This window comes from Amycolatopsis kentuckyensis, assembly GCF_002155975.1.
GTDB lineage: Bacteria > Actinomycetota > Actinomycetes > Mycobacteriales > Pseudonocardiaceae > Amycolatopsis > Amycolatopsis kentuckyensis.
Window position 1 is genome coordinate 1 of record NZ_MUMI01000062.1, and the last position, 54,143, is coordinate 54,143.

At 72.9% G+C, this 54,143-nt stretch carries 45 protein-coding genes, 1 tRNA gene and 1 pseudogene; 21 read left to right on the forward strand and 26 right to left on the reverse strand.

The window, feature by feature from the left end:
- Positions 1 to 289 precede the first annotated feature (289 nt).
- Positions 290 to 649, reverse strand: a pseudogene (locus CCN39_RS06320) (ester cyclase); the annotation flags it as partial.
- A 26-nt stretch (positions 650 to 675) separates the two neighbouring features.
- Here CCN39_RS06320 and CCN39_RS06325 point away from each other — a divergent pair.
- Complete coding sequence (locus CCN39_RS06325; RefSeq protein WP_208630159.1) at positions 676 to 1,092, forward strand: PadR family transcriptional regulator; 417 nt, start codon at positions 676 to 678, stop codon at positions 1,090 to 1,092.
- A 45-nt stretch (positions 1,093 to 1,137) separates the two neighbouring features.
- Complete coding sequence (locus CCN39_RS53005; protein WP_434781087.1) at positions 1,138 to 1,770, forward strand: alcohol dehydrogenase catalytic domain-containing protein; 633 nt, start codon at positions 1,138 to 1,140, stop codon at positions 1,768 to 1,770.
- A 114-nt stretch (positions 1,771 to 1,884) separates the two neighbouring features.
- Here the strand turns inward: CCN39_RS53005 and CCN39_RS06335 are convergent, their stop codons facing one another.
- From CCN39_RS06335 to CCN39_RS06370, 8 genes are all read right to left on the reverse strand, one after another.
- On the reverse strand, positions 1,885 to 8,298 hold the full coding sequence (locus CCN39_RS06335; protein ID WP_086839289.1) for a beta-ketoacyl synthase N-terminal-like domain-containing protein: 6,414 nt from the start codon (positions 8,296 to 8,298) through the stop codon (positions 1,885 to 1,887).
- 19 nt (positions 8,299 to 8,317) lie between these two features.
- Positions 8,318 to 10,447: a DUF6351 family protein gene (locus CCN39_RS06340; RefSeq protein WP_086839292.1), complete on the reverse strand. Its 2,130-nt coding sequence runs from the start codon at positions 10,445 to 10,447 to the stop codon at positions 8,318 to 8,320.
- Between the two features lie 130 nt (positions 10,448 to 10,577).
- Positions 10,578 to 11,228, reverse strand: a complete 651-nt coding sequence (locus CCN39_RS06345; RefSeq protein WP_086839294.1) for a hypothetical protein — start codon at positions 11,226 to 11,228, stop codon at positions 10,578 to 10,580.
- Positions 11,229 to 11,364: 136 nt separating this feature from the next.
- Positions 11,365 to 12,219 (reverse strand): class II fructose-bisphosphate aldolase, encoded by an 855-nt coding sequence (locus tag CCN39_RS06350; protein ID WP_086839297.1) that lies wholly within the window; start codon positions 12,217 to 12,219, stop codon positions 11,365 to 11,367.
- Complete coding sequence (locus CCN39_RS06355) at positions 12,216 to 13,133, reverse strand: 1-phosphofructokinase family hexose kinase (RefSeq protein WP_086839299.1); 918 nt, start codon at positions 13,131 to 13,133, stop codon at positions 12,216 to 12,218. Before CCN39_RS06355 ends, CCN39_RS06350 begins: the two co-directional genes overlap by 4 nt.
- On the reverse strand, positions 13,130 to 14,026 hold the full coding sequence (locus CCN39_RS06360; RefSeq protein ID WP_086839301.1) for a DMT family transporter: 897 nt from the start codon (positions 14,024 to 14,026) through the stop codon (positions 13,130 to 13,132). Before CCN39_RS06360 ends, CCN39_RS06355 begins: the two co-directional genes overlap by 4 nt.
- 9 nt (positions 14,027 to 14,035) lie before the next feature.
- A complete protein-coding gene (locus CCN39_RS06365; RefSeq protein WP_086839303.1) occupies positions 14,036 to 14,992 on the reverse strand; it encodes an N-acetylglucosamine kinase in 957 nt (318 codons plus the stop codon).
- Position 14,993: 1 nt separating this feature from the next.
- Positions 14,994 to 16,118 (reverse strand): SIS domain-containing protein, encoded by a 1,125-nt coding sequence (locus CCN39_RS06370; protein ID WP_086839305.1) that lies wholly within the window; start codon positions 16,116 to 16,118, stop codon positions 14,994 to 14,996.
- A gap of 125 nt (positions 16,119 to 16,243) precedes the next feature.
- On the opposite strand from CCN39_RS06370, the gene CCN39_RS06375 reads away from it, so the two are divergent.
- The 6 genes from CCN39_RS06375 (at position 16,244) to CCN39_RS06400 (ending at position 22,570) form a co-directional block, all read left to right on the forward strand.
- Positions 16,244 to 17,050, forward strand: coding sequence for a DeoR/GlpR family DNA-binding transcription regulator (locus tag CCN39_RS06375; RefSeq protein WP_086839307.1), 807 nt, complete (start codon positions 16,244 to 16,246; stop codon positions 17,048 to 17,050).
- A gap of 91 nt (positions 17,051 to 17,141) precedes the next feature.
- On the forward strand, positions 17,142 to 17,957 hold the full coding sequence (locus CCN39_RS06380) for an endo alpha-1,4 polygalactosaminidase (protein WP_086839309.1): 816 nt from the start codon (positions 17,142 to 17,144) through the stop codon (positions 17,955 to 17,957).
- 212 nt (positions 17,958 to 18,169) lie between these two features.
- Entirely contained in the window at positions 18,170 to 19,435 is a 1,266-nt protein-coding gene (locus CCN39_RS06385; RefSeq protein ID WP_167454989.1) for an ABC transporter substrate-binding protein, read from the forward strand.
- A 9-nt stretch (positions 19,436 to 19,444) separates the two neighbouring features.
- Complete coding sequence (locus tag CCN39_RS06390; protein WP_167454990.1) at positions 19,445 to 20,356, forward strand: carbohydrate ABC transporter permease; 912 nt, start codon at positions 19,445 to 19,447, stop codon at positions 20,354 to 20,356.
- Complete coding sequence (locus tag CCN39_RS06395; protein WP_086839313.1) at positions 20,353 to 21,234, forward strand: carbohydrate ABC transporter permease; 882 nt, start codon at positions 20,353 to 20,355, stop codon at positions 21,232 to 21,234. Before CCN39_RS06390 ends, CCN39_RS06395 begins: the two co-directional genes overlap by 4 nt.
- A gap of 22 nt (positions 21,235 to 21,256) precedes the next feature.
- Complete coding sequence (locus tag CCN39_RS06400; RefSeq protein WP_086839315.1) at positions 21,257 to 22,570, forward strand: alpha-glucosidase/alpha-galactosidase; 1,314 nt, start codon at positions 21,257 to 21,259, stop codon at positions 22,568 to 22,570.
- Here the strand turns inward: CCN39_RS06400 and CCN39_RS06405 are convergent.
- The 3 genes from CCN39_RS06405 to CCN39_RS06415 are packed head-to-tail and all read right to left on the reverse strand — an operon-like array spanning position 22,562 to position 24,851.
- On the reverse strand, positions 22,562 to 23,761 hold the full coding sequence (locus tag CCN39_RS06405; protein WP_086839317.1) for an RNA polymerase sigma factor: 1,200 nt from the start codon (positions 23,759 to 23,761) through the stop codon (positions 22,562 to 22,564). The genes CCN39_RS06400 and CCN39_RS06405 overlap by 9 nt on opposite strands.
- Positions 23,758 to 24,111: a YciI family protein gene (locus CCN39_RS06410; RefSeq protein ID WP_244210643.1), complete on the reverse strand. Its 354-nt coding sequence runs from the start codon at positions 24,109 to 24,111 to the stop codon at positions 23,758 to 23,760. The genes CCN39_RS06405 and CCN39_RS06410 overlap by 4 nt, the downstream gene beginning before the upstream one ends.
- A gap of 23 nt (positions 24,112 to 24,134) precedes the next feature.
- Positions 24,135 to 24,851, reverse strand: coding sequence for a dihydrofolate reductase family protein (locus CCN39_RS06415; RefSeq protein WP_086839321.1), 717 nt, complete (start codon positions 24,849 to 24,851; stop codon positions 24,135 to 24,137).
- 173 nt (positions 24,852 to 25,024) lie between these two features.
- Here CCN39_RS06415 and CCN39_RS06420 point away from each other — a divergent pair, with 173 nt between their 5' ends.
- Positions 25,025 to 26,035: an aldo/keto reductase gene (locus tag CCN39_RS06420; protein WP_086839323.1), complete on the forward strand. Its 1,011-nt coding sequence runs from the start codon at positions 25,025 to 25,027 to the stop codon at positions 26,033 to 26,035.
- A 201-nt stretch (positions 26,036 to 26,236) separates the two neighbouring features.
- On the opposite strand, the gene CCN39_RS06425 is transcribed toward CCN39_RS06420, so the two are convergent.
- The 4 genes from CCN39_RS06425 to CCN39_RS06440 form a co-directional block, all read right to left on the reverse strand.
- Positions 26,237 to 26,626: a hypothetical protein gene (locus CCN39_RS06425; protein ID WP_086839325.1), complete on the reverse strand. Its 390-nt coding sequence runs from the start codon at positions 26,624 to 26,626 to the stop codon at positions 26,237 to 26,239.
- Between the two features lie 191 nt (positions 26,627 to 26,817).
- The gene (locus tag CCN39_RS06430) at positions 26,818 to 27,153 is read right to left on the reverse strand and encodes a ClpX C4-type zinc finger protein (protein ID WP_167454992.1); all 336 of its coding nucleotides are present in this window, start codon (positions 27,151 to 27,153) and stop codon (positions 26,818 to 26,820) included.
- 30 nt (positions 27,154 to 27,183) lie between these two features.
- Complete coding sequence (locus tag CCN39_RS06435) at positions 27,184 to 27,570, reverse strand: hypothetical protein (protein WP_167454993.1); 387 nt, start codon at positions 27,568 to 27,570, stop codon at positions 27,184 to 27,186.
- A gap of 56 nt (positions 27,571 to 27,626) precedes the next feature.
- Entirely contained in the window at positions 27,627 to 28,850 is a 1,224-nt protein-coding gene (locus CCN39_RS06440; protein WP_167454991.1) for a GDSL-type esterase/lipase family protein, read from the reverse strand.
- A gap of 128 nt (positions 28,851 to 28,978) precedes the next feature.
- On the opposite strand from CCN39_RS06440, the gene CCN39_RS06445 reads away from it, so the two are divergent.
- Positions 28,979 to 29,218 (forward strand): hypothetical protein, encoded by a 240-nt coding sequence (locus CCN39_RS06445; RefSeq protein WP_086839370.1) that lies wholly within the window; start codon positions 28,979 to 28,981, stop codon positions 29,216 to 29,218.
- On the opposite strand, the gene CCN39_RS06450 is transcribed toward CCN39_RS06445, so the two are convergent.
- From CCN39_RS06450 to CCN39_RS06460, 3 genes are all read right to left on the reverse strand, one after another.
- Complete coding sequence (locus CCN39_RS06450; protein WP_086839332.1) at positions 29,215 to 30,003, reverse strand: GH25 family lysozyme; 789 nt, start codon at positions 30,001 to 30,003, stop codon at positions 29,215 to 29,217. The genes CCN39_RS06445 and CCN39_RS06450 overlap by 4 nt on opposite strands.
- Before the next feature lie 92 nt (positions 30,004 to 30,095).
- A complete protein-coding gene (locus CCN39_RS06455) occupies positions 30,096 to 31,526 on the reverse strand; it encodes a radical SAM protein (protein WP_086839334.1) in 1,431 nt (476 codons plus the stop codon).
- Complete coding sequence (locus CCN39_RS06460) at positions 31,526 to 34,105, reverse strand: glycosyltransferase (protein ID WP_244210642.1); 2,580 nt, start codon at positions 34,103 to 34,105, stop codon at positions 31,526 to 31,528. Before CCN39_RS06460 ends, CCN39_RS06455 begins: the two co-directional genes overlap by 1 nt.
- A gap of 120 nt (positions 34,106 to 34,225) precedes the next feature.
- Between CCN39_RS06460 and CCN39_RS06465 the strand changes: the two genes are divergently transcribed.
- From CCN39_RS06465 to CCN39_RS06490, 6 genes are all read left to right on the forward strand, one after another.
- Positions 34,226 to 35,320, forward strand: coding sequence for a sensor histidine kinase (locus tag CCN39_RS06465; RefSeq protein ID WP_086839338.1), 1,095 nt, complete (start codon positions 34,226 to 34,228; stop codon positions 35,318 to 35,320).
- Positions 35,317 to 35,970, forward strand: a complete 654-nt coding sequence (locus tag CCN39_RS06470) for a response regulator (protein WP_086839340.1) — start codon at positions 35,317 to 35,319, stop codon at positions 35,968 to 35,970. Before CCN39_RS06465 ends, CCN39_RS06470 begins: the two co-directional genes overlap by 4 nt.
- A gap of 87 nt (positions 35,971 to 36,057) precedes the next feature.
- Positions 36,058 to 36,447 carry a hypothetical protein gene (locus CCN39_RS06475; RefSeq protein ID WP_086839342.1) on the forward strand — a complete coding sequence of 130 codons (390 nt, stop codon included), beginning with the start codon at positions 36,058 to 36,060 and terminating at the stop codon, positions 36,445 to 36,447.
- 2 nt (positions 36,448 to 36,449) lie between these two features.
- A complete protein-coding gene (locus CCN39_RS06480; protein ID WP_086839344.1) occupies positions 36,450 to 36,920 on the forward strand; it encodes a type 1 glutamine amidotransferase family protein in 471 nt (156 codons plus the stop codon).
- Positions 36,830 to 37,756 carry a DJ-1/PfpI family protein gene (locus tag CCN39_RS06485; RefSeq protein ID WP_086839346.1) on the forward strand — a complete coding sequence of 309 codons (927 nt, stop codon included), beginning with the start codon at positions 36,830 to 36,832 and terminating at the stop codon, positions 37,754 to 37,756. Before CCN39_RS06480 ends, CCN39_RS06485 begins: the two co-directional genes overlap by 91 nt.
- A gap of 133 nt (positions 37,757 to 37,889) precedes the next feature.
- On the forward strand, positions 37,890 to 41,546 hold the full coding sequence (locus tag CCN39_RS06490; protein ID WP_086839348.1) for a family 78 glycoside hydrolase catalytic domain: 3,657 nt from the start codon (positions 37,890 to 37,892) through the stop codon (positions 41,544 to 41,546).
- A 40-nt stretch (positions 41,547 to 41,586) separates the two neighbouring features.
- On the opposite strand, the gene CCN39_RS06495 is transcribed toward CCN39_RS06490, so the two are convergent.
- Both CCN39_RS06495 and CCN39_RS06500 read right to left on the reverse strand, forming a co-directional pair.
- Entirely contained in the window at positions 41,587 to 42,891 is a 1,305-nt protein-coding gene (locus CCN39_RS06495; RefSeq protein WP_086839350.1) for a cytochrome P450, read from the reverse strand.
- Positions 42,892 to 42,931: 40 nt separating this feature from the next.
- Positions 42,932 to 43,276, reverse strand: a complete 345-nt coding sequence (locus tag CCN39_RS06500; RefSeq protein ID WP_086839352.1) for a hypothetical protein — start codon at positions 43,274 to 43,276, stop codon at positions 42,932 to 42,934.
- 132 nt (positions 43,277 to 43,408) lie between these two features.
- Between CCN39_RS06500 and CCN39_RS06505 the strand changes: the two genes are divergently transcribed.
- From CCN39_RS06505 to CCN39_RS06515, 3 genes are all read left to right on the forward strand, one after another.
- Entirely contained in the window at positions 43,409 to 44,674 is a 1,266-nt protein-coding gene (locus CCN39_RS06505) for a cation:proton antiporter domain-containing protein (protein ID WP_086839353.1), read from the forward strand.
- Positions 44,675 to 44,761: 87 nt separating this feature from the next.
- Positions 44,762 to 44,944, forward strand: coding sequence for a CsbD family protein (locus tag CCN39_RS06510; protein WP_013226939.1), 183 nt, complete (start codon positions 44,762 to 44,764; stop codon positions 44,942 to 44,944).
- 66 nt (positions 44,945 to 45,010) lie between these two features.
- Positions 45,011 to 45,889: an alpha/beta fold hydrolase gene (locus CCN39_RS06515; protein WP_086839355.1), complete on the forward strand. Its 879-nt coding sequence runs from the start codon at positions 45,011 to 45,013 to the stop codon at positions 45,887 to 45,889.
- Here the strand turns inward: CCN39_RS06515 and CCN39_RS06520 are convergent.
- Complete coding sequence (locus CCN39_RS06520; protein ID WP_086839357.1) at positions 45,880 to 46,653, reverse strand: SDR family NAD(P)-dependent oxidoreductase; 774 nt, start codon at positions 46,651 to 46,653, stop codon at positions 45,880 to 45,882. The genes CCN39_RS06515 and CCN39_RS06520 overlap by 10 nt on opposite strands.
- A 121-nt stretch (positions 46,654 to 46,774) precedes the next feature.
- Between CCN39_RS06520 and CCN39_RS06525 the strand changes: the two genes are divergently transcribed.
- Positions 46,775 to 47,614: a helix-turn-helix transcriptional regulator gene (locus tag CCN39_RS06525; RefSeq protein WP_086839359.1), complete on the forward strand. Its 840-nt coding sequence runs from the start codon at positions 46,775 to 46,777 to the stop codon at positions 47,612 to 47,614.
- 110 nt (positions 47,615 to 47,724) lie between these two features.
- Here the strand turns inward: CCN39_RS06525 and CCN39_RS06530 are convergent, their stop codons facing one another.
- From CCN39_RS06530 to CCN39_RS06545, 4 genes are all read right to left on the reverse strand, one after another.
- Complete coding sequence (locus CCN39_RS06530) at positions 47,725 to 50,265, reverse strand: P-loop NTPase fold protein (RefSeq protein WP_086839361.1); 2,541 nt, start codon at positions 50,263 to 50,265, stop codon at positions 47,725 to 47,727.
- 67 nt (positions 50,266 to 50,332) lie between these two features.
- Complete coding sequence (locus CCN39_RS06535) at positions 50,333 to 52,057, reverse strand: selenocysteine-specific translation elongation factor (protein ID WP_086839363.1); 1,725 nt, start codon at positions 52,055 to 52,057, stop codon at positions 50,333 to 50,335.
- Positions 52,048 to 53,331, reverse strand: coding sequence for an L-seryl-tRNA(Sec) selenium transferase (gene selA / locus CCN39_RS06540; RefSeq protein WP_086839365.1), 1,284 nt, complete (start codon positions 53,329 to 53,331; stop codon positions 52,048 to 52,050). Before selA ends, CCN39_RS06535 begins: the two co-directional genes overlap by 10 nt.
- Positions 53,331 to 53,425 (reverse strand) — tRNA-Sec (locus tag CCN39_RS06545). Before CCN39_RS06545 ends, selA begins: the two co-directional genes overlap by 1 nt.
- A 54-nt stretch (positions 53,426 to 53,479) precedes the next feature.
- On the opposite strand from CCN39_RS06545, the gene selD reads away from it, so the two are divergent.
- On the forward strand, positions 53,480 to 54,143 hold a 664-nt coding region (selD, locus tag CCN39_RS06550; RefSeq protein WP_086839367.1), incomplete at its 3' end, for a selenide, water dikinase SelD.

Genomic DNA, 54,143 nt, shown 5'->3' on the forward strand with positions numbered 1-54,143 from the left:
CTGCCCGGTCGGCCGCGCGGTCCTGGCAGCGATGTTCCGCGCGGCCCGACTGGCCGCTCAACCACACCACGTCCGGCAGGGACAGAGCTGCCGAGCTCGTGCGGCGAATCCAGCCGGCCCCGCGACCAGCTGCGACGCCCACCTCCGCTCCGCCCGGGCTGGCCGACAGTGACGTCGATCGACACGCAACAGATCAGCGTTGCCATCAGCAGCCTCGACGGCTGGGCAGACACGCTGGAACAGCGCGCCCGGCCTGCTTGCCGATCTAAGACGACGTTGTCGAGCTCGTTCAGCACGTCGGAGACGTCGTCGACTCTGCCGTGACACACCCGCAACGGTCGGGCTGGCCCCGCTCCTTGATGATCTTTCCGTCCGACAGGTAGTAGAAGTTCATGGCCTGGACCGAGATCGTCCTCCCGCTGGCCGGGACTCCGAAGAACTCGCCTCGGTGCGTCCCGCGCATGGTGAACCGGGCGGCCACCGTGTTCCCCTCGGTGACGGTCTCTTCCAGCGTCCACCGGACATCCGGGAAGCCGGCGCGCATCATCGCGATCAGCTCCAGGTAGCCCCCGGGCCCCCGCAACGGTTGCGGGTGGCTTGGCGCGTGAAACTCGGCATCCGGGGCACGGATTCGGTGGACTGCGGCGACATGTCCGTCCGCCTCTCTTCCTGCACTTGCTCGCGATCCTCGGCTTCCTGGCCGAGCGGCCGTTGCCCGGACACGAACTGCGCCGCCGCGTCTCGGGGCTGATGGGCTACACCCGGCCGGTGAGCGACGGGAGCCTGTACCCGGCGATCAAGCGTCTTGCCGCGGCGGGCCTGTTGAAGCGGCGCGCGGACCCCGCGGGAGGTGCGGCCCGCTACCTGCTGAACGTCACCGCCGCCGGCCGCGCCGAGCTGCTCAGGCGGCTTCGCGCGCCGGCTGACCATGAGATCAGCGACTTCACGCGGTTCTTCACGATCTTGGCGTTCCTGTCCCTGCTGCCGGACGTCGACGAACAGCACGCGGTGCTGCGGCGGCGCCTGGAGTTCCTGGAGGCACCGGCGAGCTTCTTCTACGAGGGCGACCCTACCGACGCGGCATGCTGCTGACCGCCCGCGACCCGTCAGCTGATCGACCCCGAAAGTAGCCGCCCCATGCTTGCGTCCTGGTACGACCGCCAAGGCCCCGCCGCCGACGTGCTGTGTGTCGGCGAGCTGGCCGACCCCACCCCCGGCCCGGAAGAGGTCCGTGTTCGCGTCACCGTCTCCGGGGTCAATCCCGGCGACACCAAGAAGCGGCGCGGCTGGCTCGGCTCGTCGATGCCCTTCCCTCGCGTGATCCCGCACAGCGACGCCGCCGGGGTCGTCGACGCCGTGGGCGAGGGGGTGGAGGTACGCCGGTCTGGCCGTCCCGCTGCCCGGCCACCTCGGCGACGAGCTCGGCGCGGCCCTGGGCATCCCCGGCATCACCGCCCACCGCGCCGTGTTCGCCGACGTCCCGGTGGAGGGCAAGCTCGTGCTGGTGCAAGGCCGTCCTCGGCGGGGTCGGCTCCCTGGCCGCTCAGCTCGCTTGCTGGGGTGGGGCGAGGGTGCTCGGCACGGTCCGGCGCGGTGCGGACCTCGCCCAGGTCGACCCGGCGGTCGTGGCCGACGCCGTGGCGCTGGACCAGCAGGACCCGGCGGCGGCCATCCGCGCGTACGCGCCCGAGGGCGTGTACCGGGTCGTCGAGGTCTCCCTGTCCGACAACGCCGACCTGGACAACGCCGTGGTCGCGAACGGCGCGGTGATCGCCGCCTACGCGACGCGAGCGGACCGGACCGGGATCCCCTTCTGGAACCTGCTGTTCAGCAACGTCGTCCTGCGCCTGATCGGCAGTGACTCCACCGAATACTCGGGGTGGCTCAGGCTTCCGGCACGGGCCTGGCACCGACCGGGATCGGGGGACGGACGGCGGACTTCTGACGCGCCGTCAGGCGGCCCGAGAGGTACCGGGCCAGCTCCGCCACGGTGGGCCGGTCGAAGACGACCGTCGCCGGCAAGTCGAGGCCCGACACCTCCGTGAGGCGGGTGCGCAGCTCGATCACCGTCAGCGAATCGAAGCCGAGCTCCGGGAATGGGCGGTCGTCGGCGATCACCGTTGGGTCCGGGTGGCCCAGGACCGCCGCGACCTCCGCGCGCAGCAGCTCTCGTAGCTCCGGCTCGGGTGGGTTCGGCGGCCAGCCGGGCCGCACCGATGGCAGGCGGGCGGCCGCAGCGCCGGTCGGCGGGGCCATCGACGCCGACGGGTCGAAGCGGACCGGGACCAGGACCGGCTCGGGCGAGCCCAACGCCGCGTCGAACAGGGCCAGGCCCTGCTCGGCCGTCAGGCCCTCGACGCCGGAGGCGTTCATCCGCCGCCGGGCTGTGGCCGAGATGCGATCGCCGAGGCCGGTGCCCAGGTCCCACAGGCCCCATGCCAAGGACAACGCGGGGTGGCCGGCCGCCCGGCGGCGGGAGGCCAGCGCGTCCAGGACCCGGTTCGCCGCCGCGTAGTTGGCCTGGCCCGCCTTGCCGAACACGCCGGCCACCGAGGAAAACAGGATGAACGCCGTCAGCGGCAGGTCCCGGGTCAGCTCGTCGAGGACCAGCGCCGCGTCCGCTTTGGGGCGCAGCACCACGTCCAAGCGCTCCGGCGTCTGGGCCGCCAGCACGCCGTCGTCGACCACGGCCGCGCTGTGGATCACCGCCGTCAGCGGTGGGTCGCAGCCGGTGACCAGGCGCGAGACTGTCGCCCGGTCCGCGACGTCGGCCGCGACGATCCGCACGTCCGCGCCGAGTTCTCGCAGCGACGCGAGCAGTTCCGGAGCTCCGGGGGCCGCCGGGCCTCGTCGGCTCACCAGCAGGAGGTGGCGGATGTCGTGCGCCGTCACCAGATGCCGGGCCAGCAGCGCTCCGAGCGCTCCCGTCCCACCGGTGATCAGCACCGTCCCGGCCGGGTCGATCGGGCGCGCCGGTGCCGGGGCCGCGCGGGTGATCCGCAGGACGTGCGGCACTCCGTCGCGGATGGCGATCTGCGGCTCCGCGCTGCCGCCTGCCAGGTCGGCCGCGCGCGTCACCGGGAACTCCGGTTCGAGGTCGACCAGGCTGATCCGGCCCGGGTGTTCCGCCGCGGCCGCGCAGCCCAGGCCCCAGGCCGCCGCGGCCGCCGGGTCGGGGTCGGGGCCGGTGGCGTTGCGGGTGACCAGGAGCAGCCGGTCGGCGCTGCCCTGCCAGTCCTGCAGCACGGTGAGCGCGTGGCCGGCCGCTGCGCGGAGGTCGCCCGGAGCACCGATGATTTCGACGGTGCGGACCGGTTCCGTGGCTGCCGCGGGCGGGCTCGGGATCCACTGTGGACGGTAGAGCATCGTGTCGGGCGGCGCCATCGGGCGGGTCGTGAGCGAGGCGATCGCCGCCGTCGGGTTCCCCGCTTCGTCGTACAGCGTGACGCGGACCGCGCCGGTGCCGAGGCGGACGCCGTGCACCCTGGCCCGCCGGGCACCGGGCGCGTAGACCTCGACCCCGCTCCAGAGGAACGGCACCCGACGCTCGGCCGCCGGCCCCTCGGCGAGGGCGGTGGCGTGCACGGCCGCGTCCAGCAGGACCGGGTGCAGCTCGAACCGGCCGCCGACGCCCGGCGGCACCTCGACCTCGGCGAAGAACTCCTCGTCGCGCACCCACAACCGGTGCACCGCTCGGAAGGCGGGCCCGTAGGCGTGGGCGCGGTACGCCTCGGCGACGTCGGCTTCCGCGGCCCCGGCCGGCGGCCACTGCCCGCGCCAGCCGGGCGGGAGCGGGCCGCGGGGGCGGAGCTTGCCCCCGGCGTGCTTCCGCCAGTGCCGGTCGTCGCGGGCGCGGGCGTAGATGTCGATCCTCGGCTCGTCCACGACGACCTGGACGTGGACGTCCTCGTCCAGGCGCAGCGGGGCTTCGATCGCGAGTTCCTCGACGGCCGCGCCGCCCGCGTGCAGGGCCAGCTCGGTGAACACCGTCCCCGGCACCAGCACGGATCCGCCGACGACGTGGTCGGCGAGCCACCGGTGGCTGCGGAGGCCGAGCGAGCCTCCGTGCACGACCCGCGGCGAGTCGGGCGCTTCCAGCGGCGGGCCGAGCACCGCGTGGTCGCCGCCGGCCCGCTCCGGGGCCTGCTGGTCCAGCCAGTACCGGGTGCGCTTGAACGGGTACGTGGGCAACGGCGTGATCCGCGCGCCCGAACCGGCGAACACCGCGGGCCAGTCCACCCGCACGCCGGCCGTGTGCACCGCGCCCGCCGCGGCCAGCGCGCCGAAGCCCGACATCCTGGCCGCCGTCATGGGCAGGACGTCGGCGGCCAGGCGGCCGAGCGTCGGCGCCGGGCCGATCTCGAGGCCGATGGCCGGCCCGGGCGCGGCCGCCGTGTCGAGCGCGTCGGCGAAGCGCACCGTCGAACGAGCGTGCCGGCGCCAGTGGCCAGGCTCGATCTCCTCGACCGGTTCGCCGGTCACGCACGAGACGAGCGGGAGGGCGGGACGGTGGTGCGGCAATCCGGCAGCGACCTCGTGGAACTCGTCGAGCATCGGCTCCAGCAGCGGGGAGTGGAAGGCGTGGCTGACGCGCAGGAGCGTCCCGCCGCCGAAGCGATCGGCGAGCGCCGTCGTCGCGGCCCTCTCCCCGGAGAGCACGACCGCACGCGGCCCGATGACCGAGGCGATGGCGACGGCGCCACCCACGTGCGGAGCCACGTCCGCCTCGGCGGCCACCACGGCGATCATCACCCCGTCGCCGGGCAGCGCGGCCATGAGCCGGCCGCGCGCCGCCACGAGCGTCGCCGCGTCCGCCAGCGACAGCACGCCGGCGACGTGCGCGGCGGTGATCTCCCCGATCGAATGGCCCAGCAGGACGTCGGGGCGCAGGCCCCACGACTCGAACAACCGGTACTGCGCGACGCCGAAGGCGAACAGCGCGGCTTGGGCGTGGTCGGTGCGGTCCAGCGCTTCCCCGCCGGCGAAGGCGACGTCGCGCACGTCATCGCCCAGGGCTGTGCACGCCTCCTCGAAGGCATCGGCGAACACCGGGAACCGCTCGGCCAGCTCCCGGCCCATCCCGGCCCGCTGCGCGCCCTGCCCGCCGAACACCACGGCCAGCCGGGTTCCGCTCCGGACGGCCCGGCCGGGCACGCGCCCGTCGGCGACCGCTCGCAGGGCCTCCCGGTTCGCCGGGGGCACCAGCACGCGGTGCGCGAGCGGCGTCCGCCGGGCGAGGGTGTAGGCGACGTCGACGGTGTCGGGGGCCTCGGCCAGCCCGGCGGCGACGAGCCGGAGCGCGTCCCCGTCCGCGGCGCTGAGCAGCCAGGGCGCCGCGGGAAACGGCCGGCGGGCCGAAGAATCCGGCGGCGGCGCCTCTTCGACGATCACGTGCGCGTTGGTGCCGCCGATCCCGAAGGCCGACACGCCCGCCCGGCGGGCCCGGTCGGTCCGCGGCCAGGGCCGGCCCTCCGCCAGCAGTTCCACCCCGCCGGCCGACCAGTCGACGTGCGGGCTCGGCTCGTCCGCGTGCAGCGACGGCGGCAGGTGCTCGTGCTCCAACGCCGCCACCACCTTGATCACGCCGGCGATCCCGGCGGCGGCCTGGGTGTGGCCGATGTTCGACTTCACCGAGCCGAGCCGGAGCGGCGCCCGGCGCGGGCCCCGCCCGTACGCCGCCATCAGCGCGTCCGCCTCGATCGGGTCGCCCAGCGGGGTTCCCGTGCCGTGCCCTTCGACGGCGTCGACGTCCGCCGCGGTCAGCCCCGCGTCCGCGAGCGCCGCCGCGATCAGCGCCTGCTGGGCGCGTCCGCTGGGCGCGGTCAGGCCGTTCGACGCGCCGTCGGCGTTCACCGCGGTGCCGCGCAGCACGGCCAGCACCGGGTGCCCGTTCCGGCGGGCGTCGGACAGCCGTTCCAGCAGGATCACGCCGGCGCCCTCCGACCACGCCGTGCCGTCCGCTCCCGCCGCGTAGGACCGGCAGCGGCCGTCCGGGGACAGGCCGCGCTGCCGGCTGAAGGCCAGGAACGTCCGCGGGGTGGCCATCACCGTGGCCCCGCCGGCGAGGGCGAGCGAACACTCCCCGTCGCGCAGCGCCTTCACGGCCAGGTGCAGGGCGACCAGCGACGACGAGCAGGCCGTGTCGACGGTGAGGGCCGGTCCGGTGAGCCCGAAGGTGTAGGAGATCCGGCCCGAGGCCACCGCGTGCGAGGAGCCGATGCCCAGCCACGCCTCGAGTTCGTGGTGGGTGGTGAACCGGCTCGCGTAGTCCTCGTTCATCACGCCGACGAACACGCCCGTGTCGCTGCCACGCAGCGTCGAGACGTCGAAGCCGGCCCGCTCGAACGCCTCCCAGGACGTCTCCAGCAGCAACCGCTGCTGCGGGTCGGTCGCCAGGGCCTCCCGCGGGGAGATGCCGAACATCCCGGCGTCGAAGTCCGCGAACCCGTCGAGGAACCCGCCGCGGCGGGTCACCGAGTGCCCGATCCGGTCCGGATCCGGGTCGTACAGCTCCGCCACGTCCCAGCCGCGGTCGGCGGGGAACTCCCCCGTCGCGTCCACCCGGTCCGCCACGAGCCGCCACAGGTCCTCCGGCGAGCGCACCCCGCCGGGGAACCGGCACGCCATCGCCACGACGGCGATCGGTTCCCCGGACGGCGCCGGAGCCGCCCGCGTCGGCTCCTGGCGGGGAGCCGAGCCCAGCCGCGTCAGCTCGGCGATCACCGCGCCCGGCGTGGGGAAGTCGTAGATCAGCGAGTGCGGGACGGGCACGCCGGTCAGCGCGGTGATGCGGTGCCGGAACTGCACGCCGGCCAGGGAGGACAACCCGAGATCGGTGAACGGCCGGTCCCGCCACCCGTCGCCGCCGTCGTGCCCGCAGAGGGCCGTCAGCTCGGCTCGCACCACCGTGGCGAGATCGGGCTGCTTCAGGGCGTTCCGCCTCGGTTTGCCCGACGCGGTCCGCGGGATCGAGCCGACTTCGACGTAGGCCACCGGCACCTTGTGCAGCGAAAGCCGGCTGAGGCAGAGGCGGCGCAGTTCCTCGGCGTCGAAGCCGTCCGGCCCGGCGACGACGAACGCGACCGGCACTTCGCCGACGACGTCGTCGGGGCGGCCGGTCACGAGGACGTCCCGCACCGACGGCGCTTCTTCGAGCACCGCCTCGATCTCGGTCGGGTGCACGTTCTGGCCGCCGCAGACGATCACGTCGTCGACCCGGCCGGCCAGCACCAGCCGGCCGTCCTCGAGCCGGCCGGCGTCGCCCGTGCGGTACCAGCCGTCCTCGAGCGGCGACCCGGGCTGCCCGTGGTAGCCCAGCATCAATCCCGGGCCGCGGACGAGCACCTCCCCCGCGTCGATCCGGACGTCCATGCCCGGCACCGGGACGAGTCCCGGTTCGCCGGGCCGCTCCACGGCCACCTTGCCGCCCGTTTCGGTGCTCCCGTAGCCGTCCGCGAGGGGCAGGCCGAACAGCTCCCGGACCGCGGCGCGGGTCGACGGCGTGCACGGCGCACCGCCGGTCAGGCACAGCCTCGGGGCGACCACCGGGCCGTCGGCCTCCTGGCGGAGCCGCAGGTAGGTGGCCGGCACCCCCGCGAGCACGCAGCCCGGATACTCCGCGAGCAGTTCCGGCGAGCAGCCGTCGGCCAGGCGGGTGTGGGCGCCGAGCGCGATCGTGGCGGTGAAGGCGAGCGACAGGGCGTAGGCGTGATGGGTCGGCAGCGGCCACACCACGGTGTCCCCGGCCTCGATCCCGAACACGGGCACGTAGCAGGCGGCGGTCGACCACAGCATCGCCCGCTGCGAGAGGAGAACGCCTTTCGGGCGGCCGGTGGTGCCGGAGGTGTAGAGCAGCCAAGCCGGCTCGTCGAGCCCGAGGTCGTCCCGCGGCGGTCCGTCCGGCGCCGGCGGGTCCTCGACGAAGAGCACCCGCAGGCCCGGCCGCAGTCGTTCCGCCACCTCGGCGTGCCGCGCCTCGGTGATGAGGAGCGTCGCCCCCGAGTCTTCGGCCAGGTGGGCGAGCTCGGCCTCGGTCGACCGTGCGCTCACCGGGACCCCGACGGCCGCCGCCCGCAGCACCGCCAGCAGGGCGACGACGAACTCGAGCCGGTCGCCGACGTGGATCAGCACGCGATCGCCGCGGGCCACGCCGAGCCCCGCGGCGAGATCGGCACTGGCGCGGGACAGCTCACCGTAGGTCAGCGTCCGCCGGCCGTCGGAGTAGGCGGGGCGGTCCGCGGGGTGCGCGGACAACGCCGTCAGCAGCGGGCGAACGAACTCGGTCCGGATTTCCTCCACTGCTCCGGGTATACCGCAATCACCGCGGCTGCGTCGGCGGCGTGGTGCCGGTCCGTTCGTCCCCGTAGCTCAGCCAGGTCCCGATCGGGGGCCGCTGCCCGACACCCGGGCGGCTGTAGTCGCAGACGCCGTCGGGGAACGCCGCCCGCAGCCGCTTCTTCTCCGCAGCGGTGAAGGTGACCGCGTAGTCGCGGAAGTCCAGGGGCTTCAGCCGGCACTTCAGCACGTCGAGGGCCAGGCTCTCCCCCGCGACCATCCGGGTGTTGGCCGCGACCGGGTACTGCGCGCCGCACTGGCCGCTCGCCGGGTACGTCAGCTTCTCGGTGATCCGCGACGCCGCGGAGAGGTAGCACCCGTCGCCGAGATCGCCCGGCCGGTTCGCCAGCACCTTCTGCCGTCGGCTCCGGTGCGAACCGTCGGCGTCGATCGCGGTGAGCCAGCGGTCCATCGCGTCGAGCTCGTAGGCGCCGGCCGCCGCCACTTCGGCCGCGGTGGGGTGGTTTTCGATGATGACCTGGTTGCCCGCGGTGCCGTTGGCCCGCAGAAGCCGTTGCCGCAGCACGTAGGACCACTCGGTGGTGTGGATGTCGTTGCCGAACCCGGCGAAGTCGAGATCGGTCCGCTGGTCGATGATCGGCGTTTCCCGCAGGCCTTGCGACGCCGAGTTCACGAGATCCTCGGCGTACACCGTGGCGAGGGCCTTCGGATCGGCCGCGATCCGCTGCGGCACCGGCGTTCCCGTGTAGTCGAGGCCGCCGATGGCAGCGTTGAGGTCCACGAACTGGGCCGCGGTGATCGTCCCGGCCTTCAGCGCGTTCAGGCCGTACTGCACACCGGTGGTGTCCAGCGGGCTGCGCACGAACCCGGTCTTCGGATCCCGCCCGAGCTGGTTGACCAGCTGCTCGTTCGAGTTGCACTTCACCCCACGCGGGTTGGTGACCGGATCCCAGCGCGCCGACACCGGGATGGCCGCGTTGCAGCTGCCGGTCGCGGTGGCCCGGCTGGCGAACGTCTTGTCCCAGGAGACGCAGGTGTCGTAGCTGGCGAAACCCGCCACGGCCTGCTTCTGCGCCGCGGTGAACGACGCGCCCGGCCCGGCGAAGTACCGCTCCAGCAGGCGGCAGTCCGACACCGGGCCGCCCGTGCTCAGCGGGTCCGGGAACGAGACGCCGGGGATGATGCCGTCGACGATGCCGGGGTAGTTCTCCGCGATGTCGTACTGCTGGATCGCCCCGCCCGAGCCACCCCAGCCGATGGTGTGGGCGACCGGGCCGTAGGTCTCGACGAAGTGTTCCTTGACCATCATCGCCGCCTCGGCCGAGATGATCGGGCTGCAGTTGGTGTCGAGGACGTTCAGCGTCGAGGACGCGACCGCGAAGCCCCGGGCCAGGAACAGGTCGTTGACGACGCCGCCGGTCGAGGTGCCCTGGTGGTAGCCCGCGTTGCAGCCGCCGCCGAAGGTGTAGACCAGCTTCCCGTTCCAGCTGCCCTCCGGCGCGACGGGCGACGGCGTGCCGTCGTAAAGCGCCGCGATCTCGTAGACGGCGCGGTCGATCGTGCCGCGCTCGACGCGGACCACGTACGGCACCGCGCGGCCGCCGACGGTGGCCGTCGCGAGGTCCGCGGGCCGGGCCGCCGGGTCCGCCAGCGGCGCGAACGTCCCCGCCGTGGTCCGGTACTGGTAACTCACCTGGGTCGGCGCGCTGCAGAACGGCTGCGACGCCGCGGGGAGGCCGAACGCCGGGGTTTCGCAGTAGAACGGGAGCTGCTGGGCGCCGGAGAAGACGGGCCCGGTGATCGGGTGGTTCGTGACGCGCAGGTCCGCCCGCCGGTCCCGCGCCCGGGCGCTCAGGTCGTTGACGCCGTCGCGCAGGCCGGTCACCAGGCCGAGCAGGCTGCCGTCCGGCTGGGCGCGGAAACTCGAGGTGACGTCGTGGCCGTTGGCGCTGACGGTGACCCGCCCGGCCGGCGGGACGACCCTGACCAGGACCTGTCCCCCGCTCACGAGCGCGGGCCGCGGGTTCGACACGGTCTCGATCGTCAGCGGCCGGCCCGGCGAAGCGGCCACCGCCGTCGCGGTCCCCAGCAGGAGGACGGGCGCGGTCAAGGCCGCGACCACGACGGACGAACGCACAGCACGGTGTGCCACCAGACCCTCCGGTCGTTCGTGGCATCGCGTCGTCGCGACACCGGGCTACCGCCCGGTATAGCACCTGCGGCCCGGCCGGAACAACGGCCGGCCGGCGGTGCCCTCCGCGGAGGGCACCGCACGCTTCCCGCTAACCCACCTTCTTCTGCATCCGCTCCTTCTCGAATCCCGACGCCCGGGCCGGCCCGATCCGTTCGATCGCCGCGCCCCACTCGTCGCCCCGGCTGCCGCTCAGCCCGGCGAGGACGTCCTTGCACGCGGCCTTCCAGGTGTCCGGGCCGACTCCGGCGAGCCCGAGCGCGGTGGCCACCTCGGCCTGCAGCTGCTCGTCGATCAGCAGGTAGCCGTAGTAGAAGTACAGCGGGATCAACGACGGGTCCTCGGCGTTCAGCTCGACGACCGTCTTGCCGTTCTCCCGTGCGTAGGACTCGGCCTTCGCCATCAGCGCGCTGACCGGGCTCTCCCCGCCCGGCCACCTCGCGTTTTCCGCCTTGGGCTTGGCGATGATGTGGTTCAGCACCAGGTTCTTCCACAAACCGACTTTCATCACCGCGAGGACTTCGTCGTCGTGCGAGGCGACGAAGTAGTGCTCCTTCGCCGACGAAGGCCCGCCCAGTGCGCCGGCCATCGATTTGATCTCCTTGGCCACGTAGTCGCGATCGGTGTACCTCAGCTGCCGTTTCAGCTGGGCCTTGAGCACCCCCGGGGCGAGGTCGATCCAGGTCAGAAGAACCTTGACGACAGCCTCCCGGCCGTCGGCCGACACCTCGGTGATCTGCATGCGTGCACGTTCCTTCCACGCCCGAAGGCGTCGTCAGCGCGGATTCTCCGAACGAACTCCGAGCAGGGAGTCGCGCCGACGTTCCCGGTGTTACACCGGATTCGGCCGAAAGCGTTGCGGGGCAGCCGGTTTCAGCTCAACAGCCGAGTGCGCCACCCGGATGGCCGCCCTTCGCGAGCAACGTGAGCAGCCGGGCCACCTCGTCGCGGACCGCGTCCCGGCCGGGGGCCAGGTAGCGGCGGGGGTCGGTGACCGTCGAGTGCGACCCCAGTGTCGAGCGCACGGCTTCGGTGAGCACCTGGTTCAGCCGCGTTCCGATGTTGACCTTCACGATCCCGTTCGCCACCGCCCCGCGCAGGCCTTCGTCGGGCACGCCGGACGAACCGTGCAGCACCAGCGGTACCGGGACTTCGTGCGCCAGCGCCGCGATCAGCGCTTCGTCCAGCACCGCGCTGCGGTCGGCCATGGCGTGCGACGAGCCGACGGCCACGGCGAGGGAGTCCACGCCGGTCGCGGCGACGAACGCGCGGGCCTCGTCCGGGTCCGTGCGCACGCCGGGGGCGTGGGCGCCGTCCTTGCCGCCGATCTCGCCGAGCTCCGCCTCGACGCGGCAGCCCGCGGCGTGGCAGCGTTCGGCGACGGCCTTCGTCCGGGCCACGTTCTCCGCGTAGGGCAACGCCGCGGCGTCGAACATGACGGACGTGATGCCCAGGTCGAGCCCCTCCCGGATCAGCTGCTCGTCCTCGACGTGGTCGAGGTGGACGAGGACGGGCACGGTCGCGGCCTCGGCCAGCCGCAGGCAGGCGAGCGCGAACGGCGCGAGCGAACCGTGGTAGCGGACGGCGTTCTGCGAGATCTGCAGCACCACCGGGAACCCGCTGCGCTCCGCACCGGCCACGACGGCTTCGGCGTGCTCGATCAGGATCGCGTTGAACGCCCCGATCGCGCGCCGCTGCGTTCGCAGGTCGTCCAGCAGGGTGGCCCAGTTCATCGCGTCCTCTCCACTTTCACCGCGTCGATCCACCGGTTCCTCGCCGCGGCGTCGATCTCGCCGGCGACCGGCCGCAGCACCGCGGCGGCCGACGTGGCGACCACGTCCGCCAGCGCCGCCGGCCAGTCCACTTCGGACACTCCGGTCAGGTGCATGGCCAGTGCGGCGGCGCCCGCGTCGCCGGCACCGGCGGAGTTGCCGGTGACGACTTCGGCGGGCCGGGCGCGCCAGGCACCCTCGGCCGTGACGGCGATCGCGCCTTCGGCGCCGAAGGTCGCCACGACCGCGGGTGCTCCCGCGGCCACGAGGTCCCGGCAGGCGTCGGGCCCGGCCAGTTCCGCCAGTTCGTCTTCGTTCGGCATGAGCACCGCGCCGCTCCCCGCGGCCTCGCGGAGGGCGGCGCCGGAGACGTCGGCGATGACCGGCACGCCGTGCCGAACGCACAGCCGGACCAGCTTCGCGGGGACGTCGGCACCCAGCCCCTCGGGCACGCTGCCGGAGATCACGACGGCTCCCGCGCCGGTCGCGAGCTCGGCGCGGAGTGCGCCGAGGATGCCGGTTTCCGCCGTCTCGCCGGCCGGAAAGCCGTTCTCCTGCAACATGGTCGTGCCGTCGGTGCGGGTCACCACCGCCACGGTCCGCCGCACCGCGGGCAGCGCGGGGACGAGCCGGTGCGCGAGGCCCAGCCCGTCCAGCCCGTCCCGGAACTCGTCCGGCGTCCGGGTAGTGGTCAGGGCCAGCACCAGGCTCTCGCCGCCCAGTTCGCGGACCACGGCCGCGACGTTGACGCCCTTGCCGCCGGCGCGGGACCGGACGTCCGGCACCCGGACGGTCTCCCCCGGGCGCAGGGTGTCCACCCGGTAGGTCACGTCGATGGCGGGGTTGAGGGTGACCGTGAGGATCCGGGATGTCACGACTCGGTGGTCTTTTCCGCGTGGTACACCATCAACGTGGACCCGATCAGGGCCAGCACGATGCCCGCGAGCTGGAACCCGCTGGGTGTGGCGCCGAAGAACAGCAGCGACAGGACGACCGTCAGCACGGGAGCGAGCGCGTTCGTCACCGGCGCCACGATCGACGCCTTGCCCCGGCTCATCGCCATCACGAGGAACAGCGCGCCGACCGCGTTGAGCAGCTGCGTCCCCGCGGTGAGCGCGGGCGCCTGCCACGGGAACCCCAGCGGGAGCCCGCCCATCAGCAGCACGGCGACCGGGATCAGCAGCAGCCCGCTGACGGTCATCCAGCCGAACGTCGAAGCGTCGTCCACCCCGGCGAGCGCGGCCTTGCGCATGAAGAACGCCTGCACGCCCCACGCCACGCACACCAGGACGGCCAGCACCAGGTAGAGCCACCCGCCGCCACCGCCGTCCCCGGTGGAGACGGAGAACAGGACGACGGCGACGAGCGCGAGCACCACACCGGCCCACGACCACCCGCCGAGCCGTTCCCGCAGCGCGCCGAACGCCAGCAGCACGGTGATCGCGGGCGACAGCGCGACGATCGGGAAGATCACGTAGGCCGGCCCGATCGTCAGGGCCTTGAACAGCACGAGCTGGCCGCCCGCACCGGTGAGCCCGATCAGCAGCCCGTAGCCGGCGGCGACCCGGCCGCGGTCGAACTTCCGGCCGCGCAGCGAGAACCATGCGGGCACGAGCATGGTCAGCGCCCAGACCACGTACACCATCGGGTCGGGGTAGGCGTAGAGCTTGGTGGGCAGGCTGGAAAAGGCTCCCCACACGCCCCAGAACAGCACCAGCAGTCCCGCGTACGGGATCCAGGCGCGGGTGGACACCGCGGTTCCGGTCATTTCGGCTCCTCAGCGAGGCAGGGACGCGGTCGGGTGGACCTGCTCGGCCCGCAACGGGTGTCCGTGCAGGCGCGCCGCGTAGAGCGCGGCACCGATGTGCGGTTCCAGCAGCGGCGCCCGCAGGTCGTACTCCAGGGACAGCGCATCGCGGAACGACGACAGCACGTGCGCCGACCCGAACACGCCGCCGGAGTACGACACCGGAACCCGTTGCGCGGCCTCGAAACCGAGAGCACCTCGGCCGACGTCCACGAGCAGGGCGAGCTCGCGCCCGGCCTCCCGGAGCACTCCGGTGGCGACCGCGTCACCGGAGTCCGCGGCCCGGACCACGACCTTGCTCAGGTCCGCGATGCGGCCCCGGTCGCCGTGCCACCGGTTCACGACGACGTCGATCGCGTCGAAGTCGGCGGCGAGACCGAGAGCGTGACGCAGTTCTTCGACGAGCGGGCCGGCCGGCAGCCGCCCGTCGACCATGCGGCTGAACGCGTTCAGGCCCTGGATCGCGACCCAGTAGCCGGAGCCTTCGTCGCCGAACAGCTCGCTCCAGCCACCACCGCGCCACTGCCGGCCGTCGTGTTCGCCGTAGGCGATCGAGCCGGTGCCGGCGACGACGTTGATGCCGTCGACGGCACCCAGCGACCCGGCCCAGCCGCAGATCATGTCGTTGCCGCAGCGGTAGTTCCGCGTCCCGAGGATCCGGGCGGGTATCTCGTCGAGCACCGGCACGTCGGCGCTGATCTCCCCGTAGGCGGGCAGGCCGAAGAAGGCGTGGGTGATGTCCGCGAGCCGGATGCCCGCGGCCTGACAGACTTCGCCGATCCCCTGGCGCAACAGGGGTTCCACGATCTGCACGCCCTCGCTCAGGTAGTACACGCTCGCGGTCCGGGCTTCCGCGACGACCCGGCCGTCGGGACCGACCAGGCAGAAAGCCGTCTTCGTCCCGCCACCGTCGACACCGAGGAACACTTCAGCTCACCTCCGGAGCAGTGAAATCGTGGATGACCACGCCCTGCACGACGCGGTTCACCTCCCCGCCGGGGAACGGGTCGTCCGGGGTGACGCCCAGCGCGAGCGAGCACGCGAGCGCCGTGGTCTGGGCGGCGATGACGGCGAGCAACGCGTATCCGGCCACGGGCAGGCCGGGTGGCGCGAGCACGGGCCAGCTCCGCGCGCCCCCCGGGTCGGTGGCGTCGCCCACCACGACCACCCGCTCGTCGCCGAGCGACTGCACCAGCTCGTGCGCGATGTCCACGTCGTACTGCCGCGCGTGCGGATCGGTGGAGAGGAACACGACGGCGACGGTGCGCTCGTCGAGGACCGACTTCGGGCCGTGCCGGAACCCCAGCGGGGAATCGGCGAGGCCGACCACCTCGCCCCGGGTCAGCTCCAGGCACTTGAGCGCGGCTTCCCGCGCCAGCCCGCGCAGCGGCCCGGAGCCCAGGAACACCAGCCGGGCCGGTTTGGCGCCGGAAATCGCCGACGCGTGGTCCGCGGCATCGTCGAGCACGGCCGTCCCGGCGCGGGCCAGCGCCTCGACGTCGACGTCCACGCCGAAGGCGAGCAGGGCGGAGAGGGCCATCCCGGTGAACGACGACGTCATCGCGAACCCGCGGTCGTTGACCTCGTCCGGAAGGGACACCACGACCGCGTTCGCGGCGCCGGACCACCGCCGCGCCAGCTGTCCCTCCGGGTCGCACGTGATCACCAGGTGCCGCAGCTGGGGTGTCAGCCGGTGCAGCAGGTCCGCCGCCGCGACGGACTCGGGGCTGTTGCCGCTGCGGGCGAAGGACACCAGCAGGATCGGCCGGTCGTCCACGGTGACGGCGAGCGGATCGGCGACGATCTCCGTGGTCGCGATCGCCTCGACCGGCCGGCCCAGGTGGCGGGCGAGGTCGCGGGCCACGACCTCGCCGACGAACGCCGAAGTCCCCGCACCGGTGAGCACGATCCGCCGGCCGGGGTCGTCGATCAGCCTCTCGATTTCCGGCCGGGCCCGCCGGACGGCGGCCGCCACCCGGATCCAGGTGGCGGGCTGCTGCCCGATCTCCCGCGCGGTCCGGCTGTCGCCGGGCCACCACCCGCTGCTGTGCATAGGTGCCGCCTCCGATTTCCTGTCGTCCTCCCGGAGACTCATCCGCGCCCCGGCGCGGGGGCAAGGTCCGGTGTCCAAATGCGCATTCGGAGTGAGCGTTTCGCCGGCTGTCGTAGGCTCGGCCCATGGCCACGCGGAAACGGCGCACCACCCGGGCCGAACGGCTTTCGGAGCTGTTGCGGGTACTCGCGGACACCGGCTCGCTGCAGGTGGGCGAGCTCAGCGTGCGGTTCGGCGTCTCCTCCGCCACGCTGCGGCGCGATCTGGCCAAACTGGAGGAACAGCGGCTGCTGACCCGCACCCACGGCGGTGCGCGGCCGCGGGGCCGCACGACCGAAGTGCCGCCGCCCTACCGGGAAAGCCGGTCCCGGGACGCCAAACGCGCGATCGTGCACGCGGCGATCCGCACGCTGCCGGCCGGGCCGCACGTCATCGCCCTGACCGGCGGCTCCACCACGAGCGAACTCGCCAGGGAACTGCCGGGCCGGGCGGATCTGACGGTGGTCACGAACGCGCTGAACATCGCGATGGACCTGGCCCTGCACCCCCGGCTGAAGCTGGTCGTCGTCGGCGGTGTCGCCCGGCCCCAGTCCTACGAGCTGGTCGGCCCGTGGGCCGAGCACGTGCTGGCCTCGATCAGCGTCGGCACGGCGTTCGTCGGCGTGGACGGCATCGACGCGACGGCGGGCATCACCACGCACGACGAGAACGAGGCCCGGACCAACCGCGCCATGCTCGGCCGCGCCCAGCGGGTGATCGTGCTGGCCGACGGCAGCAAGCTCGGGCGGACCACCCTCGCCCGCATGGGGGACATCCAGGACGTGCACGAGGTCATCACCGACTCCTCCGCCGCGCCCGGCGCGGTCGCGGCGATCCGCCGGGCCGGGGTCCGGGTCACCGTGGTCGAAGCCGGGTCCGGCAAGGACCGGTGAAAACGCTCATCGCGAATGCGCGTTTCGTTGACCGCGGTGGTCGTCCTGCCTACCTTTCGCCGACAACAGCCCCGACGATGATGGAGTCCGGATGAAGCGTTCCCTCCCCGTCCACGGCAAGCGATTCGCTTCTTTCACGGCGGCGGGCGCACTCGCCGCCGGCCTGCTCGCCGCGGTGGCCGCACCGGCGTCGGCCGCGGTCACCCTGCCCCCGCAGGCCGCCGGTTTCGACTACCAGATCGGCGGCGCCTACACCCCGCCTTCCGGTGTGCAGATCGTCAGCCGCGACGTCTCGGCGGCCCCGGCGAGCGGCAAGTACAACATCTGCTACCTCAACGCTTTCCAGGCGCAGGAAGGCGCGGACGGCGACTGGCCGAGCGACCTGCTGCTCCGTGATTCCAACGGCAACAAGGTCGTCGACCCGGACTGGAAGGAAACCCTGCTCGACCTGCGTACCGCGGACAAGCGCACGCGGGTCGCGGCCAAGGTCGGCGGCTGGATCGACACGTGCGCCTCGAAGGGGTACCAGGCGATCGAGCCGGACAACTACGACAGCTACAGCCGGTCCAAGAACCTGCTCACCACCACGCACGCGCAGGAGTACATCAAGCTCCTGGCCGCCCGCGCGCACAGCAAGAACCTCGCCATCGCCCAGAAGAACACCCCGGAACTGGCCGGCAACCGGGTCGCCAACGGCCTCGACTTCGCCGTCACCGAGGAGTGCGGGGAATACGAGGAGTGCGCCGACTACGCCGGCCCGTTCAACAACCGCGTGGTCGACGTCGAGTACACCGCTTCGGGCATGAGCAAGGGCTGCCCGGAGTGGAAGAGCAAGATCAGCATCGTGCGGCGGGACCTGTACGTGGTGCCCCAGGGGACGAGCGGGTACCTCCGCAAGACCTGCTGACAGCGCACCTTGACACGTCCGAGTGCGCTCGCTTTACTGCTGTCCACGTCGGGGACGAACAGCCGACGTCAGAGGTACGCCCAGCCGGTATGTCGGCCTCCGCCGCGAGCCCGGACTGAGTCGCCAGGACCCTCGGGGTCCGAGGCGGGGTCGTGCCCACCATCATCCGGAGTTTCGATGATGTCTTTCCCCTTCCCCGGCAAGACCCGCTGATGGACCGCCGCGGATTCCTGCGCGGCGCCGGTGGTCTGGCCCTCGGTGCCGCCCTGGCCGGCTGCGGCCCGGCGCGGGCCACCGGGGGCCCGGTCACGGTGGAGGTCTGGCACGGCCAGACCGACACCGGCAAGAAGGTCCTGGAAGAGCTCGTCGCCGACTTCCACCGGACCCACCCCGGGATCCGGATCGACCTCGGCGGCGGCGTCCTCGCCGACGCGATGCTCCAGAAGATCACCGCGGCGCTCGCGTCGGGGTCGTTCCCGGACATCGCCTACGTCTTCGGCTCGGACCTCGCCAGCGTGGCGCGCAGCCCCAGCGTCGTCGACGTCACCGGCCTGGTCGACGCGGGCCCCGGTTTCTGGGCACCGGCGCGGGAAGCGGTCACCGTCAACGGCCGCGTCCGCGCGGTGCCGGCGCTGCTCGACTCGCTGGCCGTGGTGTGCAACAAGGAGCTGTTCGCGGGCGCCGGGATCCCGGTGCCCGCCGCGGGCTGGACGTGGGCCGACTTCGTCACCACGGCGAAGAAGCTCACCGACGCGGGCAGCGGCACCTTCGGCACCGCCTGGCCCGCCACCGGCGACGAGGACACCGTGTGGCGGCTGTGGCCGATGGTGTGGGACCTCGGCGGCGACGTCGTCGGCGCGGGCGGGCGCGGCATCGGGTTCGCCGACCAGGGCGTCCGGGCCCTGGAAGTCGTCCGCGACCTCGCCGCGGCGAAGGCCGTCTACCTCGACCCGAAGACCGGCAGCGAGCAGATGTACCAGGCGTTCCAGGCCGGGCACATCGGGATGGTGCCGACCGGCCCGTGGCAGCTGCCCGACATCACCGACGCCGGGATCGACTACGCGGTCGTGCCGCTGCCGAGCTTCAGCGGCCGTCCGGTGACCATCTCCGGCCCGGACACCTGGACGCTGTTCGACAACGGCGAAGAACGCGTGGCGGCGGCCCGCACGTTCCTGTCCTGGCTGGCGGACCCGGCCCAGGACGTCCGCTGGGACGACGGCGCGGGCAGTCTCCCGCTGAGCCGCCGGACGCAGCAACTGCCCGCGTGGCAGGAGAAAACCGCCGAGACCCCGGGCCTGCCGGTCTTCGTCGACGCGCTGGAGAACGCCCGCGTGCGGCCCGTGCACCCGGCCTACCCCCAGGTGTCGGCGGCCCTCGGCACCGCGATCGTCGCCGTGCTGCTCGGCCGGGCGACACCGGCCGACGCGATGCGCGACTGCGCCGCGGCGGCGAACGCCGCCCTGATCATTCCGCGATAGGGAGCCGCCATGCCCGGACTGCCGAGGCCCATCACCGTCACCTCGATCCACCGGCGGCGCCGCGAAACCGCGGCCGCGTGGGCCTACGTCTCCCCCGCCGTGCTCATCATCCTCGGCCTCGGCGTGGTGCCCGTGGCCTGGTCGCTCGTGCTGTCCTTCCAGGCCGACGACCTGGTGACCCCGAGCCGCTGGGTGGGCGTGGACAACTACGCCGCGCTCGCCCAGGACCCGCACTTCGCCCAGGCCGTCGGCAACACCGTGCTGTACACGGTGCTCTACGTCCCGCTCAGCATCCTGTTCGGGTTCCTGCTGGCCCAGGCGCTGAACCGGCGCATCCGCCTGGTCGGTGTCTACCGGACGCTCGTGTTCGTCCCGTTCGTGCTGTCGGCGACGGCCCAGGGCGTGCTGTTCTCCTTCATCCTCGACCCGCAGTTCGGCGCGGCCAACTCGCTGCTGCACCACCTCGGCGTGTCGCCGCAGGGCTTCCTGACCGACCCGGCGCAGGCGCTGCTGGTGCTGGTCGGCATCACGCTGTGGAGCGGCACCGGCTTCTGCGTCGTGGTGTACCTGGCCGCGCTGCAGGACGTGCCGCCGTCGCTGATCGAGGCCGCGCGGCTGGACGGCGCCGGAACGTGGCGCGTGCTGCGGCACGTGACGCTGCCCGCGGTCACCCCGGTGACGGCGTTCCTCGTGCTGTGGCAGCTGATCACGTCGCTGCAGGTGTTCGACCTGGTGTACGTGACGACCAAGGGCGGCCCGCTCGGCTCGACCACGGTCATCGTCTACTTCGTCTGGGAGCAGGCGTTCAAGAACTTCACCGCCGGCTACGGCGCGGCGTCGGCCTACGTGCTGGCGCTGGCCCTGCTGGTCGTCGTGGTGGCCATCCGCGTGCTGCGCCGGCCCGGGAAGGCGCTCCGATGACGATACAGCCGGCCGAAATCGACGTGCCCGCGACCCGTACCGCGCTGCCCTCGCTGCGCCGGCCGCGGTTGCCCTTCAGTCCCTGGCACCTGCTGCTCGTGCCGCTGGCGCTCGTGTTCGCGGCACCGCTGGTCTGGCTGCTGCTCAGTTCCGTGATGAGCAACGCCGAGATCAACCGGTTCCCACCCGCGCTCTGGCCGTCCCGGGTGGACTTTTCCGGTTACCGCTACGTCCTCGAGAACGCCTTGTTCCTGCGCTGGTTCACGAACTCGCTGATCGTCTCGGCGGTGACCGTGGTGTCGAACCTGCTGTTCGGCACGCTGGGCGGGTACGCGTTCGCGCGGATGCGGTTCGGCGGCTCGCGGGCGCTGCTCGCGCTGATGGTCGCGACGATGGCGATCCCGTTCCAGCTCACCATGATCCCGACGTTCCTGGTGATGAAGAAGCTCGGCCTGATCGACACGCTGGGCGCGCTCATCGTGCCGTCGCTGGTGACGCCGTTCGCGGTGTTCCTGCTGCGCCAGTTCTTCCTGTCGCTGCCCCGGGAACTCGAAGAGGCGGCGTGGATCGACGGCTGCTCACGGTTGCGCGTGCTGTTCACCATCGTGGTGCCGCTGTCGCGGCCCGCGCTGAGCACGGTGGCCGTGCTGACGTTCCTCAGCACGTGGAACGACCTGACCTGGCCGCTGATCGCGGTCAACCACGACACGACGTACACGCTGCAGCTGGGGCTGACGACGTTCCAGGGCCAGCACCACACGAACTGGGCCGCGGTGATGGCGGGCAACGTCATCACCGTGCTGCCCGTGCTGCTGGCCTTCCTCGGCGCGCAGAAGACGTTCATCCAGTCGGTCACCTCCAGCGGCCTCAAGGGCTGACTCCGCACGGATCGGATTTTCGATGACTCCCAAGATCACCTTCGTCGGCGCGGGCAGCGTCGTGTTCACCCAGGGCCTGCTCGCCGACCTGTTCGCCTACCCGGAGCTGGACGGCGTGCACGTCGCCCTGCACGACATCGATCCGGACCGGCTGGCGACCGCGCTGGCCGCGGCCCGGCGGATCGCCGAAGTGCGGGGCGTGAAACCGGTGCTCACCGCGCACACCGACCGCCGGGAAGCGTTGTCGGGCGCGGACTTCGTCGTGAACATCGTCCAGATCGGGATGGCGGCGGCGACCCGCACCGACTTCGAGGTGCCGGAGCGGCACGGCCTGCACCAGACCATCGGCGACACCCTCGGCATCGGCGGGATCTTCCGCGCGCTGCGGACGTTTCCCTTCCTGAAGGCACTCGGCGACGACATCGCCGACGTCTGCCCGGAGGCGTGGCTGCTGAACTACACGAACCCGATGGCGATGAACGTCCAGTACCTGGGCGAGGCCACCGGGCTGACGCGGGTCGTCGGGCTGTGCCACTCGGTGTACTGGACCGTGCACGGGCTCGCCGCCCTCGTCGGGGTGCCGTTCGACGAGGTCACCTACGTCGCGGCCGGCGTCAACCACCAGGCGTGGGTGCTGCGGTTCGAGCACGCGGGCGCGGACTTGTACCCGCGGCTGCGGGAGCTGGCGGAGTCCGACGGGCAGCTGCGGCGGCGCGTCCGGTTCGACATGCTGCGGCGCCTGGGCTACTACCCGACCGAGACCAGCGAGCACTCGGCCGAGTACGTGCCCTGGTACCTCAAGCACGACAGTGAAATCGAGCGCCTGCGGTTGCCGGTCGGTGCCTACCTCGGCATCGTCGCGGAGAACGAGGCCGAGTACGAGCGGACCCGGCGGGCGATCGCGGCCGACGAGCCGCTGCCGGTCGAAGGCACGGGCGAGTACGCGCCGCAGATCGTCCACAGCATGGTCACCGGCACCCCGCGGACCGTCTACGGCAACGTCGTCAACCGGGGCCTGATCGAGAACCTGCCGTCCGGCGGCGTGGTCGAGGTGCCGTGCCTGGTCGACGGCACCGGCGTCCGGCCGACCCGGATCGGCGCGCTGCCGCCGCAGCTCGCGGCGCTCAACCGGACGTACCTGAGCGTCAACGAGCTCGTCGTGCGCGCGGCCGTCGAAGACGACCCGCACCATGTCCGGCACGCGGCGATGATCGACCCCGCCACGGCGGCCGCGCTGCCGGTCGAGCGGATCTTCGAGCTGTGCGACGACCTCGTCCGGGCCCACGGCGACCGGCTCCAGCCCGCCCTGCGCGCGGTCCTCGGCCGGTCATCCTAGGCGGGCGGCGCGGGCCAGGAGGTGGCGCCGCTCGGGTTCGCTGGTGGTGCGCCGGGCCGCCGCGCGGTAGCCGGCACGGGCCGCCTCGTGGTCGCCGGCCAGCTCCTGCAGGTGGGCGCGCACGGACAGGAGGTGGTGGGAGGCGGAGAGGCGCTCGTCGGCCGAGAGGCCCTCGAGCAGGGCCAGCCCGGCCGCGGGTCCGTGCACCTCGGCCACCGCGACCGCCCGGTTGAGCGTCACCGCCGGGTTGGGCGCCACCCGCTCGAGAACCGTGTAGAGGGCCAGGATCTGCGGCCAGTCCGTGGCTTCCGCGGCCGGGGCCTCGTCGTGTACGGCGGCGATCGCGGCCTGCAGCTGGTACGGGCCGACTGGGCCGGTCGCCAGCGCACCGGTCACCAGTGCCAGGCCCTCGGCGATGGCTTCGGTGTCCCAGAGCGTGCGGTCCTGCTCGCCCAGCGGCACCAGCGACCCGTCCGGGGCCGTGCGAGCCGGGCGGCGGGCGTCGGTCAGCAGCAGCAGGGCCAGCAGCCCGGCGACTTCACCGTCGCCGGGGACCAGCCGGTGCAGCTCGCGGGCCAGCCGGATGGCCTCGGCCGTCAGCTCGGCCCGCACCAGCCGGGTCCCCGACGTGGCCGTGTAGCCCTCGTTGAAGACGAGGTAGACCACGTGGAGCACGACGCCGAGCCGCGCCGCCTGCTCGGCCGGGGGCGGCAGCGCGAAGCCGGCCCCCTTGAGGCGGTGCTTGGCCCGGCTGATGCGCTGGGCCATGGTCACCTCGGGCACCAGGAAGGCCCGGGCGATCTCGGCCGTCGACAGGCCGCCGACGGCCCGCAGCGTCAGCGCGATCTGCGAGGAGGGCGTCAACGCCGGGTGACAGCACAGGAACAGAAGCGTGAGCGTGTCGTCGCCGGCTTCGACCTCGCCACCGGCGGGCGGAGTGCGGAGGGCGTCCGCCTCCTCCCGCCGGCGACGAGCGGCGTCGCTGCGGACCTGGTCGGCGAGGCGCCGCGACGCCACCGTCACCAGCCACGCCCGGGGGTTCTCCGGCCACCCGTCCACCGGCCACTGGGCCGCGGCCGCCGCCAGCGCTTCCTGGACGGCGTCCTCGCACGCGTCGAACTGCCCGTAGCGGCGCACCAGCGTGCCGAGCACGTCCGGGACCAGCCGCCGGACGGCCTGCCAGCCCGTCACGGCGCGACGTCGGCCTCGTGCATCAGCGGCCGGACCTCGACACCCCAGTAGCGCGCCGAGGGAGCGCGGGCCGCGATCTCCAGGGCCCGGTCCATGCCGTCGCAGTCGACGATCATGAAGCTGCCCAGGAACTCCTTGGCCTCGGCGTAGGGACCGTCGGTCACCACCGGGGTCCCGCCGGTGACCCGGACCATCTTCGTGTTCACCTCGTCGGCGACGCCGTAGGCGCCGACCAGCTCGCCCGACTCGAACAGCTCCCGGTTGAGGGCGTCGGTCTCGCGGATGATCTCCGCGAGGGTCTCCGCCCCCACCGAGTTGAAGGCTTCCTCGTTGCCGTAGATCAACAGCATGTACTTCACCGTTCGCTCCTCTCTCACTTGCCGGTCTCGGCCGGGGCGACCAGGTCACCACTGGCGCCGCGATCGTCCAGCACCAGTTTCGACCGCCCGGTGACGGCGTAGCGGAGGTGGGTGACCCCGGGCGCGTCGACGACCCGGGCCGGGACCAGCTCGATGCCGTCGTCCGCGCCGAGGCCGAGCTCCGGGCCGAACAGGCGCTGGCCGTCGCCCAGCAGCACCGGGGCGACGTGCAGCTCGAGCTGGTCGAGCAGCCCGGCGGCCAGCACCTGGCGCAGGAGCTCACCGCCACCGGCCACCGCGACGTCCTTGCCCCCGGCGGCGGCCCGGGCCAGCCCGACGGCCCGCTCGACGCCTTCGGTGACGAAGGTGAAGGACGTCCCGCCCCGGCGTTCGAGCACCTCCCGGGGCCGGTGGGTGACGACGAAGACCGGGGCCCGGAACGGCGGTTCCGCGCCCCAGGGCACCTCACCGGCGTCGAACATCCGCCGGCCCATGACGTAGGCCCCGGCCGCCGCGAACATCTCGGCGACGATCTCCGAGTCGACCGACTGCTCGCCGCCGGCGAAGCCCTGCCGCTCGCGCCAGGCCATGGCGTCGACGGCCCAGCGCGTGACCCGGAAGAACCCGGGTGCTTCGGGGCCCTGCAGCCAGCCGGTCGTGTCCCGGCCGGCCCGCGGTCCGGTGTAGCACCCGTCGAGGGACACCGACATCTGGGCAGTCACCTTGGTCATCGTGCACGCTCCGCTCGTGGTGGCGGCCCTCTTGCCCGCCGATGCCCCTCAGTCGGAGCCGGCCGCGCGTTCTCGACACGGGTCGAGAAGAAAGCCTTCCGGCTCCGCGACCCGCGCCTTTCGCATTCCGGTGTATTGCGGTGGAGCACACTCCAGCTCCTAGGTTCGCCGGCATGCGCTACACCAAACTCGGAACGACCGGACTGGAAGTCTCCGCCATCACCCTCGGCTGCATGAGCTTCGGCGAGCCGGACCGGGGCGGCGAGCCCTGGTCGCTGGGCGCGGACGCCAGCCGGGACATCATCAAGCAGGCCCTCGAGAGCGGCGTCAACTTCCTCGACACGGCCAACGGGTACAGCGCCGGAAGCAGCGAGGAGATCGTCGGCCGGGCGGTCAAGGACTTCGCCCGGCGCGAGGAGGTCGTGCTCTCCACCAAGGTCTGGATGCGGATGCGCCCCGGCCCGAACGGCGCCGGGCTGTCCCGCAAGGCGATCTTCGCCGAGCTCGACGCCTCCCTGACGCGACTGGGGACCGACTACGTCGACCTGTACCAGATCCACCGCTGGGACTACGACACCCCGATCGAGGAAACCCTCGAGGCGCTGCACGACGTGGTCAAGTCCGGGAAGGTCCGCTACCTCGGCGCTTCTTCCATGTACGCCTGGCAGTTCGCCAAGGCCCTGTACCTGGCCGACCTGAACGGCTGGACCCGGTTCGTGTCGATGCAGGACCACTACAACCTCATCCACCGGGAAGCGGAGCGGGAGATGCTCCCGCTCTGCGCCGACCAGGGCATCGGCGTGATCCCGTGGAGCCCGCTGGCGCGGGGCAGGCTGACCCGGGCCCGGGACACCGCCACGGCGCGTGCCGAGACAGACGAAGGCCCTGCGATCCTCTACCGCGACGAGGACCAGGTCGTGGCCGAGCGCGTCCACGAGATCGCGGGCAAGCGGGGGCTGTCCCCGGCCCAGGTCGCCCTGGCCTGGGTCATGCGCCACCCGGTGGTGACCTCGCCCATCGTCGGAGTCACCAAGCCGGCCCAGCTGGCCGACGCGGTCGCCGCGGTCGACGTCGAACTCGACGACGACGAGGCCGCCTACCTGGAGGAGCCCTACCAGCCGCACGAGGCCGCCTACCTGGAGGAGTCCTTCTACAAACCGCGCCCGGTGACGGGCTCCCGGTAGTCCGGGTCGCGGAACCTCTGACCGGGCCGGTATCGAAGTGGCTCAGAGCCGTTCGTTGATCGCGGCGATCTGGACGGTGGCCTCGTAGCGGACGGCGAGCTGGTCGTTCCCGGCCGGCCCGGGTCACCCGGCGGGTTCGCCGGAGCGGTCCGATCCGGCGCATCGCCGGATCGGACCGCCACGTCACCCGGCAAGCGCTACCTACGGTTTGATGAAAACAAGGGAATCAGACGACGGCTCGCCGGTAGCATTGCTGACCAGGTAAACCACCACATAGCTGATCCCGCCCGCTGGCCCGGCTTCGCTGAAGTGAAACGGAGTCCGCGCGTTCGTCGCGGTCCGCGTCTGCTCTGACCAGAAGCCGTTCGCGGTGTAGAAATCGAAAACAGCAGTGGTCGATCCGGCATTCTTGTCGTCGAACACCGTTCCCACGGCGGTGGCCGACCGGTTCGAGAAGGAGATGTCCACCGTAATGCAGCCGCTGGTCCCGTTGCAGAGATCGTCGGCAACGGCGGACTGGGCAGTCGCCACGGCCGCGCCGGCCGGCACGCTGATGCCGATGACGCCGAGCAGGGCGATGACGACAACCACCAAAGAGCGTCTCATTGCTTCCTCCCTGAGAAATGACTCGCTTCCCGTTCGCGATCGACGTCACGCCCGACCCGGCGACTTCGTTTATCCCCGGCGGGGAGATCACTCGAACGGCCGATCGGCGTTTCGACCGCCGACACGCCTGGCAGCAACTCCGGCTCGACCAGCTTGAGAAGACTTCGATATAGGCCCTAGGCGAACCGTTCCCACGCCGACTGGCGGGTCATCCCCAAGGCCTCGCCGATCTGGGACCACGTGCCACCCAGTTCGCGGGCCTTGCCCACCCAGGCCGCCAGGTTCTGCTGGACCTGGGTGCTCGCCGCCGACACCGGGGCCAGGTTGGACAGCACCTGCTCCAGCGGCAGGTCGTGCTCCCAGGGCGCGATCATCGGCGCGTCCGCCGGCTTGCCTTCGATCACCGACACGCACAGCCCGACGCAGCCGTCGCAGATGAACACGCCCGGACCGCCGACCAGGACTTCCACCTCCGTGTTCGGCTTGGCGCAGAACGAACAACGCGCGATCACCATGGCCGACCTCCTTTGTCAGGCGCGACCTTACAGCCGTAAGGGAGAGCCAGACAAGAGGAACGCCGCCGTCCAGTCGGACAGCTCCGTCAGCCGGCCGGTCAGCTCCTCGATCTCCGCCCAGCGGCGGTGTTCGCGCTCCAGGTCCGGGACCAGGAAGTCCTCCACCAGCAGCAGCAGCGTCGCGATCTCGTAGGCGACGTCGGCGAGCTGCAGGAACGGCCGGTACTCCGCCTCGGTCCCCACCCCGTGCCGCGCAGCCCAGTCGCGGGCGCCGTGCCCCGCCGTCCGGCACACCGCCTCCACCGTGCGCCGCAGGTCGCCGCGACGCGAGCCGGGCTGGCCCTCGGTCAGCGGCGCGACGTTCCAGGCCACCGACAGCAGGCAGCACCCGGCGTCGTCCATCGACTCGTTCATCACCGGACGTACTCTGCTGACCGGCACGCACAGTCCCGGCGCTCCGACTCGCCCGGTCACCCGATCGTGCGATGAACCGGCCCGGATCGGGTGAGCATCGGCACCGAGACGAAGTCGGCAAGGGCCTGCTGGCCGGCGGCGTTCGCGTGGATGCCGTCGCCGTTGTCGTACGCCGGGAGGATGCTGTTCGGCTTCAGCGGATCCGCCAGCACCGTGTCGAAGTCCACGACACCCGAACACGTGCCGCCGCAGGTGTTCCAGCGCCGCACGAACAGCGCGATCTCGTGCCGGGCCAGGTTCGCCTGGTCGGTGTACCCCGGCCGCGGCGTGCTCGGCGTGACGTACACGGCGATCCCGGCGGCCCGCAGCCGCGCGAACACCGCGCGGTAGCTGTCGAGGATCGTCGCCGCGTCGCAGCCGTACGCCAGGTCGTTGGTGCCGTAGTAGTAGATGACGGCCGTGACGCCGTGCAGCGCCAGGACGTCCCGGTCCAGGCGGCTCGCCGCGTCCAGGCCGGCGACCGACGGCGGCATCCCCGGGCACGACCGGGCGCTCGTCGTGCCGGAGACGCCGGCGTTGGCGACGGCCAGCGGCGCGGCCGAGGCGACGATCCGCCGCGCCAGGTCGTCGGTCCACCGGCGGTTCACGCCGGGCGTGCTGCCGATGCCGTCGACGACCGAGCTGCCGAACGGGACGACGACGCCCTGCAGGGCCGCGTTGCGCACGTCGACGGCGCTGACCACGTACGTCGACCCGACCGTGGCCGTGAAGGCGTCACCCGAGACGTCGGCGGTGTGGTCGCCCGAGCCCGGCGGAGTCAGGTAGTTGTCGCGCAACGCCGCCCCGTGCCGGCCGGGCACGGCGGTGCCTTCGACCGACATGCTCACCGCGAGGTCGGAATCCGGGCGCGTCACGAGCCTGGTTTCGTCGCTCCACACCTCGCCACCGGCGGGAATCGTGACCGCGCGACGGCCGGCGAAGGTCAGCTCGCGCGAGAACGAGACGGCGGCACCGCCCGCGCTCGGCCCGGCCGTGGCGTGCCCGATGGTCAGCGGCCCGGTGCCGAAGGTGTTCTGGAACCGGACGCGCACGGCGTCGCCGCCCTGGCTCAGGTGGGTGATCATCCGCAGCGACCCGCCGGTGACCGCGGTGTCGGCCCGGCCGTCCTGCGACTGCGCCCACGACGTGAACCACGCGCGCCCGGCCCCGGCGGCCCCCGGAGCGGAGCCGATGACGGCCGCGGCCACGGAAACCGCAGCGAGAAGGGCGAATCTGCGCACGGCGCCTCCTGAGTCCACAAAGGACGAACGTCGACGAGCTGCCCGCCGATGGTAAGCAGCCGGTCACGGAGGCGACAAGGTTTTGTCCGATCTTGTCAGCGGCAGCGGTCTCCGGTTCGATGGCGGACATGACCGAACCCCGCATCTTCGGCGATCCGTACGAAACCCCGGACGGGACCACGGTGATCCCGGTCCACCGGCCGGTCGGCGTGTTCGCGGTCCGCGAAGGCCAGGTCAAGTGGGAGCCGGCGGTCGACGCGACGCGGGTCGCGCTGCTGGGGATCGGCGTCGCGCTGATCTCCGCGACCCTCACCGGAATCGCCATGGTGCACCGGCCGCCGTGGCCGGACCTGCGCCGACGGCGTTAACCTTTCGCCAGCGCCTGCACGCGGCCGATCGGGCCGTTGTAGTAGTTCTGGTCCCCGGGCAGGCCGCCGCCCCGCGCGAACTGCCAGATGCTCTGCTTCGCCCACCCCGCCGGCAGTTCGCCGACCTCGGGGCCGTACCGCGCCAGCCACAGCGGGTCGGTGTTGCCGAAGCGGGCGGTGTTGCCGGTGCAGCGCTTCCACCACGCCGTGCTCGTGTAGATCAGCGCGCTGCGCTTGACCTTCGCCAGGTAGGTGCGGGTGAAGTCGGTGATCCACGCCGTCATGTCGGCGGGGTTCTTGCCGTAGCAGACGTCGCCGTACGGGTTGTACTCGATGTCCAGCGCGCCCGGCAGGGTGGTGCCGTCCGCGCGCCAGCCGCCGCCGTGGGCGATGAAGTACTCCGCCTGCTCGGCGCCGCCCGAGACGTCCGGGCGGGCGAAGTGGTACGCGCCGCGGATGATGCCCGCCGCGTGCGCGCCGTCGTACTGCTGCCCGTACTGGGGGTTGACGAACCCGGTGCCCTCGGTCGCCTTGACGTAGGTGAACTTCGCCCCGGCGCCGGCCGCCGCGGCCCAGTCGACCGGACCCTGATGGCCGCTGACGTCGTGCCCCAGCGTCTGCCCGGCGACCTCGGCGCGCGGAGTTCCCCGGACGCCTTCGTGGCGGACGATCTGGGTGCCCGCGTAGTTCTCCTCCGCCAGCGAGTAGTCGGCTCGGGCGGGTGGCGCGACCACCACGGCCGCGAGCACCGCCAGCACGGCCGCGCCCGCCACGGTTCGGTTCATCCGGGCTCCGATCTCCGTACGGCTGGTCCGGAGCCCATGCTGCCTGCCCTGCGCGTTCCCCGCGCGGCGGGTGTCACCCGATGCAGTGATCTTCAGAGTTCGGTGGTGATGATCGCCTCGACGAGCACCTCCCCGGCCGGGGTCAGCTCGACGACGTCCGGCCCCAACCGGACGAGGCCCCGTGAAGCCAGCGAACGGAACTTGCCCAGCCACGGTTCCGCGAACAGCGAACGTCCCGGAAAGCGCCGTCGGTGCAGGGAGTCCCGCACTGGCTGCAACGTCGTCAGTGCCATCTTGACGGCCCGGGCCTCCTGTGCCTCGGGCGTGAACCGCGTCGCCGACCCCAGCGGGATCCGGCCGGCGAGCACGGTTTCGGTGTAGCGGCGGGAGTTCACGTCGGTGATCGCCTCCGAGGCGCGGCAGCTCGAGCTGCCGCCCAGCCCGATCGCGACCTCGGCTTCCTGCTTGTCCTGGTCGACCATGATGGACTTCCACTTCTCCGGCCCGAGGCCGTCGCGCGCGAAGTACATCGTCGGGTGCTCGGTGTACCCGGCCGCGCGCAGGCCCTCGGTGAGCAGCTCGCGCATCTGGTACTGCTCGCCGAGCGTGGGCCAGCGGTGGCCGTCGCGCACCAGCTTGTCCCGGTAGGACGGCAGCTGCCAGGCCGCCGGCTTCTCGCCGGTGACGCCGGTGCGGGTGTCGCTGTAGGACGCCAGGTGCAGCTTCGTGCAGACCACCGCCGTGACCTCGTTCTCCAGCACGATCTCGAGGTCACGCCGGACGCTGTCGAGGGTCTGGTCGAGCAGGCCGTACATCAGGTCGATGCTGACCCACTCGAAGCCCAGCGAACGAGCGCCCGAGACGAAGTCGACGCACATCTGCGCCGTGTGCTCGCGGCCGCACAGCGCGAGCACGTGGTCGTCGAACGACTGGACGCCGCTGGACAGCTTGGTGCAGCCCAGTTCCCGCAGCAGCTCGAGCTTGGCCGGCGTGAACGTGCTGGGGTCGCCTTCGAACCGGATCGTCGTCTCGGGGGTGAACCCGAAGTTCGCGCGGTAGAACTCCAGCAGGCGGCGGATCTCGGCCTCCGGCAGCAGCGACGGCGTGCCGCCGAAGACGTTGAACTCCCCCACCTCGGCGCCGCGCAGGTGGGGCACGGCGTCGAGCCACAGCTTCGCCTCGGCGATGTTGAGGTCGACCCAGTCCGCCGCCTTCTCCATCTTCCCCTTGACCAGCACCACCGGGTACTGGCAGAACCGGCAGCGGTAGGCGCAGGTGGGGATGTAGGACCACAGGTGGATCGGGCCGGACGAAGCCAGCTGCGCGTCCAGGTCGCGCAGGAACTCCGCCGGCGAACCGGGCACGTTGCCGGGGAAGACGTGCGCCCCGAACGGATCCTCCTGTACGAAATCGAGGAGGTGCCGGTTCTCGGGCGCTTCGAGGACGTCGAGCACGGCGGGCCGCGGCCACGCGGGGTCGATCGCGTGCAGCGAGCCGACCGCTTCTTCGTAGCCCAGGGTCATCAGAACACCCCTCCGTTGCCGAAGTAGTTGTGGGCCTCGCCGGATTCGCGGTCTTCGCAGTAGTAGCGGACGAATTCCGCGAACCGTGCCGCCGGGACGTCCGCCAGGCACGGCGGCAGCGGCGGCGGGTACCCGATGTCCTCGCCGACGTGCCGCCGCAGGCACGCGAACAGCTCGTCGGCGAACTCGAAGTACAGCCGGTAGGACGGCGTCTTGTAGGCGTGGATCGGCGTGAAGTCGACGACGCGCATCTCGTGCCGGATTTCGCTGATCCGGCGGGCCAGCCGCGCGGCGAGATCGGGCCCGAAGAACGCGATGACGGCGTCGTCCTCCAGCAGCGCGGGGGTCAGCAGCACCGGCAGGATGGTGTTCTTCGGCGTGAAGTCCTTGATGGAGAACTCCCACGCCTGCCCGGCCTCGGCTTCGGTGAGGTCGGCGGGCTCCGCAGGCGCCGACGGCCGGATGTCGCGCATGACGATGATGCCGTCGGAGCCGTAGGCGCGGCCGGCGATCACCTCGTCGATGGCGTGGTCGACGCGCCGCGGGTTGATCTCGACGCGCGAGCGCGGCGCGTAGGTGATCGGGTCGCCGCCGTTGGCGACCTTGATCCCGAAGTCCCAGTCGTCGGAGAGGTGGTTGACGAACTTGCCGTCCTGCAGCTGGTAGAAGATCTCGATGCCGCCGGCGCGCTCGTAGGCGTCGCGCTCGACGGCGAAACCCTTGCCGTCGGGGAAGCCGCCGAAGAGCGCGAAGGTGACGGCGCGGCAGCGCAGCGTCCGCTGGATCGCGTCCCACAGCCGTGGCCGCCCGGTGAAGTGGTCGGCGTTGTAGTAGTAGTCGCAGACGCCGATGGCGGCCTTGCTCGACTCCATCGCGGCGAACAGTTCGCTCAGCCAATGGGCGTCGACCCGGCAGTCCGCGTCGGCGGAGACGAGGTAGAACCGCTCCCCCGGGTCGCTGTCGGGCCGGTTGCGGCTGCGGGCCGCGGCGAAGTCCATCCCGGCCCGCCGCGCGCACGAAACGCCCTGTTCGGGCTCGTGGATGACGTGCAGGGCCAGGTCCGGGTGCGCGGCCGCGAAGGCGCGGGCGATGGCCACGGTGTCGTCGGTGGAGTTGTTGTCGACGAGCACGACCTCGTACCGGCTCTTGTCCAGGGGCGCGTCGCCGTCGCGCTGGTCGTGCAGTGTCCGCAGCACCTCCGGGAGGTTCGCGGCTTCGTTGTACACCGGCAGCACGACGCTCAGCCGGGTCGCCGCGCCCATCGGCGGTGGGTACAGCCGGTCGACCAGGTCGTCGACGACCCGTGCGCCGAAGCGCGCCTGCCCGAGTTCGGAGTTCACCCGCACCACTTCCGCCCGTTTCCCTTCGTCGGTGATCAGCTCGGCGACTTCGCGGGCGAACGCCGCGTCCGGCAGGTCGCGGGCCCGGATGTCCAGCACCGGAGCCCGGAAGCTGCCGTAGACGACGTCGTACAGCTCGTACCCGCTCGTGATGTACGGCGTCCCGGAGGCGATCGCCTCACTGACCGGGTTGCCGTAACTTTCGTAGTCGTAGGAGGTCAGGAACGACACGACGGTCGCGTGCGCGAGCAGGTCGCGCACGGAGTACCGGCCGGGGACGGCGGTGTCGTACGGGGTCAGCCAGCCGCCGAACACGACGCGCTCGCGCACGCCGAGGCGGGTGGCCAGGCCGACGAGCCGGGTGTGCTCGGCCGGGGCCTCGCGGGTGTCGCCGGCGACGAACAGCCACGCGTCCGGCAGCAGGGCCAGCAGGTGCAGGTCCCGGTCGATGCGCTTCTGCGGGATGATCCGCGTGATCCGGGCCAGCAGCGGGACCCCCTCGGGAATGCCGTGGTCACGCCGGAAAGCCGCGTTGCGCTCGTCGATCCGGGCGGGCGCGATGGCGAAGGAGTTGGGCAGGACGTCGATGGCGGCCAGGTCCGGCACCCACTCCAGGGTCCGCGCCAGCGCCTGTTCGTGCAGGGCGAAGTAGTGGATGTGCGGGGAATTCCGCGGCGCGGGGACGCCGGGGTAGGGGAACGTGCCGTACTTGGCGATCCCGGGTTCGCTCTGCCACATCAGGTCGTGGTCGCGCCAGAACACGAACCGGCCGAGCCGGTGCCGCGCGCCGTAGCGGTCGATCGCGGAGTACAACGCCTCGGTGTAGGTCAGGTTTTCCGGCAGGGTCCCGTTCTCCACCATCACCACGGTCACGCCGAGACGTTCCCAGGTGGCCACCATCCGGTCCGCCAGCTCGCTCGCGATGCGGTCGACTTCGGGCCGCAGCGTGTCGTCACCGGCCTGGACGATCCGGGTGAGCACCGCTTCGACGAACTCGCGGTCGTAGCCGCGGATCTCCCCGACACCCTCGACGCGGTCGAGCGTGACCCACTCCGGCAGCAGCTGGGCCTCGTCGCGGTAGGGCCGGAAGAACGCGCCCTTGTCGGCCTTGATGTCGTACCCGAGATCGAGGTGGACGCGGTGGCCGCGAGCGGCGAAGCGGTGCGCCGTCTTGAGGAACTCCACCACGACCCCGGACAGCGGAGTGGCGTCGAAGGACACGCCCCAGAGCACTGACATCGATGTCAAACCCCCGAATCGGCTTGGCCGTCGGTTCCAGCGTAAGCGCCGGGGTGTCGAACGGCCGTGTGAACGCTTTCGTGGTTGACCGCGGGTGCCCGAAACATCCACAGTGACCGCATGAACCGGGCCCTCGGGGTGCTGACCTGCGGCGCCCTCCTCTCGATCGTGCTCGGGGTCCTCGGCTCCGGGGAACCCCGGCTCGCCCTGGTCCTCGGCGCGGTCTTCGCGCTGCTCGCCACGGCCGCCTTCGGCTGGGTGCGCGACCGCGGGCAGCTCGCGTGGAGCGCCGCCTACGTCGCCGTCCAGCTGCCCTTGGCCTTCGTGCTCTTCACGATCGACGCCGGGGTCGGGACGACGCTGTTCCTCGTCGTGCTGGTCAGCCAGTGCGTGCTGCTGCGCCTGCCGCGGCCGGCGATCGCGCTCGTCATCGCCGTGGTCCCGCTCGTGCACCTCGGGATGTCGCTGGGCGAAGGCCTGCGGGAGGGGATCGGCACGCTCATCTCGGTGCTGTTCGCCGCGATCATCACCGAACTGCTGCTGCGGGAACAGCGGTCGCGCAGCGAACTCGCCGAAGCGCACGCGAAACTCCGCGACCACGCCGCCCAGGCGGAGCGGCTCGCGACCGCGCAGGAACGCAACCGCGTCGCGCGCGACATCCACGACGGGCTCGGGCATTCGCTCACCGTGGTCCAGATGCAGGTGAAGGCCGCGCGGGCGGTGCTGCCGACCGATCCCGGCAAGGCCGACGAGGTCCTCGCCAAGGCGCAGGAGCAGGCGGAAACCGCGCTGGCCGAGGTGCGCCGCTCGGTGCGGACGCTGCGGGAGCCGCGGCCGGTCCCGCCGCTGCCGGAGGCGCTGAAAGCCCTCGCGGAAGAGACGTCGGCGACCGGTGTCCCGGCCCGGCTCACGGTGACCGGCACCGAACGTCCCCTGCCGGACGAGCAGCGCGAAGCGCTCTTCCGGGCCGCGCAGGAAGGCCTGACCAACGTCCGCAAGCACGCCGGTGCCGCCACGGCGGACGTGGTGCTCGGCTACACCGCCACCGCGGTCCGGGTCGAGGTCCGCGACGACGGCCGGGGCGGCGACGGCGGCGCGGGGTCCGGCTTCGGTCTGGTCGGGCTGCGGGAACGGGCCGCCCACCTCGGCGGCGAGCTCGCCTTCACCTCGACCCCCGGCGGCGGCAGCGCCCTGACCATGGAGATCCCCGGATGACGCCGGTCCGCGTCCTGCTCGTCGACGACCAGGCCCTGTTCCGCGAAGCCCTCGCCACTTTGCTCGCCACGCACGACGGCATCGCCGTCGTCGGCGAAGCGGGCAACGGCGACGAAGCCCTGCGCGAAGCCGCTTCGCTGGCCCCGGACGTCGTCCTGATGGACCTGCGGATGCCGGTCCTCGACGGCGTGGCCGCGACCCGGCGGCTGCGGGCCGAGCAGGCCGGCGTCCGGGTCATCGCGCTGACCACGTTCGACGACGACGAAGACGTCTTCGCCGCCCTGCGCGCGGGCGCGGTCGGTTATCTGCTGAAGGACGTCTCGTCCGCGCGCCTGGTCGAGGCGGTGCTGGCCGCGGCGCGCGGGGAGTCCGTGCTGCAGCCGTCGGTGGCGGCGAAGGTCCTCGCGCGGTTCGCGCAGCTGCCGGACGCGCCGCAGCCACGGCCCCAGCCGCTGGTGGTGCCGCTGTCGGAACGCGAACTCGACGTGCTGCGCCTGCTCGCCGGCGGCCGCAGCAACCGCGAGATCGCGACGGCGCTGTTCCTCGCCGAAGGCACGGTCAAGAACCACGTCACGAACGTCCTGGGCAAGCTCGGCGCGCGCGACCGCACCCAGGCCGCCCTGCGCGCGAGGGACCTCGGCCTGCTGTAGACCGTGACCCCCGGTCATGACTTCCGGCACCTGGCAGCACGGTCTCCAGCCGGGATTCTCCTTCCAGGAACAACCCTGGAGGCAACCATGACCACCACCGAAACCACCCGGACCACCGGCCGCAAGCTCGCCCGGTTCGCCGGCCACTACGTCGAGATGGTCGTCGCCATGCTCGTCGGCATGGTGGCGCTCGGCCCGCTGTGGCCGTCCGCCTGGCTCGAGCGCCCGGACGTCGACGCGCTCGTGATGGCCACGAACATGACCGTCGCGATGGTCCTGGCCATGGCGGTGCGCCGGCACTCGTGGCCGCGGATCGCCGAGATGGCCGCGGTGATGTACCTGCCGTTCGCGGCGCTGCTCGTGCCGTACTGGCTCGGTGCGCTCTCCGGCACGGCGCTGATGGTCGCCGGGCACGTCATCATGTTCCCGCTGATGCTGGCCGCCATGGTGTGGCGCCGCGCCGAGTACTGGCACTGATCATGCTGAAGCGCCTCGCCTTCCTCCTCGCCGCGGTGGCCGCCGTCCTGGTGGTCCCCGCCGTGGGCGCGACCGTCTCCGCGCTCGGCGCGTTCGACGCCCTCTACGCCGTCGGTCCGCCGCGGCCCGTCCCCGCCGCGGCGCCGGTCCCCCACGACCCGGCCAAGCCGACCGCGGTGGTCGTCGTCGGCGACCGCGGTGCCGTCGTCTCCGACGCGCTCGCCCCCTACGAGGTCCTGGCCGCCACCGGCCGGTTCAACCTCTACACGGTCGCGCCGCACCGCGAGCCGAAGCCGCTGACCGGCGGGCTGGACCTGGTGCCGGACCTCGATTTCCCGGCCTCGCCGCCCGGCTCGGTTCCCGGGCGCCGGACCTCGTCGTCGTGCCCGCGTTCCCGGACGTCGGCGAGCCCGGCACCGAACCGGTCACCACGTGGCTGCGGGAGCAGGCCGCGCACGGCTCGAAGCTGCTGAGCGTCTGCAACGGCGGTGCCGTGCTCGCCTCCGCCGGGTTGCTGGACGGGCGGCCGGCCACCGCGCACTGGCTGAAGGTCGAGGACTGGGCGGACGAGTACCCGGCGGTGCGGTGGGTGCGCGGGCAGCGGTTCGTCGACGACGGCACCGTCGTCACCACGGCCGGGATCCTCTCCGGCATCGACGGCACGCTGCACTGGGTCGAGCGGCTGGCCGGGCGCGAGGTGGCGGCCGCCGCCGCGGCGTCGATCGGCTGGCGGCACTACGGCACCGCGGTGCCGGTGCACCCGCCGGACGGGATGCCGGACGCGGCGGCCGTCGTCAACGCCGGGTTCCGCTGGCGCCCCGACGACGTCGGCGTGCTGCTCGCGAACGGCGTCGGCGAGGTCGAACTCGCGTCGGTGTTCGACACCGAAGGCCAGTCGCTGTCCTCGCGCACCCTGGCCGTGAGCACCGACGGCGGCCCGATCCGGTCCCGGCACGGCCTGACGTTCCTGCCCCGCGCCGCACTTGCTTCGGCGCGGCTCGACCGCCTGCTGGTGCCCGGCGCGACCCGCGGGATCACGGCACCCGGCGGGCCGGCCCCCGAGTACGTCCACGACCGGCCGGGCTTCCCGTACGACACCGCGGTGAGCGGGCTGTCCCGCCGCACCGACGTCGCGACCGCCCGGTGGACGGCGAAGGTGCTGGAGCTGCCGACCGACGGCGTCGTCTTCGAAGGCGACGCCTGGCCGTGGCTGCCCACAGCGCTGCCGATCGCGCTGGTGGCGCTGGGCGCCGGGGCCGTCGTCGTGGTCGTCCGGCTGCGGCGGAACCGGCGACCTGAAACGATTTAGGGGACCACCGGACGCGGTGGTCTGGCGTACCAGTGGAGTATTGCCCCTGCGTGAGCTTCTGATTACAGTCACCAGGCACCCCCGGGTTGAAACGTTCTAACCCGGCGCCCGTCCCCGCCGCAAGGGAGCCTGCATGCTGCCCTCGAAGCTCTGGCGCGCCGCCACCACCACGCTCGCCGCGATCCTGGCCCTGTCGGCCGCCTCGGTTCCCCCGGCCGGCGCCGCGCCGCCGATCGGACTGTCCGGCGCGCACTGGATCTGGTACCCGGAGGGCGACGCCCGGGTCGCCGCGCCGGCCGGGACCCGGTACTTCCGCACGACGTTCGCCGTCCCCGCCGGCGCGGTCACCGACGCCCGGCTCCTGCTCACCGGCGACGACACCGCCGACGTCTGGCTCAACGGCACCCCGCTCGCCTCCTCGGCCCGCACCGGGGATTCGTGGCGCACGGCGCTGCCGGTGGACCTGCGGCCCGCACTCGTCCCCGGCGGCAACACCCTCGCGGTCGCCGTCCGCAACTCGGCCGGTCCGGCCGGCCTGCTCGGGCGGCTGCGGGTCACGACCGCGGCGGGCAGCACCGACCTCACCACCGGGGCCGGCTGGAAGAGCGCGACGACGGTGCCGGAGGGCTGGGAACAGCCCGGCTTCGCGGACGGGACCTGGCCGGCGGCCGCGGACCTCGGCGGCTACGGCACCGGGCCGTGGGGCACCGGCGTCACCACGCCGAACCCCGCCGCGGCGGCCCCGCTTTCGGTCGCGAGCGCCACCGTCGCGAACCGCGTGAACCCGCTCGGCGTCGACCCGGCGCAGCCCCGGTTCGGCTGGAAGCTGACGTCGGCGGCGCCGCAGCAGCGGCAGTCGGCGTACCAGCTCGTCGTGTCCGCCGACGGAAAAGACCTCTGGGACAGCGGCCGCGTCGCCTCGGCGCGGCAGGCCGACATCGCCTACGGCGGCCCGGCGCTCGCCTCGCTGACCGCCTACACCTGGCGCGTCCGCGTCTGGGACGGCCAGGGCCGCGCGTCCGGCTGGAGCCCGGTGCAGCGGTTCGAAACCGCGCTCCGGACCCCGGCGGCCGAGTGGACCGGCGCCTTCCTCGGCCGCGCCACGGCCGGACCGGACCTCGCCGGCGCGAACTGGATCTGGTACCCCGAAGGCGATCCGGTCGGCGGGGTGCCGCCGTCGACCCGCTTCTTCCGCAAGACCCTGGACCTGGCCGCGGCCCCCGCGAAGGCCACGGTGGTGGTGACCGGGGACGACACCGCGACCGTGTGGGTCAACGGCACCCGCGTCAGTGACTCGCCGCGGGTGGCCGACTCGTGGAAGACGGCCGCGGTCGTCGAGGTCGGCCGCCTGCTGACCGCCGGGGCGAACACCATCGCGATCAGCACGGAGAACACCACGCAGAGCCCGGCCGGCGCGATCGCGAAACTGACCGTCCAAGGTGGACCGCAGGTGGTCACCGACGGGACGTGGAAGGCGAGCCGGAGCGGCCCGGACGGCTGGCAGCAACGCGCCTTCGACGACAGCTCCTGGCCCGCGGCGCGGGCGTTGACCGCCTACGGCACCGGGCCGTGGGGCGCGAACGTCGCCGTGAGCGCGCCCGCTCCCCTGCTGCGCAAGAGCTTCACCGTCACCAAGCCGGTCGCGAGCGCGCGGCTGCTGACGACCGCGCTCGGGCTGCAGGAGACGCACCTCAACGGCGCCAAGGTGGGCTCGGAGGTCCTCGCGCCCGGCTGGACCGACTACGCGAAACGCCTGCAGTACCGGGTTTCCGACGTCACCGGGCAGGTCCGCCCCGGGGAGAACGTGCTGGGCGCACTGGTGGGCAACGGCTGGTACTCCGGCAGCGTCGGCATCGCCGGCAGCCAGAAGTACGGGACCGAACCGTGGTACTCCGCCCAGCTGCGGCTGACGTTCACCGACGGCACGAGCACCACGATCGCGACCGACGGCACCTGGAAGACCGCCGACGGCCCGATCCGCGCCGACGACCTCTACCAGGGCGAAACCTACGACGCGCGGCTCGCGGCGGCCGGGTGGGACCGGCCCGGCTTCGACGACCGCGGCTGGGCGGCGCCCCGCGTGCGCGGCGACGCCAAGCCGAACCTGGTGTCCCAGGTGGACAACGGCGTCACGGTGCAGCAGGAGTTCAAGCCCGTCGCCTGGACCCAGCCGAAACCCGGGGTGTGGGTCGCCGACCTCGGCCAGAACTTCACCGGCTGGAACCGGCTCACGGTGACCGGCCCGGCCGGCACCACGGTCACCGTGCGGCACGCGGAGGTGCTCAACCCCGACGGGACCCTCTACACCACCAACCTCCGCGCGGCCCAGGCCACCGACCGGTTCACCCTGGCGGGCACCGGCGGTCCCGAGACCTACGAGCCACGGTTCACCGTGCACGGCTACCGGTACGTCGAGCTGACCGGCCTGCCCTCGGCCCCGACCGCCGCCACGGTGACCGGCCGGGCGATGTGGACCTCCGGCGCGCAGCCCGGGACGTTCACGACGTCCGACGCGCTGGTGAACCAGCTGCAGCACAACATCCTGTGGGGCGAACGCGCCAACATGCTGTCGGTGCCCAGCGACTGCCCGCAGCGCGACGAGCGGCTGGGCTGGACCGGCGACATCGGGATCTTCGCTGGCACGTCGACGTTCAACCTCGACGTGGCGAACTTCCTCGGCAAGTTCAGTGACGACCTGGTCGACGCGCAGCACGACGACGGGTCCTTCACCGACGTGGCCCCGGGCGTGCTGGGCGGTTCGGGCACGGCGGGCTGGGGCGACGCGGGCGTCATCGTGCCGTACACGCTGTGGCAGCGCTACGGCGACACCGGCGTCATCGACGAGCACTTCGCCGCGATGGTCCGGTGGGTCGAGTACCTGCGCTCGACCTCCGGCGCGGACCTGATCCGCGACCACCAGACGTACGGGGACTGGCTCAACGTCAACGACGGCACGGCCCAGGACCTGATCTCGACGGCGTTCTTCGCGTGGTCGTCACGGCTGGTGTCGCGGATGGCGGCGGCCACCGGGCACGGTGCCGAGGCGGCGCAGTACGGGACGCTCGCGGACCAGGTCGCGACGGCGTTCACGCGGCGGTTCGTGGCCGCCGACGGCACGATCGGCTCGAACTCCCAGACGGGGTACGTCCTGGCCTTGGCGTTCGGGCTGCTCCCGGCTCCGCTGGTCCAGCCGGCGGCGGACAAGCTGGCGGCCCGCGTCGCCGCGGCCGGCGGCCACCTGAGTGTCGGCTTCCTCGGCGTGGAGAACCTGCTGCCGGTGCTGGCCGCGCACGGCCACGCCGACGTCGCCTACCGGGTGCTGCTGCAACCGGACTTCCCGGGCTGGGGCTACATGATCGGCCACGGCGCGACGACGATCTGGGAGCGCTGGGACGGCATCAAGCCGGACGGCTCGTTCAACGACCCCGGGATGAACTCGTTCAACCACTACGGCCTCGGCTCGGTGGGCGACTTCCTGTACCGCTCGGTGGGTGGCTTGGCCTCGGCGTCCCCCGGGTACGCGTCGCTGCGCATCGCACCCCAGCCGGGCGGCGGCCTGACGTCGGCGAAGTCGGCGTACGAGACGCCCTACGGCGGCGCGGTCAGCGATTGGTCGATCGCGGGCGGGAAGCTGACGCTGCGGGTGACGGTCCCGGCCGGTTCCTCGGCGACGGTGGTGGTGCCGACGTCCCGGCCGTCGGGCGTCACCGCCCCGCCCGAGGCGGTGCCTTCGGCGCCGGGGACGTACTTCCTGCCTGCGGGTTCGTACGTCTTCACGGCTCCGGTGTGACCGGTGGGCCGGTGCCGCCGCCGAGCGCGGCGGCACCGGCTCAGACCGGCTTGAGCTTGAGGTGGAAGTTGTCGAGGGTGGCCGGCAGCGGGCGGTCCGGGGACAGCACCGTCCCCGACGCCTGCTCGTAGCGGTGGTCGCGCACCAGGTTCGCCAGCACCGTGCTCGCGCAGAACTGGACCAGGTCACGCCCCGGGCAGATCGCCGGGCCCGCGCTGAACGGGACCAGGGCCGGGTTTTCCGCCGCGCGGCCGTCGAGCCAGAGGTCCGGGTCGAACCGGTCGGCGTAGGGCAGGTCCGGGTCCCGGTGGAAGAACGGCGTGAAGATCAGCACCGTCGTCCCCGCCGGGCCCCAGGTCGTCTCCTCCGTCGTCTCGCGCAGGATCATCGGGGTGGTCGGCCACAGCCGGACCGCGTCCAGCACGCACGCGCGCAGGTAGCTCAGCTGGTTCGGCTCCGCGAGGTCGAGCCCCTCGAGCTCCGTGCGGGCGCGGTCCAGGGCCGCCGGGTGGCTCGCCAGCAGCGCCAGGGTCCGGTAGGTCACCATCCCGGCCGCGTCGAAGGCGAACAGCCAGTGCGCCACCTGGTCGGGGGCGGTGTCCTCGCCCGTCTCCGCGATCAGCGCGGCCAGGCTCCCGGGCTCGGCGCGGCCGAGGTGGGCGACGAGCCGCTCGCGGAACTGTTCGCGCAGCTGATTGCGTCGCGGGTGCAGGTACGCCCAGTTCGCGTCGAGCCGCAGGCGTTCGAGCTGGTCGGTCAGGGTCGCGTCGTCACGGGCGCCCGCGCCGAGCACGATCCGGCGGACCAGCCGCCACCAGGCGACGTTGAAGGTGTCCCAATCGAGCGTCTCGGACGTCGGCAGGAGAGCCACCTCTTCGGCGATGGCGCGGGCGAACGGCGTCGCGAGCTCGTGCAGCGGACGGCCGGGTTCGAGCACGGCCTCGGTGAAGCGCCGCCGGGCCGGCCGGTCGGCCGCGTCGGAGATCAGGACGCCGTGCGGCTGGAAGTGGCCCAGCGCGGCGCGTTTCTCCATTGTGGACGGACTGAACGGCGTCGGCGCGCCGGCCAGCAGCCGCTTCACGTCCGCGCCGGACAGGGCCAGCGCGACGGATCGGGCGGGCAGGCGCAGCTTCAGCGGGTGCCCGTAGTGGCGGTCGTGCAGCCGGCGCAGCAACCGCACGGCCGGGCGGTCGAACTGCAGTTTGCCGGCCACCGCCATCGCCGCGGGACGGCGTTTGATCACCCCGCCGGCCAGCGTCGGCAGGGCCACTTCGAGGGCAACTCGCAGGGTTTCGGCCACCGAAGCGGTCTCCGGGTGCGTGCGGTGTTCCCGAGTGGACGTCATGGTGCCCGGCTACCCGCGGCCGCCGCCGCGGAAACGCTTCTCAGCCGCGCAGGGCGACGTTCAGCACGTCACCGGCGTGGTCCAGGCAGTCCACGCAGATCACCGCGTCCCGCGCCGCGCAGTCCACGCGCAGCAGCGGCCGCCGGAGCCCGAGGAACGTCCGGCGCTCCCGGCGCCCGCAGAAGTCGCAGACCGCGGCGAGCGGGGACGTCACCGCCGCCAGCACGTCACCCGCGCCGCTCTCGCGGTCCGCGCCGTCGCGCGCCACCCGCAGGCCGGCGCGGACGCAGTCCACGCAGATCGGCCCGTTCCGGCCGGGCACCCGGGGGTCGCGCCGCCTGCCGCAGAACCGGCAGGGCCCGCCCGCCCCGTTCGTCGCCGTCACCGCGGCCTCCTCGGTTTCGCCGCTCGCACGCCGGGAATCCGGGTCGCGGCGCGCCTCTTCCTGCCACGCTACCCGGCTGCCGGGTACCCGGCCGATCGCAGTGGCGCGGGGCCGGACGAGCAGGAGGAACCTTTGTCGTCGTTGACCGTGCTGTTCGGAGTGGCCGGCCTGCTGGCGCTCGCCGCGGCGATCGTGCCGAAGCTGGTCGCCGACCGGCCGTTCTCGGTGCCGCTGGTGATGCTCGTCGCCGGCACCGTGCTCGGGCTGCTGCCGCTGCCCGCCCCCTACGGCAACGGCTGGAGCGACCCGGCCGCCCACCTGCACGGCGTCGAGTCCTTCGCCCAGCTGGGCATCCTGGTCGCGCTCGCCGGGGCCGGGCTGTCGGTCGACCGGCCGTTCGGCCTGCGCCGCTGGGGGTCGACGTGGCGGCTGCTCGCCCTCACCATGCCGGTGTCGATCCTCGCGATCGCCCTGCTCGGCCACTGGTGGCTGGCGCTCGCTCCCGGCGTCGCGCTGCTGCTGGCCGCGGCGCTGGCGCCGACCGACCCGGTGCTGGCGGGCGACATCGGCGTCCCGCACCCCGACGTCGAGCCGGACCTGGCCCGGAACAACGAAATCCGCTTCACGCTGACGACCGAAGCCGGGCTGAACGACGGCCTGACCATGCCGTTCGTCCTGCTCGGCCTGGCACTGGCGAGCGGGCAGCCGCGGATGGATCTGTCCTGGGTTCTGGTGGACCTGCTGCTGCCCCTGGTCATCGGGGTGGTGGCCGGCCTGGTCACCGGGCGGGTGCTCGGCTGGGCGATCTTCCGGACGTCTTCGGACCGGCTGCGGCTGGCCGAGTACGCCGACGGGCTCGTCCTGCTCGCGCTGGCGTTCGTGCCCTACGCGCTCGCGGAAGCCGCTCACGGCAACGGGTTCGTTGCCGTGTTCGTCGCGGCGGTCGCGGTGCGGACGCAGGAGCGCGAGCACGACTACCACGGCGTCCTGCACGCCTTCGGCCACCAGCTGGAACGGCTGTTCGTCCCGCTCGCCCTGCTGGGACTGGGCCTCGCCATCGGCGACGGCCTGCTGCGCGGGCTCCAGCCCCTCGAAGTGGTGATCGCCGTCGTCGCGGTGCTGGTGGTCCGGCCGCTGGTGGGCTGGCTGTCGCTGCTCGGCGCGCCTTCGCCGGGACGGCCGGCCACCGCGGCGATCGCGTTCTTCGGCGTCCGCGGCATCGGCACGCTCTACTACCTGGCCTACGCGCTCAACCGGCTTCCGGTGCCGCAGCAGGACGTGCTGTGGCGGGTCGGCGCACTCGCCGTCGCGGTGTCGGTGATCGTGCACGGCGTCCTCGCGGAGCCGGCGATCCAGCGGATCGAGCGGACCGGCGGCCACCTGCCGGCCGATGTGTAGCGCCCGAACCAGTGGGTAACCCGGAGGCAAGGCCCTTTTGGCGACTGGCCGATCCGGAAATGTCGCCATGACGGAAGGTGCACCCTGATGAACGACAAGCTGGAAAACAAGGGCGAAGAGCTCAAGGGCCGGGCCAAGGAAGCCGTCGGCGACGCCACCGACAACGAGCAGTGGCAGGCCGAGGGCAAGTCCGAGCAGGCCAAGGGCTCGCTCAAGCAGGCCGGCGAGAAGATCAAGGACGCCGTGAAGGGCGTTACGGACAAGAAGTGACCTGTTCGCCGCTGCCGCACCCCGGATTCCGGGGTGCGGCAGCGCGCTCATGCCTGGGGGCCGCCGGTGTTCGAGGGCTTCACACTGGATCGCGTCGACGTCGGTGACGTGACGCTGCGGGTGCGTCACGGCGGCTCCGGGCCGCCGATCCTGCTGCTGCACGGGCATCCGCGGACGCACACGACCTGGTACTGCGTCGCCCCGCGGCTCGCCGAGCGGTTCACCGTCGTGTGCCCGGACACCCGCGGCTACGGCGAGTCGGCCAAGCCGCCGACCGACGAACAGCACACGCCCTACAGCAAACGCGTCATGGCGGCGGACTGCGTCGCGCTGATGCGGCACCTCGGGCACGAAGACTTCTTCGTGGCGGGCCACGATCGCGGCGCCTACGTGGCGACGCGCCTGGCGCTCGATCACCCGGACGTGGTCCGCGGCGCGGCGATCCTCGACGCCGTCCCGATCGCCGAGGCCCTGGACCGCTGCGACGCGCGGTTCGCGCGCGAGTGGTACCACTGGTTCTTCTTCGCCCAGCCGGAAAAACCCGAGCGGGTGATCACCGCCGACCCGGACGCCTGGTACGACGTCGGCACGAGGAACACCCCCGAACGCCTCGGCGAGGAGAACTTCGCCGACTTCCACCGCGCGATCCACGACCCCGCGACGGTCACCGCGATGCTCGAGGACTACCGCGCGGGCCTGGGCGTCGACCGCGCCCACGACGACGCCGACCGCGCCGCCGGGCGGCGGATCACCTGCCCCACCTTGGTGCTCTGGTCCAGCGACGACGACCTGGCAGACCTCTACGGCGACGTCCTGGCCGTGTGGCGGCCGTGGGCCACCGACCTACGGGGGCACGCCATCGAATCCGGGCACCACGTCGCCGAGGAGAATCCCGAGGCCCTCGCGGCCGCACTCGGCGAGTTCTTCGGCGGGATTCAGCGGTAGCGGGAGGCGAGCTGCGGGCTCTGCCCGCCGAAGGCCGCGAGGTCGGCGCGGAAGACGGCGTCGAGCAGGCCGGCGTCCTCGACCCCCGGGGCGGTGACGACTTCACCGAGGTCGAAGCCGCGCAGGGACGCCGTGACCACGTCGGCGGCGGACATCCGCGGCACCGCGCTCAGGTCGAGGCCCTGCCGCTCGTGGAACTCCGTCGCGACGACCCCCGGGCACAGGACCTGCACCCGCACGCCGGTGCCCTCGAGTTCGGCGTTCAGGGTCTGGGACAGCGCGACCAGGTAGGCCAGCGAACCGGCGTAGACGGCGCGGCGGGGCATGACGGAGGCGTCGGCGGGACCGCTGAACGCGATCATCCCGGCCACGTTGACGATCTTCCCCGCACCGCGTTCCTGCATGCCCCCGACGGCGGCGCGGGCGAGCATGGTGGGCGCGGCGACCTTGACGTGGACGAGCTCGCCGGCCTTGTCGGCGGGCAGCTGCGCCAGCGGCATGTAGTGGGCGACGCCGGCGTTGTTGACCAGCATGGTCAGCGGCTCGGCGGCGCAGAGCGCGGCGACCGTCCCGACGCCGTCGTCGGTGGACAGGTCGGCGGGCACCGTCCGGACCTCGACGTCCGGGTGGGCGGCGGCGAACTCGGCGAGGCGGTCCTCGCGGCGGCCGGTGACGATCAGGTCGTAGCCGTCGGCGGCGAGGCGTTCGGCGAAGGCCCGGCCGATGCCGGAGGTGGCGCCGGTGACGAGGGCGAGCTGGTTCATGGGATGCGGTCCTTTCCGTCGTCACCACGATCGGCCCGCGGCGCCGGGGCGGGAAGTGACCCGTTTTCCTGGGACCGGCAGTACCAGGACAACCGGCCGTCCGGCTTGCACAATCGACGGCATGGCGAACACCGGACTCGGCACGGCCCTGCGCCACTGGCGCGACCGCGTCCCGCCCCAGGCCGCCGGCCTGCCCGGCGGCGGCCGCCGCCGCGCCGCCGGGTTGCGCCGCGAGGAACTGGCCCAGCTGGCCGGCATCTCCGCGGACTACGTCATCCGGCTCGAGCAGGGCCGCGCCACCAGCCCGTCGGCGCAGGTGGTCGAGGCGCTGGCCCGGGCCCTGCGCCTCACCCGCGACGAACGGACGCACCTGTTCCGCCTGGCCGGCCTCGCGCCCCCGGGCCCCGGCACGGTCCCGCGGCACATCACCCCCGGCGTCCACCGCATGCTGGACCGGCTGGCCGGCACCCCCGTCGCCGTCTTCGACGCGGCGTGGAACCAGCTCCTGGCCAACCCGCTCTACACGGCCCTCATGGGTGAATGGCACGGCAGCGACCTCAACGGCGTCCGGCGCAGCTTCCTGAGCCGCAACGTCCGGGTGCGCGACACGCCCGAGTCCCGGAACACCCTGCAGGCGGCGCTGGTCGCCGACCTGCGCCGCACCGCCGGCACCTACCCCGACGACCCCGGCGTCCGGACGCTCGTCGCCGAGCTCCGCCAGCGCAGCCCGCGGTTCGCCGCGCTGTGGGAATCGGGTGCGGTCGGACAGCACGACTCGGCCCGCAAGACGATCGAGCACCCGGACGTCGGCCCGCTGACCCTGGACTGCGACGTCCTCACCGTGGCGGGCAGCGATCTGCGCCTGATGGTCTACTCGGCCGAGCCGGGCACGGAAGCAGCCGACCGGCTGGCGCTGCTCGGCGTGCTCGGGACGCAGTCGCTCGCCGGGGAACAGCGGTAGGGGCCGGTTCAGGCCTGCCGACCACGCCCCGGATCGAGGGGATGGCGTCGACCGGCGGCGTCGCCAGGCGGTTCCAGCCGATGCCGCCGACTCGTGCTGAACCGACCCCCTCAGTCCGCTCCGCAGCAGCGGCGGATGGCGTCCTCGGTCAGCGGGCCGTGCCCGGGGTGGCCGACGACCGCGCGCAGCTCCTTGCTCCGGACCACGTCGAGCAGGTGCTCCGGGAACAGATCGGGGCTCCACTGCGGCTCCCGGATCCCGAGGACCGAAGCCGGTTGGCGGTGCAGGTGGTCGGCGACCGCCGGCCAGCGGACCCGCAGGACGGCCCACAACGCCAGCAGCCCCGTCTCGGGTGTGTTGCCTTCGAGCGTCCGGACCGCGCGCAGGATGCTGTAGGTGTTGAGGAAGAGCTTGATCTCCCGGGGATTGCCGCCGATCAGCGGAGCGAACTTCCGCAGCATGTGCTCGGTGTTCGTCTGGGTCTCCGGCGCGGCCACCGCACGGACCGCGTCGACGGCCACGACGTCGCGGATCTCCGGTTCGGTGACGGCGTCCAGGGCCGCCAGAATCCGGCCTTCGTCGCCGGCCGCGGCTTGGATCTTCGCCCTGGCTTCGACGGCGGCGGCAGCCTTCTGCAGCTCCGCTTCGCCGTCGGGGACGTCGAGGAGGTGTCCCAGGAACCGGCGCCGGCCCGCGCTGCCCAGCGCGGGCATCGGCACGGTCAGCTGGAACAGCTTGTCCATGAACTGGTAGCCCAGCGCGCCCGCCGCCCGCCGCCCGTCACTGTCGAACTCCAGGTACGACGTGGTGAAACTTTGCCGGATCCAATACCCGTCGGCGCTCACGACGACGTAGGCCGCCCGGGAGTTCCCGCTGCGGCCGCGATGCCTCCCGGGGGTGTCCCGGAGCAGGGTCTGGACCGCTTCGAGGACCTCGACCACGTAGTCGTGCTTGCACCGGTCGAGGTCGTCGATGAACAGCACGATCGGCTTGCCGGACTGCCTGAGCAGCCAGTCGAAGTGCTCGGCGACCCGGCCCATCGGGTTCGCGCCGGTTTGCTCGAACAGCCGGGCACCGCCGGCCGAATCCCACAGGAGGACCCGGCCGGCCACCCGGACACCGGGCCACAGCACGCCGACCGCCGCGATCGCCGAGAGTGCCACCTTCAGCCACTCCGAACCGGGCTGCTGGGTACCGACGACCGCGCGGACGAGCAGGCCGATCCCGCCTGCGCCCAGGAGCAGCAGGATGGCCGACAGCACGAACGGTGCCCCGGAGCGCCGGGCCCGTGCGGCCAGCTCCTTGACCTTGAGCCTCCGCCGCGCCCACCAGCCCCGGTCCTGCACGATCGCGTTGCGGACCGCGGTGAGCAGCGCCCACCACGGCGGGGACAGCCGGGACTGCTGCCAGGCGTCGAACGGGGTGACGAGCAGGCCTTCACCGGCGAGCCGCCGTCCCAGCAGGCCCAGGAGCGTGCTCTTGCCGGCGCCCCACTCGCCGTCCACGTGCACGATCAGCGACGTGCCGGGGTGCCGCTCCCGGGTTTCGGTGATCCGCGTCGCGAGCACTTCCGCCAGCGCATCCCGTTTGAGCAGGTCGATCTCCGTCGGCGTGTCGGTGGTCCAGTCGACATCGGACTTCTCCTGGACGCCGGGCCGCTCGGGCTCCGCTTCGATCGGCAAGGTGTCGCGGGCGACCTGGTCGACCAGGACGGCGTTCGCCGGCACATCTTCCGCCGCTGCCCGCTGGAAGGTCTGGCGGCAAAGCCTGATCACGGTGCGCACGTTGCCGCCGGACAGTTCCACGAGGTGCGAGACGGCCTCTTCGGTGAACGGCTCGAGGCGATAACGTCCCGAAGACAACCCCTGCGCCTGCACGATGAGCGCCCGGACATCCTCCACCCCGAACGGAGTCATCGCGATCACCTGGCCGACGCGCCGACGGATGTCCGCACCGAGCTGCTCGAGCAAGTCCGGGGTTCCCAGCAGGACGAGCATGACCCCCGACGTGGAAACCACTTCGAGCAGCGACCTGAACTCGCTCAGCTGCACTACCCGCACGTCGTCGAGCATGACCAGCAGTTTCCGGCGCAGGGCACCGTGCAGCTGGGCGATCGAAACCATGGCGTTCAACGCCGCGGCTTCCGAGTCGATCACCCAGGTGATTCCCTCGTCGAGCAGGTTCTCGTCGGGCGGGTGACCGGTGAGCCAGTCCCAGGCCGCCGTCTTGAGGTCGGCTTGCCCGAGCATCGAGAGCGCACTGAGGAAATCCAGGTCCGAAACGGATTCGCGGAGTTTCCGGTCGGCTTTGCCCGACAGGTCGACGAAATAGTCGATGCCCAGTTGGTTCACCAGACGCAGGTACGTTTCCCGGAACGTGGTCCCCGCCTCCAGGTACACACTGGTGATGAGAGGGTGGATCACCGACCGCACCAGGCCCATGGCCGTGTGGGTCTTCCCGGTGCCGTGCTCCCCGACGACGACGACCGTGTTGCCCTGACCCGCGGATTCGCGGAGGTAGTCGTCGAGGCAGCCACGGATCCGGCGAAACGGTTCCGTTTCGATCGTGAACTCGGGAACGCGAAAGGGGGTGGCGACCGCTATCGGGGAAAACGGGTTCCCGGGCGGGGCCTTCTCGTTCTCGACGCTCATGGTCTTCCGGGTGCAGGGGCGGACACGTCAGCGGAAGTATGCCCGTCGTCCCCGGGAGGAGAAAAGCCTAGCCCGTCGTACGGCGGGTGCCATCGCCCTGGGGCTCGGTCCACCCGGCCGCGTCCAGGCGTTCCAGCAGCGGAATCATGACCCGGCGCGTGCTGTCGAGGGCTTTGCGGGCTTCCGAGACCGTGAACGGCTGCGACACCCGGCGCAACTCCGCCACCGCCCGCTCTTCCGCGTCCGGACCGAGCACGACCCCCTCGGCGACCGCGGTCAGCCGGCCGAGCCGGACGGCCGCCGCCAGCTCTCGGCGGCCGAGGCCCAGCGCACGCAGCTCGTCCGCCTCCGGCGCCCGGAACGGGTGCTCCGCGAGCCGCTCCACCACCACCTCGAGCGCCTTCTCCACGGCCGGGGCGAGGCCGGCGCCGGGACGGCGGACCAGCCCGCCCGCCACCTCGAAGCCGGTGCCCCGCAGCACCGGCACGACCAGCTCGGCGGCCGGCAGCCCGAGCCGCTGCCGCAACGCCTCCGCCGGCACGCCCGCCGCCGTGCGGTCCCACTCGCCCACCACCGAGGCCGCCTGCTCGCGCACCGCCGCCAGCCGCTCCGCGTCCGCACACCACTCGCCCAACCGCTCCCCCGTCGGCCGCAGGCCCATCGCCGCGAACTCCCCGGCACGCACGAAACCCTTGCGCCGCAAGTACGTCCGGGCGAGGTCGGGGTCGGCCAGCGCGCGGCCGCGCGCCCGCGCCGCGCCCCGGCGGGACAACGCGGGCGGGTCGATGTCGAGGACGTCGAACCCGGCCGCGATCCGGTGCTCGCCGGGATCGCGCACCAGGCCACGGTCCCCCGTGCGCAGCGGCAGCGCGGTGGCCGTGGTGAGCCGCGCGGTGTCCGTCCCGAGTGGACGGACGCGGACCGGCACCGCCGCCGTACCCAGGTGCAGCACCAGCTCGCGGTGCAGGTCCGCCGCGGCCGCGCCGCGCAGGCGGACGTCGAACTCGGCCGTGCTGCGCCAGCGGCCCGGAGCGAGCAGGACGTCGCCGCGGCGGACGTCGGCGCGCGCGGTGCCGCGCAGGTTCACCGCGACCCGGGCCACCGCGCCGACGCGGTCACGCGGTTCGCCGAGCGCCTGCAGCGCCCGGACCGTCACCCGGGCCGGCCCCAGCAGCAGCTCGTCGCCCGCGGCGATGGTGCCCGCGGCGAGGGTGCCGGTGACGACCGTGCCGGCTCCGGAAACCGTGAACGCGCGGTCGATCCACAGCCGGACGTCGGCGTCCGGATCGGGGGCGGGCAGCCCGGCCGTGAGTTCGCCGATCGCCGTGCGCAGGCGGTCGAGGCCGGCGCCCGTCGTGCCGCTGACGGCGACGCTCGGGACGGCACCCAGCGACGTCGCGGCGATCTCCCGCAGCGCCGAGGCCGTCGCCGTGGCCGGGTCGGCGCGGTCGGCCTTGGTGACGACCAGCAGGCCGCGGCGGACGCCGAACGCGTCCAGCGCCGCGAGGTGCTCGGCCGACTGCGGCATCCAGCCCTCGTCCGCGGCGACGGCGAACAGCACCGCCGGGGCCGGCCCCGCGCCGGCGAGCATGTTCGGCACGAACCGCTCGTGGCCCGGCACGTCGACGAACGCGACGTCCTCCTCGCCGATCCGGGTCCAGGCGAAGCCGAGGTCGATGGTGAGGCCGCGGCGGCGTTCCTCGGCCCACCGGTCCGGTTCCATCCCGGTCAGCCGCCGCACCAGCGTGGACTTGCCGTGGTCGACGTGCCCGGCGGTGACGATCACCCGCATCGGCGGACGGCTTCCCGCAGCTTCGCGTCTTCGTCCGGCCGCACGGTCCGCAGGTCGAGCAGGCAGCGGTCCTTGACGACCCGGCCGGCCACCGCGGGCTCGCCCGTGCGCAGCGCGGCCGCGTACCGGGCGGGCAGGCTCACCGCGACACTGGGCAGTTCCACGCCGGGCGCGCCGCCGCCACCGACGGCCGCCACCGACGCGACCACGACAGCGTCGATGTCCCCGAGGGCCTCGACCAGCGCTTCGGCGCGTTCCCGCAAGCTCGCGACGGACACTTCGAGCGCGGCGCGCACCGGCGGCGCCGGCCCGCGCAGCGTCGCTTCGAGGGCGGCGAGGGTCAGCTTGTCGACGCGCAGGGCGCGGGCGGCCGGGTGCCGCCGCAGCCGTTCGACGACGTCCGCGGCGCCGAGCAGCAGGCCGGCCTGCGGGCCGCCGAGCAGCTTGTCACCGCTGGCCGTGACGATCGTGGCACCCGCCCGCAGCGCGCTCGCCGCGTCCGGTTCGTCCGGCAGGAGCGGGTGCGGGGCCAGCAGGCCGGAGCCGATGTCGGCGACCAGCGGCACGCCGAGCCCGGCCAGTTCGCCGAGTGCCGCTTCCGCGGTGAACCCGGTGACGCGGTAGTTCGACGGGTGGACCTTGAGCACGAACCCGGTGTCCGGGCCGATCGCCGCGGCATAGTCCCCGGCGGTCGTCCGGTTGGTGGTCCCGACCTCGCGCAGCCGCGCGCCGGCCGACTCCAGGAGGTCCGGGATGCGGAAGCCGTCGCCGATCTCGACCAGCTCGCCCCGGCTGACGACGATTTCCCGGCCCGGGGCGAGGGCGAGCGCGCAGAGCAGCAGGGCGGCCGCGTTGTTGTTGACCACGTGCACCGCGCCGGCGTCGGGCACGGCCGCCTGCAGCGCCGCGAGGGCGCCGCGGCCGCGCCGGGCCCGGTCCCCGGTCGCGAGGTCGAATTCGACGTCGGTGGCGCCGCCGGCCGCGGCGAGGGCGTCGAGCGCGGCGGCCGAAAGCGGGGCCCGGCCGAGGTTGGTGTGCACGACGACGCCGGTCGCGTTGACCACCGGCCGCAGCGAGGACGCGCTCGCCGGCAGCCGGGTCAACACGGTGTCGACGACGTCGCCGGGGGCGATCTCCCCCGCCCGGGCCGCCTGCTGGACGTCGTTGACCACCGATTTCACCAGGTCACGCCCGAGCGTCCCGGCGGCCTTGGCGATCCGGGGCTCGGCCAGGAGCGCATCGGTCCGCGGGATCGCGCGGCGCGGGTCAGGCATGGCGGAGGCGGACGGGAATCGAACCCGCCAGCGGCAGTACCTGCCGTTCGACGGTTTTGAAGACCGCGCCGGTCACCAGGCCGGATACGCCTCCCTGCACCATGGCAGCCATCCTGCCAAGTTCGCGCCCGCCGGGCACGATGAAAGCGTGGGCTACCGACTGACGCAGTACGCGCACGGCGGCGGCTGCGCGTGCAAGATCCCGCCGGGCGAACTGGAAGCGGCGGTGGCCGGCCTGACCGGCGCCGCGCCCGTTTCACCGCCGGGCGAGCTGCTCGTGGGCCTCGACACCGGCGACGACGCGGCCGCCGTCCGGATTTCCGGCGACACCGCGCTGATCGCCACCACGGACTTCTTCACCCCGGTCGTCGACGACGCCTACGACTGGGGCCGGATCGCCGCGGCCAACGCGCTGTCCGACGTCTACGCCATGGGCGGCACGCCGGTGGTGGCGGTCAACCTGCTCGGCTGGCCGCGGGAGACGCTGCCGTTCGAGCTGGCCGCCGAGGTCCTGCGCGGCGGCCTCGACGTCTGCGCCGAGGCCGGCTGCCACCTGGCCGGCGGGCACAGCATCGACGACCCGGAGCCGAAGTACGGGCTCGCGGTGACCGGCGTCGCGGATCCCTCGCGGCTGCTGCGCAACGACGCGGGCCGCGCGGGCGTGCCGCTGACCCTGACCAAGCCGCTCGGCATCGGCGTGCTCAACTCGCGGCACAAGGCCACCGGCGAACGGTTCCCGCAGGCCATCGAGGCGATGACGACGCTGAACGCGCCGGCGGCCCGGGCCGCGCTCGCCGCCGGGGCCGTGTGCG

What these genes read in the sequence shown, in the direction of transcription:
- CCN39_RS53005 (WP_434781087.1), top strand. Translation starts at nt 1,138, where the DNA reads ATGCTTGCGTCCTGGTACGACCGCCAAGGCCCCGCCGCCGACGTGCTG.
- CCN39_RS06345 (WP_086839294.1), bottom strand. Translation starts at nt 11,228, where the DNA reads ATGCAGATCACCGAGGTGTCGGCCGACGGCCGGGAGGCTGTCGTCAAG.
- CCN39_RS06350 (WP_086839297.1), bottom strand. Translation starts at nt 12,219, where the DNA reads ATGAACTGGGCCACCCTGCTGGACGACCTGCGAACGCAGCGGCGCGCG.
- CCN39_RS06360 (WP_086839301.1), bottom strand. Translation starts at nt 14,026, where the DNA reads ATGACCGGAACCGCGGTGTCCACCCGCGCCTGGATCCCGTACGCGGGA.
- CCN39_RS06370 (WP_086839305.1), bottom strand. Translation starts at nt 16,118, where the DNA reads ATGCACAGCAGCGGGTGGTGGCCCGGCGACAGCCGGACCGCGCGGGAG.
- CCN39_RS06375 (WP_086839307.1), top strand. Translation starts at nt 16,244, where the DNA reads ATGGCCACGCGGAAACGGCGCACCACCCGGGCCGAACGGCTTTCGGAG.
- CCN39_RS06380 (WP_086839309.1), top strand. Translation starts at nt 17,142, where the DNA reads ATGAAGCGTTCCCTCCCCGTCCACGGCAAGCGATTCGCTTCTTTCACG.
- CCN39_RS06385 (WP_167454989.1), top strand. Translation starts at nt 18,170, where the DNA reads ATGGACCGCCGCGGATTCCTGCGCGGCGCCGGTGGTCTGGCCCTCGGT.
- CCN39_RS06390 (WP_167454990.1), top strand. Translation starts at nt 19,445, where the DNA reads ATGCCCGGACTGCCGAGGCCCATCACCGTCACCTCGATCCACCGGCGG.
- CCN39_RS06395 (WP_086839313.1), top strand. Translation starts at nt 20,353, where the DNA reads ATGACGATACAGCCGGCCGAAATCGACGTGCCCGCGACCCGTACCGCG.
- CCN39_RS06400 (WP_086839315.1), top strand. Translation starts at nt 21,257, where the DNA reads ATGACTCCCAAGATCACCTTCGTCGGCGCGGGCAGCGTCGTGTTCACC.
- CCN39_RS06410 (WP_244210643.1), bottom strand. Translation starts at nt 24,111, where the DNA reads ATGCTGTTGATCTACGGCAACGAGGAAGCCTTCAACTCGGTGGGGGCG.
- CCN39_RS06415 (WP_086839321.1), bottom strand. Translation starts at nt 24,851, where the DNA reads ATGACCAAGGTGACTGCCCAGATGTCGGTGTCCCTCGACGGGTGCTAC.
- CCN39_RS06420 (WP_086839323.1), top strand. Translation starts at nt 25,025, where the DNA reads ATGCGCTACACCAAACTCGGAACGACCGGACTGGAAGTCTCCGCCATC.
- CCN39_RS06435 (WP_167454993.1), bottom strand. Translation starts at nt 27,570, where the DNA reads ATGAACGAGTCGATGGACGACGCCGGGTGCTGCCTGCTGTCGGTGGCC.
- CCN39_RS06445 (WP_086839370.1), top strand. Translation starts at nt 28,979, where the DNA reads ATGACCGAACCCCGCATCTTCGGCGATCCGTACGAAACCCCGGACGGG.
- CCN39_RS06450 (WP_086839332.1), bottom strand. Translation starts at nt 30,003, where the DNA reads ATGAACCGAACCGTGGCGGGCGCGGCCGTGCTGGCGGTGCTCGCGGCC.
- CCN39_RS06455 (WP_086839334.1), bottom strand. Translation starts at nt 31,526, where the DNA reads ATGACCCTGGGCTACGAAGAAGCGGTCGGCTCGCTGCACGCGATCGAC.
- CCN39_RS06460 (WP_244210642.1), bottom strand. Translation starts at nt 34,105, where the DNA reads ATGTCAGTGCTCTGGGGCGTGTCCTTCGACGCCACTCCGCTGTCCGGG.
- CCN39_RS06465 (WP_086839338.1), top strand. Translation starts at nt 34,226, where the DNA reads ATGAACCGGGCCCTCGGGGTGCTGACCTGCGGCGCCCTCCTCTCGATC.
- CCN39_RS06470 (WP_086839340.1), top strand. Translation starts at nt 35,317, where the DNA reads ATGACGCCGGTCCGCGTCCTGCTCGTCGACGACCAGGCCCTGTTCCGC.
- CCN39_RS06475 (WP_086839342.1), top strand. Translation starts at nt 36,058, where the DNA reads ATGACCACCACCGAAACCACCCGGACCACCGGCCGCAAGCTCGCCCGG.
- CCN39_RS06480 (WP_086839344.1), top strand. Translation starts at nt 36,450, where the DNA reads ATGCTGAAGCGCCTCGCCTTCCTCCTCGCCGCGGTGGCCGCCGTCCTG.
- CCN39_RS06490 (WP_086839348.1), top strand. Translation starts at nt 37,890, where the DNA reads ATGCTGCCCTCGAAGCTCTGGCGCGCCGCCACCACCACGCTCGCCGCG.
- CCN39_RS06495 (WP_086839350.1), bottom strand. Translation starts at nt 42,891, where the DNA reads ATGACGTCCACTCGGGAACACCGCACGCACCCGGAGACCGCTTCGGTG.
- CCN39_RS06510 (WP_013226939.1), top strand. Translation starts at nt 44,762, where the DNA reads ATGAACGACAAGCTGGAAAACAAGGGCGAAGAGCTCAAGGGCCGGGCC.
- CCN39_RS06520 (WP_086839357.1), bottom strand. Translation starts at nt 46,653, where the DNA reads ATGAACCAGCTCGCCCTCGTCACCGGCGCCACCTCCGGCATCGGCCGG.
- CCN39_RS06525 (WP_086839359.1), top strand. Translation starts at nt 46,775, where the DNA reads ATGGCGAACACCGGACTCGGCACGGCCCTGCGCCACTGGCGCGACCGC.
- CCN39_RS06530 (WP_086839361.1), bottom strand. Translation starts at nt 50,265, where the DNA reads ATGAGCGTCGAGAACGAGAAGGCCCCGCCCGGGAACCCGTTTTCCCCG.
- CCN39_RS06535 (WP_086839363.1), bottom strand. Translation starts at nt 52,057, where the DNA reads ATGCGGGTGATCGTCACCGCCGGGCACGTCGACCACGGCAAGTCCACG.
- selA (WP_086839365.1), bottom strand. Translation starts at nt 53,331, where the DNA reads ATGCCTGACCCGCGCCGCGCGATCCCGCGGACCGATGCGCTCCTGGCC.